The sequence below is a fragment of the Candidatus Acidianus copahuensis genome (assembly GCF_000632495.1).
Taxonomy (GTDB): domain Archaea; phylum Thermoproteota; class Thermoprotei_A; order Sulfolobales; family Sulfolobaceae; genus Acidianus; species Acidianus copahuensis.
Genome location: NZ_JFZT01000005.1, coordinates 1 through 42374 on the forward strand (window position 1 = coordinate 1; position 42374 = coordinate 42374).

Genomic DNA, 42374 nt, shown 5'->3' on the forward strand with positions numbered 1-42374 from the left:
GTTAAGTGGAAGAGGGAGTTAAACGCTATAATAGATACTACCGTAAGGAAAGTTGCTGAATTCTTATACAACAAGGGAGTCTCATTAATTAAGGTTGGTTATCCAAAGAACATAAGTCAGAAAAAGGGTAACTTTCTAGTTGTTAACGTCTGGTCTTATAAACAAGTTATGGAAAAGTTGAGGGATGTTGCTGAAGAACACGGAATAACTGTTAAGTTTGTTAACGAGTCGTATACCTCGACCACTTGTCCCATCCACGGCAATGGATGCGGGAAAAGAGTTTCAAGGGGGTTGTTTAAGTGTACAACATCTAACAAAGTATTTAACGCAGACCTAGTTGGTGCGTTTAACATATCCATAATCCCGAGTCCCAATGATGGTGGGATCACCAGAGGGATAGGGATAAGCTGGGGTAAGACCACCCCACTGGTCTATACGTGGACGAGAGGATCGGGGCTAGTAGCTAGCTATGATTCTATGAGGGTGAAACGTATGAATCAAAACCTATGAACCGCTCTGAGGGGAACCCTCGCCCTTTAGGGCGGGGAGGAGGTCAGTTATATGTTAAAAGGTTTTTAAACCATTGCAAACATTCATTGGAATTTCATGTTATTTCGTTCTTAACAGTATATATTGAAGAAAAAAGTAATGGATCTTAACGGTTTAAGGATCCCAATATTTCCCTGCTCTCTCCTTTAACTTTAGTGTGATTTCCAAAATTTTCCTATACTCCCTTTTCTCAAGTATTTTCCCTACAACGTCTACGTCAACTGTCATGTATTCATGGACTGTGATATTCCTAAACCCTATGACAGAGTTTATAAACCTCTCTTCGTTCTCGTCTAATAACCCTTTTTCTCTGAGCTTTCTAACAGTGTCCTCATATCCTTCACTTGGCAGACCTATGTTAGCTAATAGCCTTTGGCATAGGTTAATGAGTGCTTGAGCTTGTAACTGAAGTACATGGAGTACTGCCTATTAACCTACCTAAGAAAAGGGTCAAGTTAGTACCAGTAGCCATAACATCTATTGGATACACTTCTCCCATCCATATCCCAAAGTAAGCAAAAAAGAAGAGCTAAGCATTAACAATGATAAAACATAAAAAACTGGGTAAGACAGCAAGCTAACTTAACTAACTGAGTATAACGTGAGGAAAAGAACTGGAGATACTACCCCAAGAACTGTAAAAGCAATAGTAGTACTCTTCCTAACCTGTCAGATATTCTACCAGCTATAGTATTTTAATAGAGCTTCAAAATTATTTCCATGTAGTCTTTCTATCATCTCGCCTACAACTTCACTAAATGATCTATCTCTCTTAATTTTCTTTAACTTCTCGTACACTTCATCAGATACCATAATTTGCTTAGTCATATGTACACAGTATTTATATATATAACCTATATCTTTAAGGTAGAAGGCCAATATGGTACAATTCCCTTATGAGAACATGTAAATTGAAATTAATAAATTCCTCTATATATCTTTTAACTGCTTTGATAGAACTACTTATACAGGTATCTAGTATTTTTAATTAATTTAGCAAGGTTAATAAACTGTTTGTCCACAGTGTCTCCAAAGATAAACTGAACTATTATAGCAGTAATTTATGTCCTTCATTAAGGTATTTATGAATAATTGACGACATTGTATGTGACCAACTATTTCATCTCTTTGAGATAGATTGCATAAATTCATTGCAGATTGTAAAGAATATTCTCTTATCTATCTTGTTATTATCTCTTTTGTTGACCTTAATGTAAAATGTTTATCCATGTTTGTTAGCTTGTGTTTTACTATCCTAAACGCTCGTTCCACCACATTTCCTGAATTTCTCGTGTTTGTTAGGTACTCCTTGCCAGCATGCTGTACCATGATTCCTTGTCTTGTATGTATAGTATGTCTTCCCCTAGTTGGTCTATTATCTTATACATGTTCATACCAATCCTCCTACTTGTTATGCAGAAGCTTACCACTTTCTTTGTATATAAATCTATATTGCCCATAAGTTGTAGTATTTTTATTCATGTGGAGTATTTTTGTCTCGTTTATTATAACCCTCTTTGGTTTTTGCAATTCTTTGAAGTATTTCTCTATCTTTCTGAAGTAGTGCCATGCTGTACTATGCGGTTAGTTTTTAAACCGAGAGCCCAAGATAACGCTAGAGATGTAGCTAAAGTCATAAAGTGTGTGAAAACGCGAGAAGCATTTATTTCCCTTAAAACCCTTAGCATAACCTGGTCAAGAGATCAAGTTCATCTTTCCTGATTTATATCCCAAAGTATTACTCCCCTTGAACATTAAAACGTTAAAAGCATCAAAAATCTGATAAATATTATACAAAAAAGTTGTTGGATACACATTATAAGTACAAATAGCATGAATTTAAGACATTTTACCTCTAAACCACATATCTAACTTCTTCAAGTCAACTAACTCTACATCCTCTTCATCAACCTCTTTGCTAAAGTTCTTAGCGAAAATTAGGTACTTCTTCACACTCAAGTTCAAACTAAGGACTTTTTCTTTCAGTTTATACAAAACAACGTTCGCGTTTACGTCCTCTCTCCACTTACATTCCCCTACAATGTTTTCACTCAAAATATCTATCTCTACATTCTTGTGCCAGTACCTACCCACCTTCCTCTCGTTGTATCTGTCCCTTACGTATTCCCTACACACTTGTTCAAATATTGAACTTAAGTAGTAGTTATACTCTTCTTCAGTAATCTCATATTTACCTTCCTCAATAAGGCTTAGGTTAGGATAAATAAACGTGAACCAGAACCTAACAAAGTTGTCAATTATGACATATCTACCCTTTTTAGACCTTATTCCCTCAAGGGAAGGAACTTCCCTCTTCACTATTCCTATATTTTCCAGTTTCTTCACGTAAGAGGAAATATCTCCACCCACCTTCACAAAGTCCTTTATCTCCTTCAGCGTGTTCTTACCTAGTGCAATGGCTAGCAATATTTCCTTGTATGTGGATATGTCCTTAAACTCATACCTCAGGAGGAAGTCTACTTCGTCTTTGATAAAACTGTCTACCTTTTTTAGTTCACTGTTTACCCAATTTAAGAACGGAGTCTTTACCTTAACTATATAGTAGGGAATACCACCAGCAAAGCCATAGACCCTTATAGCCTCGTCCACACTTAGTCCTAGGTTACTTAGTGCTTTAAATGGTAGTTCTCTTACCTTCAGTGATGATGTCCTCCTACCGTATAGTGGGCTCTTATATGACATTACGTCAGTCATGACTGAGATTGAAGAACCAATAAGTATCAACTTAGTCCTAGTGTTTCTCAGAGTATCAACAATTTTCTGGAAGGTAGAGAGGATGCTTTTATCCTCAGATACCATGTAAGGGAACTCGTCTATTACTATCACCTTGTCCTTTAGCGCGTGGAAGATCGCTTCCCAATCTTCTTTTACGTACTTTAACTCCGGGTACTTTAACTCAGCTGTCTGTTTGAACTTATATAAGTTGTTCTTTTCAGTAGCTAAATAATACACGTGTTCAGTCTGCTCCAGTACCCTCAGTACGGTTAAAGTTTTTCCTGTCCTTCTCCTACCGTAGACTATTATTAATTCAAAGTTAGGTGAGTTTACTCTCCCCCTTATCGCTTCAACTTCTTTTTCCCTATCCAAAAATATCATATTCATGAATATCATATTTTGAAATATGATTTAAAGATTACTGTGACAGTCTGCGCATTGATAGCGCCGTTAAACGCTGATAAACTCTATACTAACTCTCTCTTAGGTGATAGCCTTTTTGGAAGATGGAATTGGATAACGTAAACGCTCCCATTAACAGCCTGGCGTGCCTGTTGAGCCTGAGTAGATGATTCCTTAGTGAAAAGTGAAGGGAATAATTGGATTAATATAGTTAAAAGGGTGTGATTGCGTAATTTATCTCTCCTCTGGAGTTTATTCTTAACGCTTTTTCCTAAACGATATCACTATACGCCTCGTAACCGTAAAAGATATATACTCATTAAGATTGTGCTTCAATGAATGGATACCTTAATATAAATTAGGCTCATCGCGATAAAAGTTATTGGTACACTGAGAAAGTTAACCTTAGATATTTATCAGTATACTGATAAATAATAAGATGAAATAGAAAGGTCTTTAACCGAAACCAAACAGAGCATTCAGCGACAATTAAGTTAACCTACTTAATGTAATTGACCTAGTTTCGTTTGGAAAGGCTACGAACAAAGAGAGTGTTAATAGATAGTTTTCGAAAGCATTAAGGTAACTAGTAAATTATAAGTTACTTAATAAAATAATAAAATTGTCTTAAAGATAGTCAAAATTCCCAAAAACTAATGAGCGCAAATAAATGTAGTTCCTTCCATAAAATGAAGTGAGAGTTAACATTTAATTTATTGTCACATCAAAAGTAAATCCTCACAAAGCAAAAGAGAAGTAAAACATTATCGGATATTTAATCTCTAATGAAATTACAGATATTATTTTGATCAAGTACTTAATTTTAATATCCGCTCATAAAAAGAGTCATAGAATGAACTATGCCTAAAAGCGAAAAGAGATAACAGGAAATCTCCAAAACTGATTGATAAATTATACAAAAATTTACCTAATATAGATGGTAGTGTAAAAGTAATTGTATATAATTCTAGACATAAAAACCGCTAAAAAGTATTAAAATCTACTTTCCATTCCCTTGCAAGTAGTTTTCTTCCTCAATTAAACAATTTAAACTACTGTATATGCTATCCCGTGTGTATCCATAGCTATCTCAAATCTTCAATATCTATGGTACAATAATAACATAGTAACTTCTATCCAAGAGAGAAAAACCATACTTAATATTAAAGCCCTAAAGAAAGGTGAGAGAATGCCTTATGATAATAGCTGTTAATTTAAAGGAAATAATCCAGAGATGAGGATTAAAAATAGATAATTCCGCTAGTGATATTAAGGTTTTCCTGGTGTTAACAATATAAAGTTTAACGTTAATCTTGACTGACTCATCTCTAGGACCTATTGTTAGAGGAGGTCTGAACACAGATAACATGGGGTTTAGACTTTATAGACATTTATTATATGCTCATAAGGCCTTGATCTTCAAGGCATTCTGATCAACAACTGTCACACTTCGTATTGTTGAGATAATCCCTCCCATAACCTTAAATGTCTTTCTAGGCTAAGGGAGGAACATGCATGTCGTTAACTCTCATTCTTTTTGTTTTTCCTAATTTAGAACTACCTTACCTATACTAAGACTCATATTACTATTGTTTTATTATATGAGTATTTTGAAAATAGTTGCGTAGAAATGTTACAGTTTAAGCGAAACTTTTATTAGCGGAAGACAAAGATGAAGTTCTAGTAGTAACACCTAATTTTTGTACGCTATAATGATGAAATAGGGATATTGAAAGCTATACAATGTATGGTATTTTAACGTTAGCATATAAATAAGATAAAGGAAAAGAGGTTGAGGAAAGATATTTCTGTTGTCGAGAACTTGCTGAATGCTTTGAGTGAAATGAGGAGAAAGATAGCCCATAATAAGCTTTAAATACAGAAAACCTTAAGTCTTCCCATGCAAGAGTATTGCATATATGGAACTGTCTATAACAATAACGACACGCTGGAGGAAAGTATTAAGAGTTTCTGGAGACCTGATTCCACAATAGTGATAACGGACAATTTTTCAACTGACGGTACGTGGGAGAAATTAAAAGAAATTAGTAAGGAGTTCAACTTACTCCTTTTGCAATACAAATCAAATAGGGGACAAGGGAGAAATTACTCCTTAAAACACTGCCCAGACAGGAGTTTGACTGCTTACGTCGACCTAGATACTAGATATAATGAGGCCTTTCATGGGCTTTTAGAATGGGCTCCAAGAGATAAGGTAACTCATACTTACACATTCTTTGGAATAAGGAAGGAGGAATTCATGAAGAGAGGTGGATGGAGTACAATAAATGTAAGTGAAGACGTAGAGGCCGTCTCTAGGATAGGGTTTGACTACTTCGTTCCAGTGATCGTAAAGGAAAACCTGTTTAGGGGAAAGGGGAGAGAGAAGAGGTATAGCAAAGGGATTAAGTATCTTGTAAGGCGTTTCAACAACATAGTTGATGGGATAAGGGGTGACGGGTTTTATTGGAAAGATATATCAGTTTATTACGAGAATAAAAAGTATGTAGTGCTTCCATTCTATATTATAGCTAGAATTAAGGGAATATATAGGTACCATGACTGCGCTGCTAAGATATGGATTATTAAAGAGTCAATTAAAAAACTAGTAGACCCTAAGGAAATAGATCTTGACGACTCCTTTTTCTTATTTTCAATCTCAACTATCGAGCACTCAGTGGTTAAGGTTGACGAAATCTTGCAAGAGAAATTCGGTAGCTTGATAAAGTTTTCATGCAACGACAGGCTAATTAGATATGTTAAAAATAATGAAGGACTGAAAAGGGCTTTACTATCATCTAACTTAAAAGATGTGGAGTGCAAAGAAATAAAGGAGTAATTCGCTGTTGACTCTCTAGATTTTCTCATCAACGTGGAAAAACTCACACTGAGGGAGTTATTTGCTCATGTGTTGGCAGTAATTAAATATTCTCATCTATACCTTCAACTAATTTACCGTTAGAAACACTGTAGACTTTTACTCCCTCTAATAGTTTGGGTATTCGTAAGTCATGTGTCACAATAATTCCTTCCTTTACTCTTCCCTTTATTAATTCCAGTACCTTGTTCCTCCTTTTTACATCTACGTTCTCAAAAGGTTCATCAAGAGTAACTATTTTAGGTTCTGTAAAGAGAGTTAATGCTAACCTAACTAATGAATTTTGTCCCGTTGAAAGCCTATAAATTGGTCTCTTTATAACTTTTTTATCTACTTCAAGGAAATCTACGAGCTTAAGAAATTCATTAGGATCTCCACCCTTAAGTTCTGTATTTATCTTAGCTATTTCCCACGGAGTACTCGCTATTGTGTAAACTTCCGGGAGGTTAGTTGAGTACTCTAGTATTCCCCTAGAATTCCTTACCTCTTTCCCTTTTATTTTTATTGAACCCTTATATGGTATTAAGCCAGAAATAGCCCTAATTAGCGAAGTCTTACCCGAACCGTTAGGACCCAATAAAATTACTGGAGTGTTGTTTACTACTAGGTTGACGTTGTCTAAGATAGTTAAATCCCCATATGAAATCGTTACATTCTCTATTTCAAGCATTACCATACCACCTCCTCTAGCCTTAGCATCTTCATTCTCTTAAATATCAGATTACCCCCTATTGCCAACAGTGCCGAGAGTACTATTAGTTCTAAGATGTAAGGACTAAGTGTAGCGTTAACAAGTGAGTAAGATATGACGTACTCAGCCCCATATATAGGATAATATATGGGATTAATACCGGGTATAAAGCCTGGAATTATGATTAGTATAAATAAAAAATATGAAATTACCTGGGAATACCTTGAAGCCTTGGCTCCAAACTTAAGTAGTAAAATATTAGTGAATAAGAATACTAGTAAAAACATAAATAAACTAGAGATAGTAATTGAAACTAATAGTGGTAATAGGTTACTTAGTGTTATTATTTCAAATGAATTTCCTGTATGTAAAAACACAATTATAGGAAATATAATACCTCCATAAATTAAGGTATAAATCATTCCTGAAATTAGGGCAGCTATGAAGAGGCTAAGAATGTAGATATACGTTTTGAACTTACTAAACCTTATATAATACGCTAATGAAGAAGACTGATAGATTAATGTGAGACTAAAACCGGCAGCTACTGCATCTAACATATATAAGATACCTATTCCATACCATATCATTTCAGATGGAGCATAAATATTTTTGACGCTATAGAACCCTAAATAGGTAAAGACAGAAATTAACATTAAATCTAGAAGAAGATAAAAAAGAGCAACACTTGATATCGATAATCTTTTTATCATAGATTTTTCAAGTTCCATTTTTCTCATCATCTATTATTAGCAACGTATTTAGAGACTTTTATACTAAATATAAAGTTAAAAGTTTTTAACTTTAGTCAAGTCTTATTTCTACCTTAACTAATACAAATAGTGTGGAGGCACTACATACAAACAAAAAAGGCTTACATGGGGTGCAACATAATATAAATGCAGTAGACGGCTTTTGGATAATAACTGCTTGTTGCTGGAGTGGAGGCGGTGGATTTGCTTTATCACTCTTCTGGAGTTAGAAAAAGAGGCGAAATACCTTTCAGAACCTTTCCTTCAGCTGGTGGTTTATCGGAAACAGAAGTATATGTTACCCCCTATATGAGCGATTTGGAAATTAATATTTACCACCATAATTGCTTATCACATTCCATAGAGAAACTAAATTTAAATGCGTTCTCAGCGTTACAAAGCCATGCGCTTTCTTCAATCCCGGGCCTAAACGCTGTTCCTTTGCTAATTATTTTAACCTCGAGATACGGTAGAACTATAGCAAAATGCAGTAATAGAGGTGTTAGATTATTACCCGCAGATTTAGGAATAGTTATGGAAAACTTTTTCCTTATTGTAACCACTTTAGGACTAGGCATATGTGCAGTAGGTTATTTTAATGATTATTTCGTAAATAAAATTCTTGATATTGGAATTGAAAAAGGAGAGGTTAAGGTAGATATGCTTGTAGTAGGTGAGAAAGATGAAAGACGAAGCTGAAATCAAGAAATCTTTAGAAATGGCACGGAGATTGTTTTATATTAAAGAGATAGATCTAGTTAGGTGGTTACTTGACGTTTACGGAGTTTTTGCCCTTGCAATTTTTATCTCAACTTATTTACTTTCCCTCTTTCTTCCTAGACTTGAGGTTCTTGGAATAGGGCTCTTAGTTGTATCTACAATAGATGTAATAGAAACAATAAGTGGGTTATCTTCACCCAAGTTTGCTGATTTCAGAAAATTAGATCCTAAATCTATAAGTTTAACGATAAAGATATCCATCTTTGGTCTCATAATAAGCTACTTTCTGTTCATCTTCCATTATTTCTTTTATCCATTATTATATTTACAATTTATACTAACTGGAGTATTCATTGAATTATCTTTTTCATACCCAATTTATCATATGTTACGAAAGCTCAACGAGAAGGATCACTTTCTGATAGCTTCATACGTTATTATGGGTGTTTGTGTTGCTTTAACACCATTCAATTACATTTCACTATTAGCTATACCAACGGTCACTCTACTATATGAGATCTTAAGAAAAGGTGAACCTTAGTGGAAGTTGACAAACTTATTCAGTTACTGAAGTCTCATAAGTCGCTTAACACAAGTGTCAGATTAGGTATACTATTAGGTTTATATTACGTTAAGTCAGCATGGTTTGCACAGCTTTTAGAATCTACTAGGTTAAACAAAGCAGAACTATACCAACACTTAAGGGTATTAGAAAAGGAAGGGTACATTAAGTTAGAATATATCCCAACAGTTAGAGGTAAAAGATTAAGGGCGAGTATAACTCAAAAAGGAGAAGAAGTAGCCAAAGAAGTTCTTAAGCTATTAAATGAATAAATAGAGTCTATTAATAATGGTAAATTCTAATACTAGTCCTTTCTCAATCATTTTAACTGAGTTCTTTAACTCCTCGACACTCTTATTAATAATCTGCCTTGAGCTTATTAAATGATCCGTAAATAAAGAATGAAGAGACTCGTTAGGATCAACATAATGAACATTTGCCTTCTCAGATCGATATCAAGTTGTCTTAGATTAGTCTTGTTTTGTTCTTCCCATGCCTTTCATAAAAAGAAATTAATGTTCAGCTTAGCGTATTATATATCTTGCGCGCTTACTAGCTTAACTTTTAATTCTTAATATCTTTTCGTCAGTGCATGATCTAAAACGGAACATTAAAACTGAAAGCCTTTTAAGCATTATGGGACTATCCATCTCAACCATAGTCTTTCACCTCCTTAATCTCCTAAGAGATAAAGGTATTTTAAACTTCATATTTATTAATCTTCCCAATAAACCACACAACGAAATGATATCGCTAATTACTCTAAGAAAATTTTTTACTTCATTTGCCGTTCTTCATTCATGGATACCATAAGAAAGCCGAGCAGAATGTTATCTGGTATAACAGCGGTTGCGATCATGACTCAACCTTATCCTTGTCCTCACGGAAAGTGCATATTTTGCCCAGGTGGTGTTGAATACGGAACAACGCAAAGCTATTACGGAAGAGAACCAACGCTAATGAGAGCAATTGAGAACAACTACGATCCTTTTTATCAAGTTAACTCTAGGTTAAGACAATATGTTAGCCTTGGTCATACTCCCAGTAAGGTTGAGTTAATAATTATGGGAGGTACATTTCTCTCTACACCAATAGATTACCAAGAGTGGTTTGTAACTAAGGCTTTGGAGGCGATGAATTTATTTCCAGGTAGAATAAAGCCTGGTTTCACTTACCTAGAGGACGCTCAAACCAGAAACGAGAAAGCTAATGTAAGATGCGTAGGAATGACGGTGGAAACTAAACCAGACTGGGCTAAGGAATGGCACGCAGATCAGATGCTTAAATTAGGAGTTACAAAGGTTGAGCTAGGAGTTCAAACGGTCTACGATGAGGTTTTGAAATTCTCCAATAGGGGACATACAGTCAAAGATTCGGTTGAAGCCACTAGGATACTTAAGGACTCTGGATTTAAGGTTGTATATCACGTAATGTTAGGTTTACCAAAGTCAGATCCAGAAATGGACCTAGAGGGATTCAAGAAGATCTTTAGTGATCCAGACTTTCGTCCAGACATGTTGAAGATTTATCCAACATTAGTTGTTGAAACAGCTCCACTAGAGCACCTTTGGAGAAGAGGTTTGTATAAACCTTACGATACTGAGACGCTAGTAGATCTAATTTCAGAAATGTATAAATATATACCAAAGTGGGTCAGGGTTATGAGAATTCAGAGAGATATTCCGTCAACCATTATTTTAGATGGAAATAGAAAGGGTAATTTAAGGGAAATAGTTGAGAGAAGGTTAATAGAGAAAGGGATAAAGAATAATGAGATAAGGTTCAGAGAAGTTGGAATGGCTTGGCAACATAGAGGAGTAACTCCAAGGCTAGATAAGGTCAAAATGTTTAAGGAAGAGTATGAGGCTAGTGGAGGAACGGAGATTTTTCTATCGTTTGAAGACGATGAAGAAACTTTGATTGGTTACGTGAGGTTGAGATATCCATCTTCTTCAGCTCATAGGAAGGAAATAGACGGGAAAACAGCGATAATAAGGGAGTTACGCGTTTATGGAATAGAGGTTCCAGTAGGGATGTGGGATGAGCTAGGGATACAGCATAGGGGTTTTGGGACTAAGCTGTTAGAGGAGGCTGAGAAGGAAGCTAATGAAAACTTTGATTCAAGAAAGCTCTTAGTTCTTTCAGGAATTGGCGTAAAAGAGTATTACAGGTCTAGAGGTTACGTTGATGAAGGGCCTTACATGAGTAAGAGACTTGTTTAATCCTTTATTATAAGGTAATTTAAGGTATGGTATGTTTCACCTTGTTGTATGGGAATACTCTGTATCCTAACTTTGAATCTTCCTAGGTAGAAAAGATAAGCGATTTGAACTCTTTCATCCTCTAGTTTCCAAATACTTCATGAATATACTAGAGTGGCACTTAGTACTCTTTTCTTCTGGAAAACTCAGTTGTTTCTCTAGGAACCTTTTTGTGTATCATAAAATGGTTAGCTATAGCTTGTATCAACCGGAATGAAGTTATTGATTTTTTGCATTTTCTCAAGTCGAAGGTCAGTTGTCTTAACTTGTCTTATTTAGACCTTTCGTCTCTTTGATAAAATAGATTTCCTCCCACTATGGCTTGTTATATATTTTAGACACAAAGTGGGCTTTTAACACTCTTAACGTTTTTCGATCTATATAAGATCTTAAACGGAGCGCTAAGGCGGACACGGATCATTATTTAAAAAGAAGTTTTATATTCTTTAGGGATCTATCCATCTTCGTCTTCAATCTCCTTAAACTCCCAAGATCTAAAAACTGTATTTTTATCTTTTCTAAGAAACTTGGAATCTCCTAGAATTTTGCCTTAAATTTAGAATTCATTAATAGGCGGACTAACTTTCTCTTCCAGAAAATTAGGACAATTAAGACGTCATTAGATAAGCGAGTTAGAAATACAAAAATGCACTATTCTTTTTCTTGCTCTTACTACTACAACTTAACGTTTTATTCATCTATAGAGTAGGCTAGCATCATGGATGATAGCGACTCACATCTTCTCATTCGCACCTTATCTTTCCTTATAAAAGAGGAGGAAGGGGAGATTCCAGACATGTTCGCATCTCCTGGAATGTATCATTTCTTCTCAAACCTTAAATCTAGCAAAATGCTTAAAGCTTGGTTATCACCTCACTTCGCTATTCTAAAATATGCCGACTCTAGTTTCCTACTACAAGTTAGAACCGGAAAAGTTTACTTGTTTAAACTAGATAATATTTTCCAAGAAGTTATAGACGAGAAAAAGGAAGGATTAGAAAATGGGTTGCGAGATGATGAGTTAGCAAGAATAAGAGTAGCTTACTTGAGGCTCATAGAAGAACTTAAAGGAAAAAGGGAAACGAAAATCACTCCTGAAATTGAAATTGTTACAGATAATAAGATAAGGAAGATGATAGGATACGATCTAGACTATGAAAACCTGGAGGGCCCAGTAGAGGAAGGAAAGTGGATAAGATTGGTAGAAAACTTAGCTATGATATCCTCAGGAGATATTTCGGTATACTTTAGTTCAGTAAAAGAAAATATAAAGATAATTGTATCTTCTATAATGAGTACTTATATTATAAGAAAAATAGAAAATGCTCTAAAAAAAGTGGGATTATATCCCGCAACAATATCCTTGATGAAAGGGAGATCAGAAGTTAATATAGAAGGTTTACCGTGTAATAAGGAGGTTTCAAGTTTTTTGAAGGGAATATTAAGTCAGATTGAATACACTGAAGTTCAAGAAGAATTAGGAATCAACATAGAGTTAATACCGTCATGTGAAAGATTTTTCCTGAAGATTGATGAAAACGAAGTATGTGAGCTAGAGATTTCCAAGGATAGTACAGCCAATTATTCTAGGTTTAGTATATGTGCAGACTGCAACAAACCGTTCTTCGATTATATAGCGGAGGAATTTACAAAAAAGGTGATAAGCGTCCTCAAGGAAAAAACGTATAACGTTTTCTTTCAAGGATATCAAATTCAGGTTTATGGATTGCCGAGAGAATTCTTTACTTCTATTTCATTTTTTGGGATGGAAACTTCTGTCGAATTGAAGGATTTACCTATAGTTGCTGAAAGGGTAATTATTCCAGGGGAAGAGTTAAGGGTTGTGGAGTTCGAGAATTTAAGACATGTAAACTTTGATTTAAGGCCGAAATTAGATGGAGAATTTAAAAAAATGTTAAATTTTTTCACATTTATTGAGATAAGTAAATCAAAGATAGAAATTAATAAAGGTATAAAACTTTAGATAGAGTCCTGGAGTGATCTACTTACTTCTACTATCAGACTTCCTACTTTATGGTTAGCTCATAGCTAAAATAGAGAAGTAAGCAAGATGGGTGTAAGGTGATTTAAGAACGGTTTTTGATGAGGTGTTAAGATAACTTCCAAATAACAGTAAGCGTTATAACTAGATCTAGCAGAGAAAGCCTCTTCACCTCTTTTACCATTAATGGACAAGTCCTCGAAAAAAAGGTTAAAAGTTGTCTTAAGGAATGCTTTTTCAATATATTTATGATCTTTGATAATGCCCTCACTGTTGCAGGAGGTAAGGAAGCTAATCGTTATTGTACGTCATTATACAGAACGTGATAAAGATTGAGGACTTTTTAGATCGCAATTTGTACTAATGATCCCGAAACACAAGTAGAATCTCAGCTGGGGAAAGAAGTCTATAATCCCTCATAGATCTACAGCAGGATACTCTACCTCTGGCTAATTCATTAAAAATTTTTAACTAAGGTAAATTTTGAGAAAAAAATCACCAGCATAAGTTGATATCTCTAGGAACACATCATGATAAAGAAGTCTTTTACTTCAAAACCTAGAATTAAGGCTTTAAGGATGTCTTCGAAGTTTTTAAGCTTCAAATTAAGGGGATCAGAAAAGGAAATAAATACCATTATCTATATTATATATGTGGATAAAGAAGAGGAAGAAATTATACAATTTATTAGAGAAAAAGGAAGAAAAGAGAAAGATGGGAAAAAATGCATTGCTAAATCTAAGCTAAAAGGTAAGCATCCAGAGAAGTTGAAACAGTTAGAAGAGGATCACTTAATAGTCGTGGAAAAACGCGGAACTGGGGAGAGCGTATGCATTGAAGAGAAGGTTTCAGAAGGGAATGTGAAAATTCCCACTCCTACTATTCAGGATCAACAGATTATACTAATGTTAAAGGATATATTAGAACTTTTGAAAGAGATTAACAGGAAGTTAGACCGTGTCTTGTCTAATCCTTCGGATCTTGAAGCAAGGTTTGATTCTCTATATGAGGAAGTTAAGAACTCGTTTAACATAGCTAGACTGTCTGAAATCAGAAAAAGGATGGGATTATCTCAAGAGGAGTTCTACAGTAAACTTTCTGATTACATAGAGAGGAATTACAGACTTGTCTCTGGTGGAGATGAAGGAGTAGTTAAAGGAGGAGTAATTTACGGGATGGTGAGGAAATTATGACCTTGTGTAGTTTTCCAGAAGATACTATAACTAAGTTGACAACAATAAATCCAAAAATTCTCGGAGAGAGATACATAAATCTTTACAATAAGCTCTTAAACAGAACAAAGGAAGGGAAAACCACCTTCTTAACTGGAGAGCCTGGAATGGGTAAGACAACCTTCCTCATAAAGTTGAAGGAAGATTTAAGGAACGATAATTTTATCCCGTTAGTAATTGACCTTGTATCTAAATCAGACTTTACTGAAGAATTCTTTTTTTCCCTTTGAAGGGGTAAGGGAAGAAATAAGAAAAATAATATTTGAGAAGAGGAAAGAAATTGGTTATACTAAATGGACTTGGGTAAAGAAAGAATTTGGAACGTGGTTAGACAGAGAATGTGAATCGCCTTCTCACCCTTTGATAAAACTTTACTGTAAAAAATACGAGAAAAGTCTAGATGGAATAATAGAGATGCTGAGAGACGCAAAATCTCAGAACGTAAAAATAGCGTTACTCATAGACGAGGCTAGAGAGGACGACTTGGCTAGGTACTTTCATAAGCTAATTAACTCTGGAGTTGCAACTATGGTGATAGCCTTTCCGACAAGTGAAATTGGAAAGGTTAGCGATAAAGCGCTTGCTAGGAGGATAAAGGAAAACCTTACTGAAATTGAACAACCCAATAAAAGAGATGTTGAAGAGATTCTTGAACATATGTGTGGCCCAGAAATAGGGAAGGAGATTTCACAGGACGTCTTTTACCCAGATATGACAATAGCTGAACTAGTTCAAACTGCTAGGGAGTTCTATTTCAATGTTCAGAAAATATGTGAGGAAAATAAGGAGTGTTTTCTTAGCCATTTAAAGAACATGGAGAACTTACAGGAGAGATCCAAGGATTTAGAAAACCTAATAAGGGGAATAATAAGGGATTTTATTAAAGATAGGATGGATTTTATACTGTTCGATACTCAAAAGAAAATTAACGTTGGAGCTAAAGACAGATTGATGGACATAGTTCTAATCTACAAGGATAAGCTTTATTTAGGCGACGTTAAGCTAACAAATCAAGAGATGCTAAGCCAAAAGAATTACGAGAATGTCAGCGATGTCGTAAGTTATATTGATAACGGAGGCAATGGTAGAGTCAAAATCGATAAAAAGGAATATATTGTTGAAAAAGTATTTTTAATTACGAATGCTAAGAAAATCGAAAATGATCACAAAATAACTGTATTTCAAATTCCATTACACGAATTTAGGGAGGCTTTAGAGTTTCACAAGACCGATAAAGTAAGGGAAAGAATTAGAAACATTCTTGTATCCCTAAAACTCATCTGACCTCCTCCCTACCTGAAGGGTTTTCTCAGATCGGTTCAAAGTTTGTTCTATACGCTTCACTCTCATCGAGTCATAGTTGCTTGGTGAGTAGAACTAATCACGATCCTCTAGTCCACGTATAGACCAATGGGGTGGTCCTACCTCAACTTATCCCTCTGTGGATCCTCTACCCTGTTTAGGACTAGGGATTATGGATATATTGAACATACCAACTAAATCTGCGTTAAACACCTTGTTAAGAGTTGTGTACTTAAACAACTCCTTAAAACCCTTTTACCACAACTCTTGTCATGTATTGGTTAAGTAGTTGAAGTGTATGCCTCATCATCTGTTCTTTTTTATTTCATACCCTTTTCAGCAATACTCTTCAACTTGTCCATAACTTGTTCATAAGAACAAAGAAGTTCCACAGTTATACGTTTCGCGACTAATACGGCAGACATAGGAACTGATCCCTTTCTAACTTTTTTTGTTTACCTACCGTACCAGTCCTCCTTAGGTATGACTATCTAGCTTCTTATAACTTTTCATCCCCGATCTAAAGATCGAGGCTTTAAGTTGTAAACCTAATCCTAGTAATATAAAAGGGAAATTAAAAACCGATATACCTTAAGGGATCATCTGCTCCGTTCTCCTGACGGTGTCTTTAGCCCTATTTTAATAGGTCTAAAATAAAAACGCTTTAAAAATCAAACTTAAATTCCCCATGAGGTATTTCTTGATATGAGATTTGTAGACATGCATGAAGATTTTGGATTTTCCTCTCAAACTGAGGACGTCATATTGGGCAATAAACAGTCAAGTATAAGGCTTCTGAACGCTGCTTCTAATAATGCTGTTATTTTCGCCTCAATTTTTCCTCATGTTAATACAGTAAACGAAATATCCGATTACCTCTCAGAAAAGTATGGTCATCCATCGAAAGCGTCTTCCCCCTTATTTCAGGTATTTTTAGAACAAGTAAAGTTTTATCTTTACCTAGAGAGGAAAGGACTAGTTACTATAGTTCGTTCTAGAAAAGATCTTGATAAAGATGGAATTAAATTCATTTTATCCTTAGAAGGTGCAGATGTGCTGACAGATCCTTATGACGTTTATATATTGAAGGAATTAAACGTTCTCGTTCTAGGACTTACCTGGAACTACGACAACAAGTTTGCTTCTTCCTGTATGTCGAAGAAGGATTATGGTCTGACAGGTGAAGGAGAGGAACTAGTTAGGATTGCAAATGATCTGGGGATTATTCTCGACTTGGCTCACGCTAGCAAAAGAACGGTTATAGATGTAACTTCTTCATCTAAGGAACCAGTAATTGCTTCACATGCTAACGTAAAAGCGTTAAAGGATCACGTAAGAAACCTTGATAATGAGGAGATTGATGCTATTGTAAAAACTAAAGGGATAATAGGAGTCACTGCTATTAATTCGACTTTGAGCGATTACCCATCTATCCAAGATCTAGTTAATCACGCAAAGTATATTGGAGATAACTTTGGTTGGGATAGTGTAGCTTTTGGTTCAGATTTTCTGGGAATAGATGAAACTCCAAAAGGTCTAGAGGACGTAACAAAGGTTAAAGAATTAAGCAGCCTTTTAGGAGACAGATCAGAAGAAGTTCTATGGAACAATCCAATGAGAATACTAAAGAAATTATTGAAAGGATAACATTTTGAAATATACGAGACGACAAAGTAGATGAACTTCTTTTTGTTGGACTTTCTGAATTCGCGAAAGCGATCGACGATGCTTTGATCTAACTAGGTAGAGTTATACTATTTCCTTGTATTGTTTTTAGTTAAAACCAATTGTTTTAATTCATCTTTTTAATTCTTTCCCATTTATCTGGTAGAAACAGAATGAAGTTTATCCTAACGTACCGTATATCTCGTATGATAAACTTTAACTAAGCTTTTACTTATGTCTTTTCGTTAGCACAAGATCGAAAATGGAAAGCTAGGAGAACGTCTGAATACTATCTAAAGGTATTTTTATATATATATTACGAGGAGTTTTCACATTCAGCTTATTATTAATTCCTCTCTTCATCTTACGGTTGATACGTTTTCAATTCATCCCTTCTTGAAGGGAATTCATTACTATCCTCCTAAAAATCGATGAACTTTTTCTAACATAAATCATCTCCATATTCGAAGTTTATATTTAATTCTCTTAATTTAGGTAATTTTCTATCTTTTTCTGATAATATTGGTTCCTTTATAGGCCAGTTAACGTTAATTTCCTCGTCATTCCAAGCAACACCACTATCTAATGAGGGATCAAAATCTCTAGTAACTAGATAGATAACATGTGATTCCTCTAAAGCAAGAAAACCGTGGGCGAATCCACATGGTATCCACAAAAGTCTCCCAGGTGTTAATTCTGCACTGACCCATTTGCTATATGTAGGTGATCCTTTCCTTAAATCTACAGCAACGTCTAATACTTTACCTGAAATAACTGTCACTAATTTTCCTTGAGGTTTTGGTTTTAGCTGAAAGTGAAGTCCCCTTAAAACACCTTTGACTGAAAAAGAATGATTAATTTGAACAAAATTACAAGGTATCCCGTTCTCTTTAAAATCTTTTTCCTTGTATGTCTCCTCAAAAAAACCTCTGTTATCTGAGAAGTGCTTTGTCTCGATTAGAAAAACCTCTGGGATCGCAAGCCTCTTAAAGAGAAATGGCATGATTAGCTTAAATAACTGCATATAATAAGTTTACTCCATGATTAATACATTACTGGTAACTGGTGGATTAGGCTTTATCGGTAGTAACTTTGTGAGATTATTTCACGACAGGTATAAGATCATTATACTAGACAAGTATTCATATGGTTCAAATCCAGATAACTTAAAGGGTATTAATGATTACGTCCTCTATAAGGGAGATATAAACGATACTAAGTTAGTATTAAAGATCCTTAAAGAACATAACGTAGATGCGATAATTAATTTTGCGGCTGAATCTCATGTAGATAGGAGTATCTCTTCTCCACTTTCCTTTATAGAGAGTAATACACAGGGTGTAGTCTCCCTTCTAGAGGCTATAAGAACATATGAGGGTAGCGTAAGGATGCTACACGTCGGTACAGATGAGGAATACGGTGAAATCTACGAAGGTTCTTTTAACGAGAATTCTCCTCTAAATCCTTCTTCCCCTTATTCTGCATCAAAGGCTTCTGCCACCTTATTTGTTAAAGCTTACTCTAGGACATATGGAATTAATGCGGTTATAACAAGATCCTCCAACAACTATGGCCCTTACCAGTTCCCAGAGAAACTAATACCTAAAACTATAATTAGGGCAAGTCTGAACTTACCCATACCTATTTACGGAAATGGCAATAACGTTAGAGACTGGATATACGTTAGTGAAAATTGTGAGGCAATAAATCTCGTTCTGAACAAGGGTAGAAAGGGAGAGATTTACAATATTTCCGCTAGACAAGAATTAACTAACTTGCAGGTCATCAAAAAGGTATTGGAAGTTATGGGAAAAAGCGATGAACTCTTAAAATTTGTTGATGACAGGCCTGGTCATGATTTCAGGTATTCAATTACAAACGAAAAAATTGTCAACCTAGGTTGGAGACCTTCTATAGCTTTTGAACAAGGAATTAAATTAACAGTAGATTGGTATTTAAGCCATGAAGATTGGTGGAAACCGTTGATTGCTGATAAGGTTATCTCTGAAACTCCATGGAAGGAGAGGTGGTAAAGTGTCTAAAGTTCTCATTATAGGCTGTTCCTCACAATTAGGAAAAGGTTTGATCAAAGCTTACTCTAATGATCAGATCTTTTGTACCTATTTTTCAAACAAAGTAGACGAAGGAATAAAGCTAGACCTACAGAACTTTGTCCACTTAGAGGACTTAATCCTTAAGTTGAGACCAGAGGTAATAATAAACGCTTCTGCCTATACTGACGTTGATGGTTGTGAAGTAAATAAGGAAAGAGCTTATATAATCAACGCTGAGGTAGTTAAACACATGGTTAGGACTTCTAGAGTTATAGGTGCTTACTTCGTTCACGTTTCTACAGACTATGTTTTTGATGGTGAGAAAGGAATGTATAGGGAAGCTGATCTACCTTCACCTATAAATTATTACGGGCTAACAAAATTAATAGGAGAAACTTACGCATTATCATATGACGACTCTCTAGTTGTTAGGACTTCAGGAGTATTTGGTTATAAGAATAACTTCCCTACCTTTGCAATGAAAAGTCTACATGAGGGAAAGGAGATCTCTGCTTGGGATAGTTATTACTCTCCAATTCACGCTGACCTTTTAGGAAAGGCTATTCATAATCTGGAAAAGATGAAAAAGACTGGTGTAATTCACATTGCTGGAGAGAGAGTTTCGCGTTATGAACTCGCAATAAAAATAGCTGAAAAGATCAACGCTAGAAATTCCCTAGTTAAACTTGTTCCTCCACAGAACACTTTGGCTAAAAGACCGAAGGATTCGTCCCTAGATATTGCTAAGGCAAAAGATCTTTTAGACTTTGACTTCTATTCGTTAGACGTAAACTTGGACATACTTATTAAAGGTGGTAATTTATGAAGGCTGTAATACTTCATGGAGGGCAAGGAACTAGATTAAGACCGTTAACCCATACCGGTCCTAAGCAGTTGATAAAGATAGGTGGAAAAGCTGTCTCACAGTGGGGAATAGAAGCTCTAAGAGATGCAGGAATAGAGGAATTTGCTATAATTTTAGGCGATAATTTCCCAGAAAAGGTTATTGAATATTATGGCGATGGAACTAAGTTAGGGATTAAGATAACCTATATTTATCAAGGCAAAGCAAGAGGTTTAGCTGACGCAGTTTATAAGGCAAAAGATTTCGTTAGAGACGAGAACTTCGTAGTGTACTTAGGTGATAATGTTGTTCTCCAAGGTCTTGACTTAATAGCTGGAGATGGTAACTATAACGCTATACTGTTAGCCAAAGTTTCTAACCCTCAGCGTTTTGGAGTAGCGGTAGTTAAGGATAATAAGGTAATTAATCTAGTTGAAAAACCTAAAGACTTAATCTCCAATCTGGCTTTAGTAGGAGTATATAGGTTCACCCCTGATATATTTAAGGAAATACAGAGGTTGAAGCCAAGTTGGAGAGGAGAATTAGAAATAACTGACGCTATACAAGGTCTTGTTAATGATAACGTCGAGGTGAAATATAAGATAATTGAGGGTTGGTGGAAAGATACTGGAACTCCAGAAGACCTACTGGAAGCTAATTACGTGTTATTGGATACATACTCGCGAAAAGAGATCGATGGCAAGATAAAGGAATCTGAAATTAACGGCAGGGTTTTGTCAAGTAATGCGACAATAGAGAATTCAAGGATTATAGGCCCTACAACTATAGGTGAAGGAACTATAATCAAGAACTCTTATATTGGACCTTATGTCAGCGTCGGAGATAATGTGATCATTGAGGATAGCGAAATTCTATCCAATACTCTTATACTAAATGGGGCTAGAATAAGTTCCGTCACTTTGTCCGATAGCGTAATTGGAGCCAATGCGAAGATATATAGGAACGAGAGTAAGCCTAAAGTGCTCAAGTTAATTGTAGGAGAGAACTCTGTGATCAAAATCTAACAGACTCGGCAATATCTTCACCCCAGTAAAGTTGGGTACCTCTAGGGACAAACGGTGCACATTTAGAGTAAGTCTATTATTGAGATCTTGTCATCGTCCCTAGTTATTGGTATCCTTATCAGCACTCTCTTTCGCCTTCTCTCATTTTCTTTGATGGCTTATTTAAGGGAAAGAGGTGGTTGATACTGAAATTTTCGAAGTTTGTAGTTGTGTGTTTTACAGATTTTTATTAGTCCTAGACCTTACAGTCTCTTCTTATACACTGCTATACGTTTAACCTTTAACCTATGTTATTAACGCTAGGTTTTCTTGTATTCCTAGTCCTTTTTGTTGGATCGTGTGTTTGATGAAGATCTAGCACATTGGGCTTTCTCTCCTCTTGCTTTTCATAACTCTGTTAACTTCTTCTCTGCGTTTCATTTGTCCTTTTTGTGGTTTTATTTCTTGTATAACCCTTGATTGTGCTTCTCTATGAGAGATTCCTAGTCTCCCAAAAGCTTCTTTTAGTTTTAGCAAAAGCTGACAGTCATTAATTGTACATGAATTTCACGGTTTAAGTGAAACTGCTGATAACGGCAACATCACCTATGCATATCAAGTTATGTCCACTAAGGACACAACTGATAGATCTATTACAGAAAAGAACTTAAGGTTAAAGAAGTAACGGAGATATTATTAAGTACAACCTTTCTTTACTCCTTTCTTCAGAAAGCATTTTATATTAGTGTAGTATAAAAAGGAATAACTTATGTATTGTTAAGCTATTTATATTAAAAATCTCTTTTTTATATATGTATATTTTGCTTCATATATTGACCTGTCTGATCGTCTTCAAAAAAGAGGAATGTCCCTTTGATTCCCCTTGTAAGCATAATATAGTACCTATTCTTTAACAACTGCAGTGCCTTTTCTTTGTCTCTTCTTACAATACTCTTAAGGCTAAACCTATTCCCCACATTGTCTGTTATAGGGTCCGGATTTACTTCCCACCCGTTATTCCTCCAAATAAGGTCACGACCCCATACTACGCCAACATAGTCGGCCTCAAAACCTTGAGCTCCATACACTGAGGCACAGTACTCTGTGCTGTTAAGTTTCCCAGTCCAGTACTTAGGATATTCAGTTTTCTCGTTCATTAACCAGTATATATCCACACCTATATTCTTGTATAGGTTAAACCCACTATATAAAGGATAACCTACTCTCCTGTTTTTATCAGATCTAGGGTTGTCATAATCGCCTGGCGACTCTGTAAAAGCACATACTAAGGCTTTCTTTCCATTTATCTTCTCTAAATCTTCCAATAAACTTTTAATATTATCAAAAATTCTGAAATCATATCCATTAATTGTTGTACTTTTGCCTTCTAAAATCTTCCTCACACTTTCTAGGTAAGCTGGTGGTACTCTAAAGGGAGCGGATAGACTTCTATCTTCCACTTGCTTAAATTCCTGACCAAGAATTAAACGAAAGTTTTTCTCAGTACCCTCTTCGTCACCAATCAGTATCTGACTCTCATCGTAAAAGTAAACTTGGACAGTAGACCTAGTAGAAGCCAACTCAATTATGTCCCTTCTCATCCTCTGAGCCTCATCAAAGATTATGAGGTCAATATTATCATTTCCATATGGATTTTGAAACTTACTTTCCCCTACTCCTATTTGCCTACCAGTTGAGTAGAACATAAGCAAAGAATCAATTGCTCCATCCTTACTTCCCCTAAGTAAATACCTTAAGGTATTGAGTAGTCTGTTGTTCTTATAAGCGAGGAGAGTCCTATATTTTTTAGTCAATGCTTCTAAAAATATATAGAAAGCTAAAAGTGTTTTACCTGAACCTGACTCGCCTCTAATAACAAACGCTCTCCTTTCATTGTCCCTCAACGAATCCAAAACTTCTGAGACTATTAACGCTTGTTCAGTGGATAATCCAAACCCCTCAGAGGCTAAAGCCATTATAGATCTTTTCCATACCTTCTCCTTAATTTCCCTTACTTTTTCGAGGAACTCTTTATTTATCGTCACCCTAGCTTTGGCGATTTTATTTATATCGGACTCATCTCCTGGAGTCCCCAATTGTTTTATCTCATTTTGTAAATCGGAAGAAGACCTAATAACCTTGCAGTCATTGGTGACATATGCTTCCTTCAAATTATAAGCATAAACTATCCCGTCAAACTTGATATTAGACGGATGAAAGTTATTGAGTTTTCCCACGTAATTATTCAACTGGTAACATGGGTCGATATGGAGACCATCATCGGTTTTAACAGTGAAGTCCCCTGCTTTTTTTATCTGCCTCCAGCCTTTTGCTTCTATAACCAAAGCTTTAGTCTTGTCCACTACTATGAAATCCGCCCGTTCGGTAAATATTGGATATTCAGCTAAAACCGGATATCCATCTAGGGGTTTAATAATATTCCGCAAAGAGGATTCCCAAGCTAGCTGTTGTTCTATACGTGGTGATTGTTCGTAGAATTGAGAATAAGAACTTGATAATTCATCTACAGCTTTTCTCAAATCAATTGGATTCTTCAATATTACTGGCAGCATAATTTTCCCTATCTTCAAAAACTAATAAGTATTTTGGTAGATTGTATTTTTTACAAAAAGAAATAAAAGATTCAACATCGTTGAAGTAAAACATTACATTATTTATTTTGACCTTTATCATATTGAATGAAGAGAAGATAAAAGTCAGAGAGGAAAGTGAATTATATAGACCTTTTCGGTTATACGTCCAGCTTCATATATTCAACACTTAAAAAAATGTTCCTGAAGATATAGACTTCACCAAACTTTGCGAGTGGAGTTTTTCGTCCCCTTAACCCCATTGATATAAAATATCTAGAAAATTCTTGTTACGTTTTCACACCTAAGAAAAATGCGTTATTTGGCAAAAGGGATTTTACTCTATAAAGAGCATATTTTTCTTTTTTAAATCCAGCCTTCTTCATACGGCATTCCAGCTCATATGGTAGGTAAAAGTGTATAAATCTCCTATACACGCTGTTCTCAATTTTACTTTCTAAAAGAGCGTTTCGTTTGAAAGTTAAAGGTCTAATTAGCCAAACAGTAGCTAGGATTTCTCCATTTACTTTCAAAGATCTCCATGCCTCTTCAAGAGCTTTACTTGGATTAGGTAAGTGGTGAAGAGAAGCAATATAAAGGAGACATTCCATCGACGAATCCCTAAAAGGTAAAAATTCCATATCTGCTAGGATTAAGTTCTCACATCCCTTTTTCTTTGATTCGTACAACTGTTTTGTTGAAAAGTCGAGGCAGATCACATCTTTTCCCTTCTCCTTTAAAAAGGCGCAATTTTGTCCTGAACCACAACCTATATCGGCTATAAGCTTAGATTTTATTAGTCCCAAAAATACGTTAGGTTTTCTCCTATGAACTATGTGTTCATAAGCCTTCCTCGTCTCGTCTTTTACGTCCACATACATTCTTCTTAATTTACTACTTAAAAGTATAGTCCCGATTATGCTACAGAGTAACTAAAAACGTTGATAGGGAAATATCTAAATGCATTTATGTAATATTAATTACGTAATTTCTGGAGATTCTATCCACTCTTACTACAACTGAACCTTTTCCTTAAATCACGTGAAGGTAAATAGATTCGATTTAATCAATATCATAGTGTCCACCGAGTACAGAAGAGAAACTACATTTTTTCCAAGCATACCTTTTCCAAATTAACTAGCAATACCCTCAGCGGACGTTCTATCTAGCGTTAAGAGGGTAGGAGTATATGACAAAGTAAGGATTAACTGAAAAGTTGATGTAATTTACGTTACGTTATTGCTCTTTAATATCCTCACTCGAAAAGTTGTTCCTTCCTTTATCGAAAAGCAAGGATAACCCCTACTTTTACAAAGATCTGCTACGGTTATATTCATTGGTTCCTCATCTGTCAGAATTTCAAGAATTTCACCAACCTTCATATTGTTGATGTTCTTAACAATCTCTATCTGAGGTTCTGGGCAGGATTCCCCTCTAAGATCTAATACCTTATCCGGTTTTCCTTTTTTTAACTTCTCGCCCTCATCCATAAGTTATATACATCTAAAAGTTATTAAATCTTCCCTTTTTTTTAAAGCAAAAAGAAAGTAAACATAAAAAATAATAAATATACTTTATCCTATTTGCATAGAGAGCAGTTCTAGCTCAATTCCGCATATTCATTTTCTACTAGAAACTATAGTGGAAGAACTAGTTGTAAAAAATTGTTAATAAGCTTGGCCAAGTCTTTTACCTTCTCTAAATAGAATCCTTGACTAATCTCCTTAAAGAAAAAAGTACAGGGAATAATGAACACGGGTTTATACCACATCATGCTAAAAAATAATTACGTAATTTCTGGAGATTCTATCCACTCTTACTACGACTGAACCTTTTCCTTAAACCACGTGAAGGTAAATAGATTTTTAATTATAAACTCGTGAAAGGTTAAGCTTTAATTTTTACAAAAATATCGATCTTATGGATTATCATATATCTAATATCTCAAAAGTTGATAGAGGGGAAGTTCAAATCAAAGGTTCAAAAGGAAGTTATATTCAATGGCTAATAACTAGAGAACATGGAGCCGAATATGCGGTGAGAAAGTTCACATTAGACCCTAAAGGAATTATTCCAATGCACACTCATAAATACCAAGAAACTGTAATAATTACCAAAGGAAAATGCAAGGTATGTGTAGGAGATAAAGTATTCAATTTAAAGGAAGGAGATTACATTTTCATAAATTCGCAAGTAAAACACGCCATTTTAAATGAGGAAGAAAGCCTCGAGTTTTTCTGCATAATTAACTATACGGACGACATGAGTATTAAGCCATTGGATGAGGATTGTACAAGCAGACTACCCTGACCTACCAGTCGACCTTTTTGTTTCACAGCTAATCAACAGAAGGATGAATGGTAAACTCTACAGAATTTAAGGTTGATCTAAACTACCTAGTAACGTAAGGTTAACATAAAAGTCATGAACAACACTATATGGAAAGACAATTCATCATCTAACTTCAGCAGACTTAACCTTGCACCTGATCCTCAGCATAGAACCGGAATCTTCGGTAGACTTCATATAAGAGGATGTTCAGTCTCACCTTCAGCAGTGTAGTTTCCTTACTTTAGCTATTAAAAGTCAAAAATTTTGACCTTAAGTTAAAAAAGCTAGAAGCTTTAAACCTCCGGATATAGCCTTCTTATACCGCGTACCTCAAGAACGTAAAGCTTCGAATCCTCTACTGCCCACTCTATATTGACTGCCCTCCTATATACGTTTTCTATGGCGATCGTAGTATTGGCTATTTTTACTGCTTCTGCATCTTCTAAGCTTGGACTAGTCATCTGGACCTGATCTAGATCTATGATATCGTGAGTTTTATTATCGAAATCATATGCAAGCTTTACACTTTTACTGGAGATTTTCTTATTTACTATACTCCTTGAATGTTTGCTTATAATGAACTGATCCGGAGTAACCATACCCCTTGTAACAGTCTCGCCTAACCCCCAAGCAGACTCTATAAAGACGTAATCTGGCTCTTCTGTTATTGGGTGAAGGGAAAAAGCTGTCCCAGCACTCCTTGAGTTAATCATCCGTTGAATCAATATTGCTATTGGTGAACTATCTCCTGTAGCTATTCTATAAGCTATAGCCCTAGGGCTGTAATAGGAGGAGATTACGTTTTTTACGCTCTCGACAAGTTTGTCCCTAGTCACGAATAAGTCAGTCTCATATTCTCCAGCAAAACTTAAACCGCTTAAATTTGACGCAACAGTAGATCTAACAGCAACGTATGGAGAATTAAGAGAATCAAAATGAGATTCGATTTCTTCTTTAAGATCTCCCGGAATATCAGATTTCATTATAATGTTTCTTGCTACATTGCTCTTTTTCTCTAAATCAACCTGATCATTAAGGTTAACTGAAGAGAGTATCTCATCTATCTCTTCCCTTAAATTTCTAGTAATGCGATCAAAAGCCTTTGCTGTAATCACAAAACCTTCTGGAACATTGAATCCCATGTTATAGAGCTCGCCGAGATATGCACTTTTTCTGCCAACTAATGAAGTCATATTCAGGTTTACATTGCGCAATGGGTAAACGTATACCATGATTACTAATGACTTCAACGAAATAAATAGCTTTCTTCAAAAGTTTAAGCAAAACGTCAAGTTGAGAGAAGGGATTGCTATCTAGAGAGCAATAAAATATGCTGAACTACCCTTTTAAACTTTAGACTTTATTTTCCTCCATGTCTCTAATCAAGAACCTCATCGAATACCTTAACAGAATAAGATTAGAGAACGGTATTCCTCACGTATCCTATGAAAATTCTGGCGTTTCGAGTTTTAGAGTAAACTACATGCTAAGGGAACAGATCTTCAGTCATTATGATAAAAATGGTATACATCCTTGTTATTATTTCACAAAAGTGGGTAACTACTATGGATCAGAGGAGGCAATTGGTTACGCTGAATATTCTCAACCTTGGTTAAGAGAAGGAGTTACGGTAATTAACACATCAAAGAAAATAATGTACAATATGGTTTACAATGACGAGGAAAGTGACTGGGGACATAGGGATACTTTATTGAATCCATGCTTTAATTACGTTGATATATCAGTTGCCTGGAACTCTAGACATATATACCTTAATATAACTATGATTGCAAAATGGATACATTGGGACGTTTATCCTTCAATCGATAAAGGAAAATTTTACATGAGGGGAAAACTACTAGAGATGAGACCTAAATCGATTCTAATCTTTAGAGACATTCCTAATCCGTGCTACACTTCAAGGAAATATTATGATTTAGGGAAATTAATAGCTGGCATATTACCTAAAGGTTTTATGTATAAGGATATCTACACAATTACTGCAAAAAAGTATAGGGTTGATGAAGAGTTGGAAATAGAATTTTCTCTCCCTACTCAAGAAAATGGAATTTTAACAGTGGTTTTGATAGCAGAAGATCCTAGGGGTATAAAATGGGAACCAAAAAGCGGGAAGTCCATAAATCAGTGCCCTATATTAACATATGCTTTTAAGAGTGACGGGCATTAGAACTATAATAAAAATTTTCTCATATATTAAACCGTGCTAAAAAGTAAAAAATTTATTTCTTTTGTATATTTTGTTTAATTTTCTCAATTACGTCTGAAGGAATAGAAGTCATCTTATGAGCTTTATCAGCGTGGAGTTTAAGGATTTCAAGTAGCTCTTCCTCTGATGAGGCGTTCCTTACCTCAAACCCACAGTTCATCCCTATACTTGAACACTTAAACTCAAACTTTTTCTTTTACCTAAACCAAATACCATTAATTTATTAATGAAGTAAAAAGTATAAAAAATAGTAGTAAAAAGTTTCTAACACATCCTTATATCTCATTCCTCTAATTAATCATATGCCAAAATATACATTTAAATGTGAGGACGTAGGGATGAACTGCGGATTCGAGATCGTAAATTCTGGAAGTCAAGACGAGTTGCTAGAGATGTTAAAGGTACACGCAAAACAGAGTCATGGACTTACCTCAATACCTTCAGATATGATAAATAAGATTAAACAAAATATAAAAACATCTGGACACTACTCCTTTAGTTGCGCTAGCGTAGGGATGAACTGCGGATTCGAGATCGTAAATTCTGCTTCAGAAGATGAATTGTTAAGCGAACTAGCCATTCATGCAAAAATGTCCCATAATATGACCTCTATACCCCAAGATACATTGAATAAGATTAAACAAAATATAAAGGAAACATAAGGATAATTTTTATTATTCCTTTTTTCACTTTACTACTGAGTCCTGTAATTTAAATATATTTCATATAATTCCTCTTATGAATTACGTTTATAGATTTTTATGTTTTAGATATAAATAAAAATATATATGATTATTTTTCTGGTCAACAAAAATTACATAATTTCCATCAGTAATATTCGCCATTGCGTTCTAAATACTTAGATATGTCTAACTATACTGAATAATTAATGGGAAAGATAAAACCAATCTTAGCAGTTAACTAATGTGCAAAGCTCATAGATATATGCTGTCTAGGAGAATAGGTCTACTCGTCAGAACCAGTAAAGAAGACTTTGATGTCGAAGAAGAATACCTTATATTCATTAGAGGGTTTCAGAAACTTTTTATCTACTCTAATAGCAAAGATATCATTGAATTTTTCGCATTAAACCACATTAAGTAACTCAGTAATACATTCAAAGCGATATTGAAGGAAAGCTTCGTCTTACAAGAATTAAGGAAGGTTTATTTATATTGGGTATAAAGTTGAGATATGAGAACTATAGTTGTTGGTTCTGGACCTGCAGGAATTTACACTGCAATTACTGCATCAATGGAAAGTAAAGTAACCTTGATAGAGAAGGAGGAAAGACTTGGAGGAACTTGTGTGCTTTACGGATGCATTCCTTCAAAAGGGATGATAACTCCAGTTAGGTATTATTCCTACCTCCTAGATCTAGGAAAAGCTCCCTCACTAACATTTGATGAAGTAAGAAGAATGGGTAGAGAGGCTAGCTCAAGACTTTCTAAAGGAGTCGAATACATGCTAGAAAGTCATGGAGTTGAAGTTGTTCATGGAGAGGGTTCACTAAAGTCTGGAGGGATCGAAGTTGGAGGACAAAGAATAGACGGTGATTTCATCGCAGTAACTACTGGAGGTTATAGGGAAAAACAGGAGGGAATACTTTACTCTGAGACTTTGCCTTATGTAGACCTTGATTTCCAGAGCGTAGTAATTTTTGGCGGAGACGTTGGAGGTTTAGAGTACGGTTGGATGCTTAAAAAAATAGGAAAAGATGTAACAATAGTAGATAAAAATACGTCTTTAATGCCATATCTTGACAAGGAGATAAGCCAAGCATTAACAAACCAGTTTAGGAGAATTGGTATCAACTTATTGCTAGGAAAAGAGGTTAAGAAAGTCGAAAAGGGAAAACTTGAAACTTCAGATGGATCTGAAATTAGAGGAGACGTCGTTTACGTTACTTTCGGGAGAAAGGCAGAAATACGAGGATTTGAGAATTTGCCTCATGATAATTACATAAAAGTTGACGACTACTTATTTACAGGGATTAATGGTATTTACGCTGGAGGAGATGTTATAGGAACTCATACAGCACATCACGCAATGTATGCTGGAAGCGTTATTGGGAAAAATATCTTGGGAAGAAAAACGAAATTCGATAAGACCGGCATTCCATACGTAGTATATACTGACCCTGAACTAGCTTATGTAGGAGAGATGAAAGGATCATGCGTTAAAGTACAGATGGCTAGCTTAGCTAGACCTATAACTGATAGGATGACTTCTGGATTCTTAAAGGTATGTGCAGAAGGTAGCAGGATAGTTGGAGCTCAAGCATTTATGCATGATGCAGAAGACGTAATATCTATCATTGCTATGGCAATAAGGCTAAATTTAACATTAGATCAGCTAAGTGAATACGTAGCACCTCACCCCTCATATATAGAGGCTGTAACGGAGGCGATAAGAGAACTGAACCAACAGAAATAACTTTTGTAATTGACTTTTAATTTCTCAGCGTTTTTTTTAATTCACGTTTTCTCTTTCATCAAGAATTCTAGAATTTCCTTGGCGCTAGGTATTCTCCCCAATTTTTCCCTTAACTCCTTTTCAACGTTGTTTAATCGATCCTTTACCACTTTTCCGGAAGTACAAAACTCAGGAACTTTAAAGTCGGGTATTCCATCTTTATACTCCTTGATTACGATCATTTGTTCGTCTTCAGTAGCGAAAGGATAAGACAAACACGAGTAAGGCTTAAACTTATGGATAGAGCAAGCCCATCCATTCTGAAAAGGACAGGGTCTAGAAAGTAAATGAATTTTTCCATTTTTTCTAAGCCTTCCGACATCCCCACCCATTTTCTTTATTTCTTCATAATCGAAGTTAAAGACTTGAATGGGATCTCCAGACTTACAACACTTTCCTCCACATTCTTCACAATACTTCCCTATATCATATAAGGAATTGAAGGCAAACTGATAAAGTATAGAATATGAAGCGAACCTAGTTAAAGGTTGATCAAACTTTTCGAGGAAATTTAATATTTCGAGTAAGCTTTTCTTATCGCCTGATAGAGCCCTTTTTGTGAGAAGGTTAATCTCTTCTGTGTTCATAAAGAAAAGGTTATGAACGTGAAGATTAAATTCTTTTCTATTTAAAAAAAGTTCTACTGTATTATGTTCTTTATCTCCTCAATTTTTTTCTTAGCTTGTTCAAGTTCATCCTTCAATTTCTCGTTTTCCTTAATTAGGTCTTCACCCATTTTCTTGCATTCCTCTTCAGTATAATATCTTATTATTCTTATATTAGAGAACTGTAACTTCTTTTCTTGAGGATTATACTCTACATCTACCATTAATCTAATAACGTCTAACTTATTGACTTTTAACTCGTTTACAATCTTATTATAGAGCTCCTTGTTCAATTCCGCTATATCTCTCATTATAATATCCTTAGGAATCATCTTTCCTAACGTAACTAAGGCAACTCTCCTAAGCTTATCCGCATATCTTGAGGCTATTATTAACCCAGAACTTATCTCAAACTTAAATTGACCTAATACAGCAACTCTTGAATTCATCTTCTCATATTCCTCTGCCCTATCTAAATCTCTAGCTTCTTGATCTGACATAATTATCATTTAGAAATATAGAATTAAAATTTTTCTCTAGTTTCTTTATAGATTAAACCTTAATGAGGCTTAACAACAGGTTAAGTTCTTTAAGAGATGCGATGTTGATGGAACCTGAAGTATCGATCGGTAATATAAGATCACCAAGTTAATATACAGAGATTGAACCTTGTCTCTTTTCATAGGTGTAAGATCCAAAAAGATCAGTAAGGTAGACATCGTTATCGTCAAAGAATGTTGTTCTTTGTTAACGATATTGTGGGGGTTTTGATGCGCAACTACCGCAGGACTAGTAAGACACCAGATCGGTGGAACCTGTTAACTGTCCTAAAGGGAACATTCACGATGATCAGGACGTCACCTACCTTTGAAAAACTTTTTAATCCCTTCAACCTATATTCAATATGATCAAAATGGAGACTATAGGTGTAATGAAAGTAAGTAGGAACTATCAAGTCACTATACCATTTAATATAAGGCAAAAGTTTCCAGTGAGAGAAGGTGACTTAGTACGAGTAGTCTACGATGATGATGAAAAAGTAGTAAAGCTTTACTTAGTTAGGAATGAATCTGGGTAAAAATTTATTAAACTCATTATAACAAGCAAGTTTAATGATAATTAAGGAATGTCCAAAAAGCTTTGATAGTTGTCAAAGTGAACTAGAGCAGAGAATAAAAAATGCAGGGTTATTTATATTTACAATCATTGATCACAGCAAAGCTGCAGAAGAGAGCAGTTTACATCTAGATCCAACGAAGGTAATAGTATTCGGAAATCCGAAGGTTGGCACACTATTAATGCTGGAGAAAAGAGAAATAGCTTACGAACTTCCCTTAAGGATATTAATTTATTCGTTGCAAGGAAAGACGTATCTAGCTTATAAAAAACCTTCTGATGTTGGAAAAGAATACGGGTTAAGCAACGACATTCTGAGGAAAATGGATGAGCTAATGGAAAAATTAATAACTTTTTGATTTTTTCAAATTAAATATTAAAAAGATAAACACACTTCATTTCTACGAACAACTGAATGAAGTGAACCTCAGAAATGTTTATAATGATATGATATAATATTATATTTACCATGGGAAATCTAGAGGAGATTAAAAGTTCGTTCTCTAATCTCTCAGATTGTGTAGAAAAATGTTTACATTGTGTAGACTGTGAGAAGTGCGATGAAGCTGAGCTCCTCCTGGACGAATTTATGAGTAGAGTAAATGGGATCAACGTACTTTCATTAAACGATGAGGAAAGGAGAGAACTAACTTCTATAATAAGATCTGCAATGGAATTGAGGAAAAGAATTAGTGGAAAAAGAGAAGCACTTTAATAACCCCTTTTTTTAATTTTTTACATGCATCTAATATTAGTAAGGCATGGCGAGTCTCTCTGGAATAGAGAAAACAGATTTACAGGCTGGGTAGATGTTCCTTTAACCGAAAAAGGAAGAGAAGAAGCGAAAAGAGCGGGTAAACTCATAAAGGGGTATAGGATTGATGTAGCTTATACGAGCGTCTTAAGTAGAGCAACTGAAACTCTTGATATAATCCTTGAAGAAATGGGAGTTAAAGTACCAATAATTAGAGATCAAGCGTTAAACGAGAGACATTACGGAAACTTACAGGGGCTAAACAAGGAGGAAACTGCCAGAATATATGGGGAAGAGCAAGTAAAGGCTTGGAGAAGAAGTTACAGCATAAGACCGCCTGGAGGAGAAAGTCTAGAGGATACCCAGAAGAGAACAGTACCCTTCTTTAAGAACTGCATCTTAATGGACGTAAAGCTTGGCAAAAACGTTCTAGTAGTAGCTCACGGAAACAGTTTGAGATCTATTGTTATGTATATAGAGAATATTAGCCCAGAGAAAATTCCTTTTGTGGAGATTCCAACAGGTGTACCTATAGTTTACCTTATGAGTAAAGAAAATAAAATGATAGACAAAAAAGTGTTAAATGAGAGCAATGGCCAGAACTAACAGCGGTATCCAAGGAATCGAAGTTTGTGATCTTTTAAAGAAATTAACGTAATAAGTCTTTCCATTTTCTAAGTAACCCATGTCTGGAGTTGGGTAATAAGTAACTCCGTTACACGTTACTGGCATAACCTTGAATTTGTACTTTCCAGGATCAAGGTAAAGAACGTTTGTACTTGATGAAAAACCTTTACCCTCAGCGTAGATAGACCAGTTACATCCTTGGGGTAAGCCATACTCTAAAATCTTAGGGGAGGAAACAGATGATTGAGAGGAAACCTGAGGAGAGAGTTCTGACTGGATCTGACCTCCTATTTGTTGAGGACTCTCATTTAAAGATGATAACTCCTCTTCAATTGAACTGTTGGGGTAAACAGAGTTAACTCCTGAAAGAAGTAGGACTGCTAACTTAGTTTTTCCGTGAGAGGAAAGTATTTTAGCCTCAGTTAATATCCTCGGAATCCACTGCGAAACATCTAACCCTGTTCTTTGAGCTTGATCTATCGCCTGAACCATAACGTCTATTCCTTCTCTCATCCCTTCCTTTAGCTGGATTAGACCCATTTCGAAAATAAAGACAGGATTTGGGGATAATCTAACTGCCTCAACTATCTTCATGTAAGCTTCGTTTAACATTCCCTTACTTTCCAAGTCAATAGCTTCGCTGTAAAGCTTGAATGCTAGGTCTTCCTTGTTCTCTTTCCGTTCATGATGATGGAAGTGCACATATTAAATTGAATCCGTTCACTTTTATACTTATCCAAAAACGCTGAGTCTAGTACTCAGATAATGTGCCTTTCTCCCTAGCCTTCCTAAATGCGTATTTATAGGCTAAAACGCCAATCGGTATGAGGATAACATTAAAGACCAGGAGGACTAATATTATTCCTCCTTCCTGAACTATTCCCTCTCCATCCAAGAAGGAACCTCTTAATCCTTGAAGGGCCCAAGTTAGGGGAAGGGCATAGCTTAGATAAGTCAATGGGATGGGCATGGCTGTAACCGGAAAGACAACACCTCCTAAAAGGGTAGTAAATGTTGAGAAGAAGAGGGAGATCGGATTTCCTTGTTTGATTACCATAGTAAACGCTGCTGAAAGGAAGGAAAGACCTAAAGTAGATAATATTAACAAAACTGATATAATTATTGATGAGAGCCAATTTATGTCGTACTTTATTCCCAGTCCTAAACCTACGCTCATAATGATGAACGCATTAATTGTATTTACAGCAAATCCCCAAATAGCTGAGTAAAAGAGAAAAGAAGTTACGCCCGATCTAGATAGAACGTAATACTCTATAGTGCCGTAAAGTTGTTCGTTTCTTATCCTTCCACTTACCGTAGTTATAATTGAAGACACATAACCTTGAAACGCTAGTCCTATCACGAAAAAGCTCGTATAATCCTTTACTCCAATTCTTTCCACTAGACTGTTCCCTAAGGACGTGCCAACAAAGTAGTAAGTGAAAACCGGTAGAACCCACGATAGGATAGTCAAAGCTACTTGAGTCCTATAGGACGTCCATACTTTGAACCCTCTAATGTATAGAAAAGAGTAAAGCTTGGTTAAAATTCCCTTACTCTCCAAGGTCTACTCCTCCCTCTTCTTGTATCCTCTCTTTCTTCTCCTACAAAATAAACGTATATGTCATCAAGATTGGGTTCAACCTCGTTTATGACCTTAAAGCTACTCAGGTTTTCCAACTCCCTCTCAGGAACTCTCAACGTGTAGCCGTCAACGGATTCTGAAATAATAAATCTAGCCATTTTATCTGTTAAGGAAGAGGTCTGAACTTCAACCACCTTCCCTATTTTCCACTTTAACTCCTCTAGAGTTCCTTGCCCGACAATTTTCCCTCTCTTAATAAGAATAACCTTATCTGCTAATTCTTCTACTTCCCTTAAATAATGAGAGGACATGAGAATTGTTTTCCTACCTTTTAACTCCTTTAAAGTAAGCCTAAACTGTCTAGCTGAGAGTAGATCTAAACCTAAAGTTGGCTCATCCATGAGAAGAACTGGTGGATCTGTCAACAAAGATCTAGCTAAGGCAAGCTTTTTCTGCATACCAGTGCTAAACTTCATGTAAGGTACATTGGACCATTGAGAAAGACCTACAAAGTCTAAAACCTCTCTTGACCTTTTTTTTGCCTCTGAAAGTGAAAGGTTTTGCAGACTTGCAAAGAAGATGAGGTTATCCATTGCGGTTAACCTGTAATAGAAGGCTCTTTCACTTACTGTAACTAGTCCTATATTTTTTCTAACCATTTTTTCGTCCCTTGTTACGCTATATCCATTTACGAAAGCGTCTCCTGAAGTGGGAATAGTCAAGGTAGATAGAATCTTAAGAATAGTAGTTTTCCCTGCCCCGTTATGACCGACCAAAGCTGTGATGGTATTGTCCTCAGCTGTAAAATTAACTTTGTCAAGAGCAGTAACTTTCTTACCCTTGAAGCTGAATACCTTAGTGAGATCTACAGCGCTTATCAAGTAAAAAACCGATATCGATTTATTGTTGAAAAATTTAAGGTTTACGATTTAAGTACTTTGTGGAATAAATTGTAGACTAATTTAGTGTTGCCTTAAAATAGATCACCAAAGATTACCTACTTTTGTATAAATATTCTCTGGTACAAAGCCTTTGATAATCTAAGGAGTTTACATTTATTCCACACAGTAGATTTAAGTAATATGTATACTCAACTATTTTATCTCCCTAATGCAAATTGTATAAATTCATTATATATTGCGAAAAATATTATCAATCACCGTGTTATTGTCTCCTTTGTTGTGCTTGTAGAAGTACTTTTTCATGCTTGCTAGCCTATGCTTTACAATCCTAAACCTCTGTTCCACCACGTTCCTTATTTTGAACTTTTCGTTTTTGTTTGGTACTCCTTGCCATTCTAGCATGTCATATCAAGTTCCCTTATGATATTATGTGAAGCATATCTTCCCCATATCTTTAGGATATATTGCTCGGTCTAACATTTGAGGGGATAAATAATATGTACCTGGATAACCTGAAATTTATATCAACTTTGTTTATATTAAGGTGATACACAATTATCGATTTTTTTACACCATTTTGTAATATAATTAATATTTTCTTCAATAAGTTAGTATAAATCCTAAAGGAATTTCAACTTTTATTTTCTATCTTTCAATAGAAAGAGAAAATCAATAAATTCTGTTCTTTGATTGTTAACAGGGTATATATTCTAGTTTTTCTAAATTCTTATCTATTATGTTGCTTATCATATTATTCCATAACTCCGATAAAGTTTTACCCTTTATCTTAATAGCTAACTCGGATGCAATTTTTCTTAATCCGTAAGCACATTCCGCTACTACCGGGCACGTATTACACTGATACTTCTCAGAGTTTAAGTCCATTACAATTATACCGTCTTTGGAAGAGAATATTATACCCCTATCTATCTCCACTTTCTCACCTCTTATAATAAAGGGAAATATTGCTCTAAAGGATATGGCATTATCCTCTATCGCTCCAATTTCTTTAAGTCTTCTTAATATATAATAGTAATAGCTCCTGCTCATATTATCTTTACTTTCTTCAACTAAAACTTTCAGATATTTGTCTTCGGTTATTGCATTGAAAATCTCTCGCTTTACAAGGATGTTCCTAGATGTCTTCTTTATTGGTCTCTTTGTAACTATTAGTTTATAATCACACATATTCCACTATTAAATAAGAATTAATATATGCATTTATTTAAAAGATTGGACTGATTTTTCTTTTTCAGCGTTTATGTTCTATATCAAAAATAATGGGCTAATCAACGTTGTTTTTAGGAAAAGTGATAAAAGTCTCTCCATTGATAATTACAAGTTAGGTAGGACTAACCTTTTTGAGCTGTCTTTGATGAAAATATGGAAAATTAATAAAGACTTATTTTTACAAAAATTATTTTGATATTTCCTCAAGCTTCTTCCCAGTGGCCTTTGGTCCCAATACAGCGAGATCTACAAATATTATCGCAATGAGTAACCATGCGAATTCGAATACAGCTAATGGACCATGAGGTAGGAAGAAGGCTCCTATAATAATCAAGAGAAATGAAGTTGATATTCTACTCCACGCATATACGAAACCTGCCGCAGTAGTTCTAACTCTTGTAGGAAATATCTCAGCTTGATACTGATGGAAGAAATTAGAGAAATTCCAAAGTAGGAAAGCTGTAAGAAATCCTAGTGTAACAACTGCTAATAGACTATTAGCAACGGCAAAAAGAGTACCGCTAATCCCCGATAATACGGCTGACAATATAATACCCCACTTCCTCTCTACCTTATCTATTATGAAAACGTTAAAGACGCTTCCTACGAAGAAGCCTAGAAATACTATAGCTGAATAACCAAGAGGATTATTAAACGGATATTTATCTACAATGAGACTAGGAGCAAATGTTGCGAAACCGTAAAATATGCCACCTTGTAATATCTGAAATATTAACATCATGATGGTCTTTGTTCTAATATCAGGAGCAAAGAGATCCTTAAATCTAGTGGGTTTCTCAAAGGGATCAGACTTGCTAACAACAGGTGGCAATTCTGATATTCCCTTCTCTCTCTTAACCTTTTCCTCTATTTGTGTTGTAATCATATCTGCCTCTTCAAATTTTCCATGAGTCTCTAGCCATCTAGGGGATTCCGTTAGCCTTAATCTTACCGCCCATACCATAATTCCCGCAATTCCCATGATCCATAAAGGTATTCTGAATGAGTAATACCCAATACCGTTGCTCAATGGACCGATGTGTGCAGTAAGAGAAGTTATGTAAACTATGAATGGACCAGCAGTTACTGCGATGGTATAAATTAATGCTAACCTTGATCCTCTTTGTTTACCTTTAAACATTTCAGAACTATAACTGTCTACTAAGGGAAACTCTCCTCCAACTCCTATTCCTCCGATAAAAACAAATAATGCTATCAGCTGCCATATTGGCATTAAGCCTGCCAATAACATTCCCAATCCGAAGACTATCTGATTATATAGAAAGACAGATCTTCTCCCTCTCTTATCAGCTAAATACCCAAATAACCAAGAACCTACAAATTCTCCTGCAAAAAATGGGGCTGGAAGAGCATATGCAGCCAATGCCCCTTTTAGACCATAGAACGTTGAGACTAGAGCTAGCAATGCTCCATTTCCTAAAAGCATTAATGTTTCTGCCCACTCTCCTGATGCGAGCATTAAGAGAAACTTTAGATGAAAATTGCTGAAAGGTAATCTTTCTAGCCTATCTATGACGCTTCCCTCGTACTTTTTTGTTTCAGTCATTGCGGATCGAGATATTTTCCAATTCAATTTAAGATTTTTTTTGTAAGATATCTATTCTTAGTAATTAGATCAAATCGACTCTTTAAAAATAAGTATGCATATTTTAATTTTCATTGTAATATATATAACTATGCGTTTTCATGAATGTGAACTACTTCTAACTTTCGGCTGATCTTGCTTCATTGTTAACCTTACCTTAGCCGAGGTGGAGAGCTAATTCACAGGATTTAAGGCGATTCTCATCCTGCAAGGGATATAACGTTAAATGGACCAATAAAATCACGGTCAGCAGTGAAACAACACCTTGCCTGTCTCTCTAAAAATCTCTTTATGTAACATAAAGACGGTAGACCATAGCTTTACCAATTGAGAATTAAATTGTTCATATTATTTGTCTTGTTTTTCCAAGCAAGGGGTTTAGTTGCTTAACTTTTCCTGTTTAGTTCTTTCATCTCTTTCATAAAAACAAACCTCCTTGAACAACGTGTTGTATACTTTGTACGCTAACTCTCTAGGTGTTTAACTCCTTTGCTATTGAGTCCTCTGTGTAAGATCTAAAAAGAAACGCTATAATGAGCTAGGTAAAAAATATGTTTATTTCTATAAAATGGTATCCATCCACAACCTATGAGGGTCTTCCCATTAACTCCCAAGAGATGAGGATGGAACGTCAATGTTTATATCTTAAAAGATTTTCATTTTATATAACATTTAGGGTATTATCATTAATATTATAGATTTAGTTGTATAATCTTGTTTTATAAATCTTATTGTATAAATTTCTATTTACAGAAGACTTTAATAGGGGACTTTTAAACCTTTATACGTGGAAGCACTAATCGATGTTCAACATGTCTGGAAGTTATATGGAAAGTTTGTAGCAAATGAAGATATATCATTAACATTATATAAAGGAGAGATAGTTTCACTTCTTGGACCTAATGGAGCTGGGAAAACAACGCTTGTAAAACAACTTTATGGGGAGCTATTGCCCAATAAGGGTAAAATCACAGTTCTTGGGAATAACCCAACTAATAGAAAAATTATGAAGTCGATAGGCATAATACCTCAGGAAGTCCAACCATATGAAGATTTAACCGTATGGGATAACATATATTACTTAGGGAAAATAAAAGGGGTTAAAACGAAGCAAATCTATGAGCGCGGTGAGGATCTCCTAAGAAAGTTAGAACTCTTAGAAAAAAGAAATACTCTCGCTATGAAATTATCGGGTGGTATGAAGAGAAAATTACTTTTAGCCACTTCACTAATAAATGACCCAAAACTTGTTATCCTTGATGAGCCCACGACTGGACTAGATGCAAGAGCTAGACGAGAGGTTTGGAATATCCTGCTCGGACTTAAGAAAGAGGGAAAGAGCATATTGCTTACAACACATTATTTGGACGAAGCTGAAAAATTATCGGATAGAATATATTTTATAAATAGAAAAATAGTAATTGAAGGTTTAACTTCTGAAATAAAGGAAAAGTTTTCTGACTGGTATGAGCTTATAGATTATGATTCTGGAAAAACAATTAGAATAAAAGGTGAAGATGAATTAAAGAAAGTTATTTCTAATCTTAACGGAAAATTCGAGGTAAGGTTACCTTCTTTAGAAGAAATTTACTTAGAGGTGTTTAAGGATGTTTCGTGAATTCTTTTACTTGTTAGCTATGGAATTCAAGCAAACTAAGGCATATCTGCCTGTAGCTTTATTTTTCTCTGTTATATTTCCTATTGGAATACTCATAGCCTTCGGATACATAACATCCTCTCCGTTTAAGACATATATAATTTCTGGTACGATAGCGTTCTACATTAGTATAGGAACTACGTTAAGTGTGGCTCAAACTATAGCTAACGAAAGAGAAGTAGGTAGAATATCGTTAATATCTGCTTCAGGTATTCCAAGAGAGTTATACATCTTATCCATAGCAATCTCAAATGGTATTACTACTCTTTTAATTGTTCCTATATTACTTATAGCTGGATCACTCTTATTGCATATCGTGGTTGCCTCTCCCACTTATTTGATAATATCTATCCTCTCCTCAATATTTATGGGTATGATGTTCGGTACACTTATCGGATTTGGATTTAGAACGTTAAGAGAGGTAAACCAATACTCACAGATAATTTCATTTGGTCTAGCTTTCTTTGCTCCAGTCTATTTTCCTTTCTATTTCGTGCCTCTACCATTTAGATATCTTACATTGCTCGAACCAACTACTTATGTTTCTCAGGCAGTTTCCTCCGCATTGCAAGGCAATACAATATCGTTATTGTGGTCGCTAGGTGCATTAATTTACGGGATAATCTTCTTAATAGCTACAAACTACGTGATCAGAAAGTGAAGTTTTAGAAAAATGCGTAAGGAATTCATAGTCTTCATATGAGATTAATTGGCATATATTAATTTGTTAAGAGTCCAAATAAATAATTCCGTAGTATGAGCACTAATTCTGTTCAAAGTAAAGAACTTTCTATCCTTCATGAGAAACAGTTCCAGATCACCGTAAGAACACAAAGATGAATGTATAATTACTTCCATAATATTTATCAATCATGTTTAAAGTAAAAAGTTTATTTAATTTTTAATAAAAAAAAAAAAAAAAATAATAGAAAAAGTTATAAGCTTTTACTATAATATTTTCTATATAAAGGTGCTTAAAATGGATGTAAAAATGTTAAATAAGTTTATACTTAT

General features: G+C 35.2%; 42 protein-coding genes and 1 pseudogene. 25 read left to right on the forward strand and 18 right to left on the reverse strand.

What is annotated here, in order from left to right; translation table 11 throughout:
- The coding region (locus CM19_RS00100) for a zinc ribbon domain-containing protein (protein WP_048098432.1) at positions 1–510 on the forward strand (510 nt) is incomplete at its 5' end.
- A gap of 273 nt (positions 511–783) precedes the next feature.
- Here the strand turns inward: CM19_RS00100 and CM19_RS13475 are convergent.
- Positions 784–936, reverse strand: a pseudogene (locus CM19_RS13475) (HepT-like ribonuclease domain-containing protein); the annotation flags it as partial.
- Positions 937–938: 2 nt separating this feature from the next.
- Between CM19_RS13475 and CM19_RS13370 the strand changes: the two are divergent.
- A complete protein-coding gene (locus tag CM19_RS13370; RefSeq protein WP_268744914.1) occupies positions 939–1064 on the forward strand; it encodes a hypothetical protein in 126 nt (41 codons plus the stop codon).
- Positions 1065–1227: 163 nt separating this feature from the next.
- Here the strand turns inward: CM19_RS13370 and CM19_RS12660 are convergent, their stop codons facing one another.
- Positions 1228–1377, reverse strand: coding sequence for an antitoxin VapB family protein (locus CM19_RS12660; RefSeq protein WP_081801153.1), 150 nt, complete (start codon positions 1375–1377; stop codon positions 1228–1230).
- A 1011-nt stretch (positions 1378–2388) separates the two neighbouring features.
- Positions 2389–3681 (reverse strand): ATP-binding protein, encoded by a 1293-nt coding sequence (locus CM19_RS00110; RefSeq protein WP_048098433.1) that lies wholly within the window; start codon positions 3679–3681, stop codon positions 2389–2391.
- Between the two features lie 1906 nt (positions 3682–5587).
- Between CM19_RS00110 and CM19_RS00120 the strand changes: the two genes are divergently transcribed.
- Entirely contained in the window at positions 5588–6526 is a 939-nt protein-coding gene (locus tag CM19_RS00120; RefSeq protein ID WP_048098435.1) for a glycosyltransferase family 2 protein, read from the forward strand.
- A gap of 82 nt (positions 6527–6608) precedes the next feature.
- Here CM19_RS00120 and CM19_RS00125 read toward each other — a convergent pair whose 3' ends face one another.
- Positions 6609–7235, reverse strand: coding sequence for an ABC transporter ATP-binding protein (locus CM19_RS00125; protein WP_048098467.1), 627 nt, complete (start codon positions 7233–7235; stop codon positions 6609–6611).
- The gene (locus tag CM19_RS00130; protein ID WP_048098468.1) at positions 7235–7987 is read right to left on the reverse strand and encodes a hypothetical protein; all 753 of its coding nucleotides are present in this window, start codon (positions 7985–7987) and stop codon (positions 7235–7237) included. The genes CM19_RS00125 and CM19_RS00130 overlap by 1 nt, the downstream gene beginning before the upstream one ends.
- 219 nt (positions 7988–8206) lie before the next feature.
- Between CM19_RS00130 and CM19_RS00135 the strand changes: the two genes are divergently transcribed.
- The 9 genes from CM19_RS00135 (at position 8207) to CM19_RS00175 (ending at position 17734) form a co-directional block, all read left to right on the forward strand.
- Positions 8207–8707 (forward strand): SagB family peptide dehydrogenase, encoded by a 501-nt coding sequence (locus CM19_RS00135; RefSeq protein WP_160164841.1) that lies wholly within the window; start codon positions 8207–8209, stop codon positions 8705–8707.
- Positions 8691–9269 carry a hypothetical protein gene (locus CM19_RS00140; RefSeq protein ID WP_048098436.1) on the forward strand — a complete coding sequence of 193 codons (579 nt, stop codon included), beginning with the start codon at positions 8691–8693 and terminating at the stop codon, positions 9267–9269. Before CM19_RS00135 ends, CM19_RS00140 begins: the two co-directional genes overlap by 17 nt.
- Positions 9269–9562 carry a transcriptional regulator gene (locus CM19_RS00145; RefSeq protein WP_048098437.1) on the forward strand — a complete coding sequence of 98 codons (294 nt, stop codon included), beginning with the start codon at positions 9269–9271 and terminating at the stop codon, positions 9560–9562. Before CM19_RS00140 ends, CM19_RS00145 begins: the two co-directional genes overlap by 1 nt.
- Positions 9563–10090: 528 nt before the next feature.
- Positions 10091–11512: a tRNA uridine(34) 5-carboxymethylaminomethyl modification radical SAM/GNAT enzyme Elp3 gene (locus CM19_RS00150; RefSeq protein WP_048098438.1), complete on the forward strand. Its 1422-nt coding sequence runs from the start codon at positions 10091–10093 to the stop codon at positions 11510–11512.
- Positions 11513–12269: 757 nt separating this feature from the next.
- A complete protein-coding gene (locus CM19_RS00155; protein WP_048098439.1) occupies positions 12270–13535 on the forward strand; it encodes a hypothetical protein in 1266 nt (421 codons plus the stop codon).
- 548 nt (positions 13536–14083) lie between these two features.
- Complete coding sequence (locus CM19_RS12405) at positions 14084–14746, forward strand: hypothetical protein (protein WP_052349371.1); 663 nt, start codon at positions 14084–14086, stop codon at positions 14744–14746.
- Positions 14743–15015 carry a P-loop NTPase fold protein gene (locus tag CM19_RS00165; RefSeq protein ID WP_048098440.1) on the forward strand — a complete coding sequence of 91 codons (273 nt, stop codon included), beginning with the start codon at positions 14743–14745 and terminating at the stop codon, positions 15013–15015. The genes CM19_RS12405 and CM19_RS00165 overlap by 4 nt, the downstream gene beginning before the upstream one ends.
- Entirely contained in the window at positions 14969–16069 is a 1101-nt protein-coding gene (locus CM19_RS00170) for a hypothetical protein (protein ID WP_048098441.1), read from the forward strand. Before CM19_RS00165 ends, CM19_RS00170 begins: the two co-directional genes overlap by 47 nt.
- A gap of 723 nt (positions 16070–16792) precedes the next feature.
- The gene (locus tag CM19_RS00175) at positions 16793–17734 is read left to right on the forward strand and encodes a membrane dipeptidase (protein ID WP_048098442.1); all 942 of its coding nucleotides are present in this window, start codon (positions 16793–16795) and stop codon (positions 17732–17734) included.
- A 460-nt stretch (positions 17735–18194) separates the two neighbouring features.
- Here the strand turns inward: CM19_RS00175 and rfbC are convergent, their stop codons facing one another.
- On the reverse strand, positions 18195–18755 hold the full coding sequence (rfbC, locus tag CM19_RS00180; protein ID WP_048098443.1) for a dTDP-4-dehydrorhamnose 3,5-epimerase: 561 nt from the start codon (positions 18753–18755) through the stop codon (positions 18195–18197).
- 37 nt (positions 18756–18792) lie between these two features.
- Here rfbC and rfbB point away from each other — a divergent pair, with 37 nt between their 5' ends.
- The 3 genes from rfbB to CM19_RS00195 are packed head-to-tail and all read left to right on the forward strand — an operon-like array spanning position 18793 to position 21675.
- On the forward strand, positions 18793–19785 hold the full coding sequence (gene rfbB / locus CM19_RS00185; RefSeq protein WP_048098444.1) for a dTDP-glucose 4,6-dehydratase: 993 nt from the start codon (positions 18793–18795) through the stop codon (positions 19783–19785).
- A gap of 1 nt (position 19786) precedes the next feature.
- Entirely contained in the window at positions 19787–20632 is an 846-nt protein-coding gene (locus CM19_RS00190) for an SDR family oxidoreductase (protein WP_048098445.1), read from the forward strand.
- Positions 20629–21675 carry a glucose-1-phosphate thymidylyltransferase gene (locus tag CM19_RS00195; protein WP_048098446.1) on the forward strand — a complete coding sequence of 349 codons (1047 nt, stop codon included), beginning with the start codon at positions 20629–20631 and terminating at the stop codon, positions 21673–21675. Before CM19_RS00190 ends, CM19_RS00195 begins: the two co-directional genes overlap by 4 nt.
- 785 nt (positions 21676–22460) lie before the next feature.
- Here CM19_RS00195 and CM19_RS00200 read toward each other — a convergent pair.
- The 3 genes from CM19_RS00200 to CM19_RS00210 all read right to left on the reverse strand — a co-directional run bounded on the left by CM19_RS00200 (position 22461) and on the right by CM19_RS00210 (position 25735).
- The gene (locus tag CM19_RS00200; protein WP_048098471.1) at positions 22461–24227 is read right to left on the reverse strand and encodes a DNA/RNA helicase domain-containing protein; all 1767 of its coding nucleotides are present in this window, start codon (positions 24225–24227) and stop codon (positions 22461–22463) included.
- 308 nt (positions 24228–24535) lie between these two features.
- Positions 24536–25120 (reverse strand): class I SAM-dependent methyltransferase, encoded by a 585-nt coding sequence (locus tag CM19_RS00205; RefSeq protein WP_235185568.1) that lies wholly within the window; start codon positions 25118–25120, stop codon positions 24536–24538.
- A 351-nt stretch (positions 25121–25471) separates the two neighbouring features.
- Positions 25472–25735, reverse strand: a complete 264-nt coding sequence (locus CM19_RS00210; RefSeq protein ID WP_048098448.1) for a sulfurtransferase TusA family protein — start codon at positions 25733–25735, stop codon at positions 25472–25474.
- A 430-nt stretch (positions 25736–26165) separates the two neighbouring features.
- On the opposite strand from CM19_RS00210, the gene CM19_RS00215 reads away from it, so the two are divergent.
- Positions 26166–26555 (forward strand): cupin domain-containing protein, encoded by a 390-nt coding sequence (locus tag CM19_RS00215; RefSeq protein ID WP_048098449.1) that lies wholly within the window; start codon positions 26166–26168, stop codon positions 26553–26555.
- Positions 26556–26869: 314 nt separating this feature from the next.
- Here the strand turns inward: CM19_RS00215 and CM19_RS00220 are convergent, their stop codons facing one another.
- Positions 26870–27808 carry a PEP/pyruvate-binding domain-containing protein gene (locus CM19_RS00220; RefSeq protein WP_048098450.1) on the reverse strand — a complete coding sequence of 313 codons (939 nt, stop codon included), beginning with the start codon at positions 27806–27808 and terminating at the stop codon, positions 26870–26872.
- Positions 27809–27948: 140 nt separating this feature from the next.
- Between CM19_RS00220 and CM19_RS00225 the strand changes: the two genes are divergently transcribed.
- Positions 27949–28764, forward strand: coding sequence for a CAP domain-containing protein (locus CM19_RS00225; protein WP_048098451.1), 816 nt, complete (start codon positions 27949–27951; stop codon positions 28762–28764).
- A gap of 52 nt (positions 28765–28816) precedes the next feature.
- Here CM19_RS00225 and CM19_RS00230 read toward each other — a convergent pair whose 3' ends face one another.
- Positions 28817–28963: a DUF1059 domain-containing protein gene (locus CM19_RS00230; RefSeq protein ID WP_235185569.1), complete on the reverse strand. Its 147-nt coding sequence runs from the start codon at positions 28961–28963 to the stop codon at positions 28817–28819.
- A gap of 142 nt (positions 28964–29105) precedes the next feature.
- Between CM19_RS00230 and CM19_RS00235 the strand changes: the two genes are divergently transcribed.
- Together CM19_RS00235 and CM19_RS00240 are read left to right on the forward strand one after the other, a co-directional pair.
- Positions 29106–29465: a DUF1059 domain-containing protein gene (locus CM19_RS00235; protein WP_048098452.1), complete on the forward strand. Its 360-nt coding sequence runs from the start codon at positions 29106–29108 to the stop codon at positions 29463–29465.
- Positions 29466–29997: 532 nt separating this feature from the next.
- Entirely contained in the window at positions 29998–31239 is a 1242-nt protein-coding gene (locus tag CM19_RS00240) for an FAD-dependent oxidoreductase (protein ID WP_048098453.1), read from the forward strand.
- 41 nt (positions 31240–31280) lie between these two features.
- On the opposite strand, the gene CM19_RS00245 is transcribed toward CM19_RS00240, so the two are convergent.
- Together CM19_RS00245 and CM19_RS00250 are read right to left on the reverse strand one after the other, a co-directional pair.
- Entirely contained in the window at positions 31281–31865 is a 585-nt protein-coding gene (locus CM19_RS00245; RefSeq protein ID WP_048098454.1) for a YkgJ family cysteine cluster protein, read from the reverse strand.
- A 53-nt stretch (positions 31866–31918) separates the two neighbouring features.
- On the reverse strand, positions 31919–32383 hold the full coding sequence (locus tag CM19_RS00250; protein ID WP_048098455.1) for a DUF2258 domain-containing protein: 465 nt from the start codon (positions 32381–32383) through the stop codon (positions 31919–31921).
- Between the two features lie 413 nt (positions 32384–32796).
- Between CM19_RS00250 and CM19_RS00255 the strand changes: the two genes are divergently transcribed.
- From CM19_RS00255 to CM19_RS00270, 4 genes are all read left to right on the forward strand, one after another.
- Positions 32797–32961 (forward strand): AbrB/MazE/SpoVT family DNA-binding domain-containing protein, encoded by a 165-nt coding sequence (locus CM19_RS00255; protein WP_048098472.1) that lies wholly within the window; start codon positions 32797–32799, stop codon positions 32959–32961.
- Between the two features lie 34 nt (positions 32962–32995).
- Positions 32996–33358: a DUF302 domain-containing protein gene (locus CM19_RS00260; protein WP_048098456.1), complete on the forward strand. Its 363-nt coding sequence runs from the start codon at positions 32996–32998 to the stop codon at positions 33356–33358.
- 110 nt (positions 33359–33468) lie between these two features.
- Positions 33469–33714, forward strand: a complete 246-nt coding sequence (locus tag CM19_RS00265) for a hypothetical protein (protein ID WP_048098457.1) — start codon at positions 33469–33471, stop codon at positions 33712–33714.
- 24 nt (positions 33715–33738) lie between these two features.
- Positions 33739–34359 (forward strand): 2,3-bisphosphoglycerate-dependent phosphoglycerate mutase, encoded by a 621-nt coding sequence (locus CM19_RS00270; protein ID WP_048098458.1) that lies wholly within the window; start codon positions 33739–33741, stop codon positions 34357–34359.
- On the opposite strand, the gene CM19_RS00275 is transcribed toward CM19_RS00270, so the two are convergent.
- From CM19_RS00275 to CM19_RS00295, 5 genes are all read right to left on the reverse strand, one after another.
- On the reverse strand, positions 34333–35082 hold the full coding sequence (locus CM19_RS00275; protein ID WP_048098459.1) for a hypothetical protein: 750 nt from the start codon (positions 35080–35082) through the stop codon (positions 34333–34335). The two genes, CM19_RS00270 and CM19_RS00275, sit on opposite strands and share 27 nt — an antisense overlap.
- 49 nt (positions 35083–35131) lie before the next feature.
- Positions 35132–35944 carry an ABC transporter permease gene (locus CM19_RS00280; RefSeq protein WP_048098460.1) on the reverse strand — a complete coding sequence of 271 codons (813 nt, stop codon included), beginning with the start codon at positions 35942–35944 and terminating at the stop codon, positions 35132–35134.
- Positions 35923–36846 carry an ABC transporter ATP-binding protein gene (locus CM19_RS00285; protein ID WP_048098461.1) on the reverse strand — a complete coding sequence of 308 codons (924 nt, stop codon included), beginning with the start codon at positions 36844–36846 and terminating at the stop codon, positions 35923–35925. The genes CM19_RS00280 and CM19_RS00285 overlap by 22 nt, the downstream gene beginning before the upstream one ends.
- Positions 36847–37560: 714 nt before the next feature.
- Positions 37561–38055 carry a hypothetical protein gene (locus CM19_RS00290; protein ID WP_048098462.1) on the reverse strand — a complete coding sequence of 165 codons (495 nt, stop codon included), beginning with the start codon at positions 38053–38055 and terminating at the stop codon, positions 37561–37563.
- A gap of 229 nt (positions 38056–38284) precedes the next feature.
- A complete protein-coding gene (locus CM19_RS00295; RefSeq protein ID WP_048098463.1) occupies positions 38285–39664 on the reverse strand; it encodes an MFS transporter in 1380 nt (459 codons plus the stop codon).
- Positions 39665–40490: 826 nt separating this feature from the next.
- On the opposite strand from CM19_RS00295, the gene CM19_RS00300 reads away from it, so the two are divergent.
- Complete coding sequence (locus CM19_RS00300; protein ID WP_048098464.1) at positions 40491–41321, forward strand: ABC transporter ATP-binding protein; 831 nt, start codon at positions 40491–40493, stop codon at positions 41319–41321.
- A complete protein-coding gene (locus CM19_RS00305; RefSeq protein ID WP_048098465.1) occupies positions 41311–42021 on the forward strand; it encodes an ABC transporter permease in 711 nt (236 codons plus the stop codon). Before CM19_RS00300 ends, CM19_RS00305 begins: the two co-directional genes overlap by 11 nt.
- The last annotated feature ends 353 nt before the right edge of the window (positions 42022–42374 follow it).

Excerpts from the sequence above, each read along its gene's own strand:
- CM19_RS12660 (WP_081801153.1), bottom strand. The coding sequence starts at position 1,377 with ATGACTAAGCAAATTATGGTATCTGATGAAGTGTACGAGAAGTTAAAG.
- rfbB (WP_048098444.1), top strand. The coding sequence starts at position 18,793 with ATGATTAATACATTACTGGTAACTGGTGGATTAGGCTTTATCGGTAGT.
- CM19_RS00305 (WP_048098465.1), top strand. The coding sequence starts at position 41,311 with ATGTTTCGTGAATTCTTTTACTTGTTAGCTATGGAATTCAAGCAAACT.
- CM19_RS00175 (WP_048098442.1), top strand. The coding sequence starts at position 16,793 with ATGAGATTTGTAGACATGCATGAAGATTTTGGATTTTCCTCTCAAACT.
- CM19_RS00250 (WP_048098455.1), bottom strand. The coding sequence starts at position 32,383 with ATGTCAGATCAAGAAGCTAGAGATTTAGATAGGGCAGAGGAATATGAG.
- CM19_RS00210 (WP_048098448.1), bottom strand. The coding sequence starts at position 25,735 with ATGGATGAGGGCGAGAAGTTAAAAAAAGGAAAACCGGATAAGGTATTA.
- CM19_RS00255 (WP_048098472.1), top strand. The coding sequence starts at position 32,797 with ATGGAGACTATAGGTGTAATGAAAGTAAGTAGGAACTATCAAGTCACT.
- CM19_RS00240 (WP_048098453.1), top strand. The coding sequence starts at position 29,998 with ATGAGAACTATAGTTGTTGGTTCTGGACCTGCAGGAATTTACACTGCA.
- CM19_RS00270 (WP_048098458.1), top strand. The coding sequence starts at position 33,739 with ATGCATCTAATATTAGTAAGGCATGGCGAGTCTCTCTGGAATAGAGAA.
- rfbC (WP_048098443.1), bottom strand. The coding sequence starts at position 18,755 with ATGCCATTTCTCTTTAAGAGGCTTGCGATCCCAGAGGTTTTTCTAATC.
- CM19_RS00260 (WP_048098456.1), top strand. The coding sequence starts at position 32,996 with ATGATAATTAAGGAATGTCCAAAAAGCTTTGATAGTTGTCAAAGTGAA.
- CM19_RS00150 (WP_048098438.1), top strand. The coding sequence starts at position 10,091 with ATGGATACCATAAGAAAGCCGAGCAGAATGTTATCTGGTATAACAGCG.
- CM19_RS00235 (WP_048098452.1), top strand. The coding sequence starts at position 29,106 with ATGCCAAAATATACATTTAAATGTGAGGACGTAGGGATGAACTGCGGA.
- CM19_RS00120 (WP_048098435.1), top strand. The coding sequence starts at position 5,588 with ATGCAAGAGTATTGCATATATGGAACTGTCTATAACAATAACGACACG.
- CM19_RS00195 (WP_048098446.1), top strand. The coding sequence starts at position 20,629 with ATGAAGGCTGTAATACTTCATGGAGGGCAAGGAACTAGATTAAGACCG.
- CM19_RS00225 (WP_048098451.1), top strand. The coding sequence starts at position 27,949 with ATGTCTCTAATCAAGAACCTCATCGAATACCTTAACAGAATAAGATTA.
- CM19_RS00215 (WP_048098449.1), top strand. The coding sequence starts at position 26,166 with ATGGATTATCATATATCTAATATCTCAAAAGTTGATAGAGGGGAAGTT.
- CM19_RS00110 (WP_048098433.1), bottom strand. The coding sequence starts at position 3,681 with ATGATATTCATGAATATGATATTTTTGGATAGGGAAAAAGAAGTTGAA.
- CM19_RS00245 (WP_048098454.1), bottom strand. The coding sequence starts at position 31,865 with ATGAACACAGAAGAGATTAACCTTCTCACAAAAAGGGCTCTATCAGGC.
- CM19_RS00290 (WP_048098462.1), bottom strand. The coding sequence starts at position 38,055 with ATGTGTGATTATAAACTAATAGTTACAAAGAGACCAATAAAGAAGACA.
- CM19_RS00140 (WP_048098436.1), top strand. The coding sequence starts at position 8,691 with ATGAAAGACGAAGCTGAAATCAAGAAATCTTTAGAAATGGCACGGAGA.
- CM19_RS00155 (WP_048098439.1), top strand. The coding sequence starts at position 12,270 with ATGGATGATAGCGACTCACATCTTCTCATTCGCACCTTATCTTTCCTT.
- CM19_RS00130 (WP_048098468.1), bottom strand. The coding sequence starts at position 7,987 with ATGGAACTTGAAAAATCTATGATAAAAAGATTATCGATATCAAGTGTT.
- CM19_RS00220 (WP_048098450.1), bottom strand. The coding sequence starts at position 27,808 with ATGGTATACGTTTACCCATTGCGCAATGTAAACCTGAATATGACTTCA.
- CM19_RS00125 (WP_048098467.1), bottom strand. The coding sequence starts at position 7,235 with ATGCTTGAAATAGAGAATGTAACGATTTCATATGGGGATTTAACTATC.
- CM19_RS00230 (WP_235185569.1), bottom strand. The coding sequence starts at position 28,963 with ATGAACTGTGGGTTTGAGGTAAGGAACGCCTCATCAGAGGAAGAGCTA.
- CM19_RS00165 (WP_048098440.1), top strand. The coding sequence starts at position 14,743 with ATGACCTTGTGTAGTTTTCCAGAAGATACTATAACTAAGTTGACAACA.
- CM19_RS00200 (WP_048098471.1), bottom strand. The coding sequence starts at position 24,227 with ATGCTGCCAGTAATATTGAAGAATCCAATTGATTTGAGAAAAGCTGTA.
- CM19_RS12405 (WP_052349371.1), top strand. The coding sequence starts at position 14,084 with ATGATAAAGAAGTCTTTTACTTCAAAACCTAGAATTAAGGCTTTAAGG.
- CM19_RS00295 (WP_048098463.1), bottom strand. The coding sequence starts at position 39,664 with ATGACTGAAACAAAAAAGTACGAGGGAAGCGTCATAGATAGGCTAGAA.
- CM19_RS00265 (WP_048098457.1), top strand. The coding sequence starts at position 33,469 with ATGGGAAATCTAGAGGAGATTAAAAGTTCGTTCTCTAATCTCTCAGAT.